At 72.6% G+C, this 55,830-nt stretch carries 52 protein-coding genes and 2 pseudogenes (2 of these 54 cut by a window edge); 16 read left to right on the top strand and 38 right to left on the bottom strand.

The window, feature by feature from the left end; genetic code table 11:
• The 4 genes from ACIGXE_RS16150 to ACIGXE_RS16135 all read right to left on the bottom strand — a co-directional run.
• Positions 1–110: the beginning of a class II glutamine amidotransferase gene (locus ACIGXE_RS16150; RefSeq protein WP_399747654.1), read on the bottom strand. The gene continues 724 nt to the left of window position 1, outside the view; the window shows 110 of its 834 coding nt (coding positions 1–110); the start codon lies at positions 108–110; its stop codon lies off the left edge, out of view.
• 133 nt (positions 111–243) lie between these two features.
• Positions 244–993, bottom strand: coding sequence for a succinate dehydrogenase/fumarate reductase iron-sulfur subunit (locus ACIGXE_RS16145; protein ID WP_399747652.1), 750 nt, complete (start codon positions 991–993; stop codon positions 244–246).
• Complete coding sequence (locus tag ACIGXE_RS16140) at positions 990–2,948, bottom strand: fumarate reductase/succinate dehydrogenase flavoprotein subunit (protein ID WP_399747650.1); 1,959 nt, start codon at positions 2,946–2,948, stop codon at positions 990–992. The genes ACIGXE_RS16145 and ACIGXE_RS16140 overlap by 4 nt, the downstream gene beginning before the upstream one ends.
• Before the next feature lie 2 nt (positions 2,949–2,950).
• A complete protein-coding gene (locus ACIGXE_RS16135; RefSeq protein ID WP_399747648.1) occupies positions 2,951–3,673 on the bottom strand; it encodes a succinate dehydrogenase in 723 nt (240 codons plus the stop codon).
• A 95-nt stretch (positions 3,674–3,768) separates the two neighbouring features.
• On the opposite strand from ACIGXE_RS16135, the gene ACIGXE_RS16130 reads away from it, so the two are divergent.
• On the top strand, positions 3,769–4,647 hold the full coding sequence (locus ACIGXE_RS16130) for a LysR family transcriptional regulator (protein WP_399747646.1): 879 nt from the start codon (positions 3,769–3,771) through the stop codon (positions 4,645–4,647).
• Between the two features lie 207 nt (positions 4,648–4,854).
• Here ACIGXE_RS16130 and ACIGXE_RS16125 read toward each other — a convergent pair whose 3' ends face one another.
• A complete protein-coding gene (locus tag ACIGXE_RS16125; protein ID WP_399747644.1) occupies positions 4,855–7,032 on the bottom strand; it encodes a putative bifunctional diguanylate cyclase/phosphodiesterase in 2,178 nt (725 codons plus the stop codon).
• Entirely contained in the window at positions 7,029–7,841 is an 813-nt protein-coding gene (locus tag ACIGXE_RS16120) for an SAM-dependent methyltransferase (RefSeq protein ID WP_399747643.1), read from the bottom strand. Before ACIGXE_RS16120 ends, ACIGXE_RS16125 begins: the two co-directional genes overlap by 4 nt.
• A gap of 493 nt (positions 7,842–8,334) precedes the next feature.
• On the opposite strand from ACIGXE_RS16120, the gene ACIGXE_RS16115 reads away from it, so the two are divergent.
• The 3 genes from ACIGXE_RS16115 to ACIGXE_RS16105 all read left to right on the top strand — a co-directional run bounded on the left by ACIGXE_RS16115 (position 8,335) and on the right by ACIGXE_RS16105 (position 10,488).
• A complete protein-coding gene (locus ACIGXE_RS16115) occupies positions 8,335–8,937 on the top strand; it encodes a hypothetical protein (RefSeq protein ID WP_399747641.1) in 603 nt (200 codons plus the stop codon).
• 59 nt (positions 8,938–8,996) lie between these two features.
• A complete protein-coding gene (locus tag ACIGXE_RS16110; protein WP_399747639.1) occupies positions 8,997–9,761 on the top strand; it encodes a hypothetical protein in 765 nt (254 codons plus the stop codon).
• 166 nt (positions 9,762–9,927) lie between these two features.
• Positions 9,928–10,488: a hypothetical protein gene (locus ACIGXE_RS16105; RefSeq protein ID WP_399747637.1), complete on the top strand. Its 561-nt coding sequence runs from the start codon at positions 9,928–9,930 to the stop codon at positions 10,486–10,488.
• A gap of 190 nt (positions 10,489–10,678) precedes the next feature.
• On the opposite strand, the gene ACIGXE_RS16100 is transcribed toward ACIGXE_RS16105, so the two are convergent.
• Positions 10,679–11,209 (bottom strand): hypothetical protein, encoded by a 531-nt coding sequence (locus ACIGXE_RS16100; RefSeq protein WP_399747635.1) that lies wholly within the window; start codon positions 11,207–11,209, stop codon positions 10,679–10,681.
• Between the two features lie 406 nt (positions 11,210–11,615).
• Between ACIGXE_RS16100 and ACIGXE_RS16095 the strand changes: the two genes are divergently transcribed.
• Positions 11,616–12,272, top strand: a complete 657-nt coding sequence (locus ACIGXE_RS16095; RefSeq protein WP_399747634.1) for a class F sortase — start codon at positions 11,616–11,618, stop codon at positions 12,270–12,272.
• A gap of 112 nt (positions 12,273–12,384) precedes the next feature.
• Here ACIGXE_RS16095 and ACIGXE_RS16090 read toward each other — a convergent pair whose 3' ends face one another.
• Both ACIGXE_RS16090 and ACIGXE_RS16085 read right to left on the bottom strand, forming a co-directional pair.
• Positions 12,385–13,269 (bottom strand): polysaccharide deacetylase family protein, encoded by an 885-nt coding sequence (locus ACIGXE_RS16090; protein ID WP_399747632.1) that lies wholly within the window; start codon positions 13,267–13,269, stop codon positions 12,385–12,387.
• A gap of 143 nt (positions 13,270–13,412) precedes the next feature.
• Positions 13,413–14,594 (bottom strand): CapA family protein, encoded by a 1,182-nt coding sequence (locus ACIGXE_RS16085; RefSeq protein WP_399747630.1) that lies wholly within the window; start codon positions 14,592–14,594, stop codon positions 13,413–13,415.
• Between the two features lie 230 nt (positions 14,595–14,824).
• On the opposite strand from ACIGXE_RS16085, the gene ACIGXE_RS16080 reads away from it, so the two are divergent.
• The 3 genes from ACIGXE_RS16080 to ACIGXE_RS16070 all read left to right on the top strand — a co-directional run bounded on the left by ACIGXE_RS16080 (position 14,825) and on the right by ACIGXE_RS16070 (position 16,465).
• Complete coding sequence (locus ACIGXE_RS16080) at positions 14,825–15,412, top strand: sigma-70 family RNA polymerase sigma factor (protein ID WP_399747628.1); 588 nt, start codon at positions 14,825–14,827, stop codon at positions 15,410–15,412.
• A gap of 5 nt (positions 15,413–15,417) precedes the next feature.
• Positions 15,418–15,831 (top strand): PaaI family thioesterase, encoded by a 414-nt coding sequence (locus tag ACIGXE_RS16075; protein ID WP_399747626.1) that lies wholly within the window; start codon positions 15,418–15,420, stop codon positions 15,829–15,831.
• 184 nt (positions 15,832–16,015) lie between these two features.
• Positions 16,016–16,465 (top strand): hypothetical protein, encoded by a 450-nt coding sequence (locus tag ACIGXE_RS16070; protein WP_399747624.1) that lies wholly within the window; start codon positions 16,016–16,018, stop codon positions 16,463–16,465.
• Positions 16,466–16,480: 15 nt separating this feature from the next.
• Here the strand turns inward: ACIGXE_RS16070 and ACIGXE_RS16065 are convergent, their stop codons facing one another.
• The 8 genes and pseudogenes from ACIGXE_RS16065 to ACIGXE_RS16030 form a co-directional block, all read right to left on the bottom strand.
• Positions 16,481–17,698, bottom strand: a complete 1,218-nt coding sequence (locus ACIGXE_RS16065) for a histidine kinase (RefSeq protein ID WP_399747622.1) — start codon at positions 17,696–17,698, stop codon at positions 16,481–16,483.
• On the bottom strand, positions 17,695–19,434 hold the full coding sequence (locus ACIGXE_RS16060; RefSeq protein ID WP_399747620.1) for a cation acetate symporter: 1,740 nt from the start codon (positions 19,432–19,434) through the stop codon (positions 17,695–17,697). The genes ACIGXE_RS16065 and ACIGXE_RS16060 overlap by 4 nt, the downstream gene beginning before the upstream one ends.
• Before the next feature lie 10 nt (positions 19,435–19,444).
• Positions 19,445–19,849, bottom strand: a complete 405-nt coding sequence (locus tag ACIGXE_RS16055) for a hypothetical protein (protein ID WP_399747618.1) — start codon at positions 19,847–19,849, stop codon at positions 19,445–19,447.
• Between the two features lie 92 nt (positions 19,850–19,941).
• Positions 19,942–20,448: pseudogene (locus ACIGXE_RS16050) on the bottom strand (LytR/AlgR family response regulator transcription factor); the annotation flags it as partial.
• 351 nt (positions 20,449–20,799) lie between these two features.
• Positions 20,800–21,033, bottom strand: a pseudogene (locus ACIGXE_RS16045) (LytR/AlgR family response regulator transcription factor); the annotation flags it as partial.
• A gap of 10 nt (positions 21,034–21,043) precedes the next feature.
• Positions 21,044–21,916, bottom strand: a complete 873-nt coding sequence (locus tag ACIGXE_RS16040; RefSeq protein WP_399747616.1) for an Fpg/Nei family DNA glycosylase — start codon at positions 21,914–21,916, stop codon at positions 21,044–21,046.
• Between the two features lie 158 nt (positions 21,917–22,074).
• Positions 22,075–24,171, bottom strand: a complete 2,097-nt coding sequence (locus ACIGXE_RS16035; protein WP_399747614.1) for a SpoIIE family protein phosphatase — start codon at positions 24,169–24,171, stop codon at positions 22,075–22,077.
• Positions 24,172–24,486: 315 nt separating this feature from the next.
• Positions 24,487–25,716 (bottom strand): DUF6777 domain-containing protein, encoded by a 1,230-nt coding sequence (locus ACIGXE_RS16030; protein ID WP_399747613.1) that lies wholly within the window; start codon positions 25,714–25,716, stop codon positions 24,487–24,489.
• A 184-nt stretch (positions 25,717–25,900) separates the two neighbouring features.
• Here ACIGXE_RS16030 and ACIGXE_RS16025 point away from each other — a divergent pair, with 184 nt between their 5' ends.
• The 4 genes from ACIGXE_RS16025 to ACIGXE_RS16010 all read left to right on the top strand — a co-directional run bounded on the left by ACIGXE_RS16025 (position 25,901) and on the right by ACIGXE_RS16010 (position 29,129).
• Positions 25,901–26,860 carry a YndJ family protein gene (locus tag ACIGXE_RS16025; protein WP_399747611.1) on the top strand — a complete coding sequence of 320 codons (960 nt, stop codon included), beginning with the start codon at positions 25,901–25,903 and terminating at the stop codon, positions 26,858–26,860.
• Positions 26,857–27,411 carry a DUF1990 family protein gene (locus ACIGXE_RS16020; RefSeq protein ID WP_399747610.1) on the top strand — a complete coding sequence of 185 codons (555 nt, stop codon included), beginning with the start codon at positions 26,857–26,859 and terminating at the stop codon, positions 27,409–27,411. Before ACIGXE_RS16025 ends, ACIGXE_RS16020 begins: the two co-directional genes overlap by 4 nt.
• Before the next feature lie 49 nt (positions 27,412–27,460).
• Positions 27,461–27,631, top strand: a complete 171-nt coding sequence (locus ACIGXE_RS16015) for a hypothetical protein (protein ID WP_399747608.1) — start codon at positions 27,461–27,463, stop codon at positions 27,629–27,631.
• Positions 27,632–27,704: 73 nt separating this feature from the next.
• Positions 27,705–29,129, top strand: coding sequence for a lipase maturation factor family protein (locus ACIGXE_RS16010; RefSeq protein ID WP_399747850.1), 1,425 nt, complete (start codon positions 27,705–27,707; stop codon positions 29,127–29,129).
• Positions 29,130–29,311: 182 nt separating this feature from the next.
• Here ACIGXE_RS16010 and ACIGXE_RS16005 read toward each other — a convergent pair whose 3' ends face one another.
• The 3 genes from ACIGXE_RS16005 to ACIGXE_RS15995 form a co-directional block, all read right to left on the bottom strand.
• On the bottom strand, positions 29,312–29,482 hold the full coding sequence (locus ACIGXE_RS16005) for a hypothetical protein (RefSeq protein WP_399747607.1): 171 nt from the start codon (positions 29,480–29,482) through the stop codon (positions 29,312–29,314).
• A gap of 294 nt (positions 29,483–29,776) precedes the next feature.
• Positions 29,777–31,261, bottom strand: coding sequence for an SDR family NAD(P)-dependent oxidoreductase (locus ACIGXE_RS16000; protein WP_399747605.1), 1,485 nt, complete (start codon positions 31,259–31,261; stop codon positions 29,777–29,779).
• A 72-nt stretch (positions 31,262–31,333) separates the two neighbouring features.
• Positions 31,334–32,053 (bottom strand): IucA/IucC family C-terminal-domain containing protein, encoded by a 720-nt coding sequence (locus tag ACIGXE_RS15995; protein WP_399747603.1) that lies wholly within the window; start codon positions 32,051–32,053, stop codon positions 31,334–31,336.
• A 119-nt stretch (positions 32,054–32,172) separates the two neighbouring features.
• Here ACIGXE_RS15995 and ACIGXE_RS15990 point away from each other — a divergent pair, with 119 nt between their 5' ends.
• Both ACIGXE_RS15990 and ACIGXE_RS15985 read left to right on the top strand, forming a co-directional pair.
• A complete protein-coding gene (locus tag ACIGXE_RS15990; RefSeq protein WP_399747601.1) occupies positions 32,173–32,886 on the top strand; it encodes a carbonic anhydrase in 714 nt (237 codons plus the stop codon).
• A gap of 116 nt (positions 32,887–33,002) precedes the next feature.
• Positions 33,003–33,986 (top strand): DMT family transporter, encoded by a 984-nt coding sequence (locus ACIGXE_RS15985; RefSeq protein WP_399747599.1) that lies wholly within the window; start codon positions 33,003–33,005, stop codon positions 33,984–33,986.
• Here the strand turns inward: ACIGXE_RS15985 and ACIGXE_RS15980 are convergent.
• The 14 genes from ACIGXE_RS15980 to ACIGXE_RS15915 form a co-directional block, all read right to left on the bottom strand.
• The gene (locus ACIGXE_RS15980) at positions 33,867–35,252 is read right to left on the bottom strand and encodes a transglycosylase family protein (RefSeq protein ID WP_399747597.1); all 1,386 of its coding nucleotides are present in this window, start codon (positions 35,250–35,252) and stop codon (positions 33,867–33,869) included. The two genes, ACIGXE_RS15985 and ACIGXE_RS15980, sit on opposite strands and share 120 nt — an antisense overlap.
• A 407-nt stretch (positions 35,253–35,659) precedes the next feature.
• On the bottom strand, positions 35,660–36,085 hold the full coding sequence (gene panD, locus ACIGXE_RS15975; RefSeq protein WP_399747595.1) for an aspartate 1-decarboxylase: 426 nt from the start codon (positions 36,083–36,085) through the stop codon (positions 35,660–35,662).
• Between the two features lie 326 nt (positions 36,086–36,411).
• Positions 36,412–37,581: an agmatine/peptidylarginine deiminase gene (locus ACIGXE_RS15970; RefSeq protein ID WP_399747593.1), complete on the bottom strand. Its 1,170-nt coding sequence runs from the start codon at positions 37,579–37,581 to the stop codon at positions 36,412–36,414.
• 59 nt (positions 37,582–37,640) lie between these two features.
• On the bottom strand, positions 37,641–39,092 hold the full coding sequence (locus tag ACIGXE_RS15965) for a purine-cytosine permease family protein (protein ID WP_399747591.1): 1,452 nt from the start codon (positions 39,090–39,092) through the stop codon (positions 37,641–37,643).
• 433 nt (positions 39,093–39,525) lie between these two features.
• Complete coding sequence (locus ACIGXE_RS15960; protein ID WP_399747589.1) at positions 39,526–40,323, bottom strand: ABC transporter ATP-binding protein; 798 nt, start codon at positions 40,321–40,323, stop codon at positions 39,526–39,528.
• Positions 40,313–41,302 carry an ABC transporter ATP-binding protein gene (locus ACIGXE_RS15955; protein WP_399747587.1) on the bottom strand — a complete coding sequence of 330 codons (990 nt, stop codon included), beginning with the start codon at positions 41,300–41,302 and terminating at the stop codon, positions 40,313–40,315. The genes ACIGXE_RS15960 and ACIGXE_RS15955 overlap by 11 nt, the downstream gene beginning before the upstream one ends.
• Entirely contained in the window at positions 41,299–42,153 is an 855-nt protein-coding gene (locus tag ACIGXE_RS15950) for an ABC transporter permease (RefSeq protein ID WP_399747585.1), read from the bottom strand. The genes ACIGXE_RS15955 and ACIGXE_RS15950 overlap by 4 nt, the downstream gene beginning before the upstream one ends.
• Positions 42,150–43,109, bottom strand: a complete 960-nt coding sequence (locus ACIGXE_RS15945) for an ABC transporter permease (protein ID WP_399747583.1) — start codon at positions 43,107–43,109, stop codon at positions 42,150–42,152. Before ACIGXE_RS15945 ends, ACIGXE_RS15950 begins: the two co-directional genes overlap by 4 nt.
• Entirely contained in the window at positions 43,106–44,785 is a 1,680-nt protein-coding gene (locus ACIGXE_RS15940; RefSeq protein WP_399747581.1) for an ABC transporter substrate-binding protein, read from the bottom strand. Before ACIGXE_RS15940 ends, ACIGXE_RS15945 begins: the two co-directional genes overlap by 4 nt.
• Positions 44,786–44,865: 80 nt before the next feature.
• Positions 44,866–45,882: an agmatine/peptidylarginine deiminase gene (locus ACIGXE_RS15935; RefSeq protein ID WP_399747580.1), complete on the bottom strand. Its 1,017-nt coding sequence runs from the start codon at positions 45,880–45,882 to the stop codon at positions 44,866–44,868.
• Between the two features lie 163 nt (positions 45,883–46,045).
• Positions 46,046–47,797, bottom strand: a complete 1,752-nt coding sequence (locus tag ACIGXE_RS15930; RefSeq protein ID WP_399747578.1) for an urease subunit alpha — start codon at positions 47,795–47,797, stop codon at positions 46,046–46,048.
• Positions 47,794–48,489, bottom strand: a complete 696-nt coding sequence (gene ureA / locus ACIGXE_RS15925) for an urease subunit gamma (RefSeq protein WP_399747576.1) — start codon at positions 48,487–48,489, stop codon at positions 47,794–47,796. Before ureA ends, ACIGXE_RS15930 begins: the two co-directional genes overlap by 4 nt.
• A 308-nt stretch (positions 48,490–48,797) precedes the next feature.
• On the bottom strand, positions 48,798–48,941 hold the full coding sequence (locus ACIGXE_RS15920) for a hypothetical protein (protein ID WP_399747574.1): 144 nt from the start codon (positions 48,939–48,941) through the stop codon (positions 48,798–48,800).
• 23 nt (positions 48,942–48,964) lie between these two features.
• Complete coding sequence (locus ACIGXE_RS15915; RefSeq protein ID WP_399747572.1) at positions 48,965–49,546, bottom strand: TetR/AcrR family transcriptional regulator; 582 nt, start codon at positions 49,544–49,546, stop codon at positions 48,965–48,967.
• A 151-nt stretch (positions 49,547–49,697) separates the two neighbouring features.
• Here ACIGXE_RS15915 and ACIGXE_RS15910 point away from each other — a divergent pair, with 151 nt between their 5' ends.
• Complete coding sequence (locus ACIGXE_RS15910) at positions 49,698–50,888, top strand: 7TM domain-containing protein (RefSeq protein ID WP_399747570.1); 1,191 nt, start codon at positions 49,698–49,700, stop codon at positions 50,886–50,888.
• The gene (locus ACIGXE_RS15905) at positions 50,888–51,748 is read left to right on the top strand and encodes a sugar-transfer associated ATP-grasp domain-containing protein (RefSeq protein ID WP_399747849.1); all 861 of its coding nucleotides are present in this window, start codon (positions 50,888–50,890) and stop codon (positions 51,746–51,748) included. Before ACIGXE_RS15910 ends, ACIGXE_RS15905 begins: the two co-directional genes overlap by 1 nt.
• Before the next feature lie 211 nt (positions 51,749–51,959).
• Here the strand turns inward: ACIGXE_RS15905 and ACIGXE_RS15900 are convergent, their stop codons facing one another.
• The 4 genes from ACIGXE_RS15900 to ACIGXE_RS15885 form a co-directional block, all read right to left on the bottom strand.
• Positions 51,960–52,619 carry a response regulator gene (locus ACIGXE_RS15900; protein ID WP_399747848.1) on the bottom strand — a complete coding sequence of 220 codons (660 nt, stop codon included), beginning with the start codon at positions 52,617–52,619 and terminating at the stop codon, positions 51,960–51,962.
• 8 nt (positions 52,620–52,627) lie between these two features.
• The gene (locus ACIGXE_RS15895) at positions 52,628–54,034 is read right to left on the bottom strand and encodes a sensor histidine kinase (protein ID WP_399747568.1); all 1,407 of its coding nucleotides are present in this window, start codon (positions 54,032–54,034) and stop codon (positions 52,628–52,630) included.
• A 67-nt stretch (positions 54,035–54,101) separates the two neighbouring features.
• Positions 54,102–55,256: an agmatine deiminase family protein gene (locus ACIGXE_RS15890; RefSeq protein ID WP_399747566.1), complete on the bottom strand. Its 1,155-nt coding sequence runs from the start codon at positions 55,254–55,256 to the stop codon at positions 54,102–54,104.
• Positions 55,257–55,388: 132 nt separating this feature from the next.
• A protein-coding gene (locus ACIGXE_RS15885) for a serine/threonine-protein kinase (RefSeq protein ID WP_399747564.1) crosses the window boundary here: on the bottom strand, positions 55,389–55,830 show its final stretch. 1,121 nt of this gene lie beyond the right edge of the window; 442 of the gene's 1,563 nt are visible here — the last part of the coding sequence; the start codon falls outside the window, past its right edge — the gene reads right to left on this strand; it ends in the stop codon at positions 55,389–55,391.

Here is a 55,830-nt window from a genome sequence, read left to right as displayed (position 1 = left end):
TCGACCCCCAGCTTGGAGTGCAGGCTCTGGTCGATCAGGGAGTGGGTCGGTTTGTAGAGGATGGTGTCGAGCAGCACGGGCGTTCCCCAGTACGCGAGCCATCGACACATACGTGATCACCTGAACCCCTTCCACATCCCGCTCGGGTACCCGCATTCCCATTCTCGACGCCCTTCCCGGCGCACGCCACGCGGGTGGAGCCCCGAGGGCCGGCCGAGCCAGGCGGGACTTCACGGACACGCCCTAGGAGCGGCCCGCCTTGCGCCGGGCCCGCAGCCACTCCTTGTTCATGGCCGCGATCGACGGCAGCGGAATGCCCTTGGGGCAGGCGGTGGCGCACTCCCCGGTGAGGGTGCAGCCGCCGAAGCCCTCGGCGTCCATCTGCGCGACCATGTCGAGCACGCGGGTCTCCCGCTCGGGCGCGCCCTGGGGCAGCACGCCGAGGTGGTTGACCTTGGCGGAGGTGAAGAGCATCGCCGAGCCGTTGGGGCAGGCGGCGACGCAGGCCCCGCAGCCGATGCACTCGGCGTGCTCGAAGGCGAAGTCGGCGTCGGCCTTGGGGACCGGGGTGGCGTGCGCCTCGGGGGCCGAGCCGGTGGGGACGCTGACGTATCCGCCGGCCTGGATGATCCGGTCGAAGGCGGAGCGGTCGACGACCAGGTCCTTGACGACCGGGAAGGCGGCGGCCCGCCAGGGCTCGATGTCGATGGTGTCGCCGTCGCGGAAGGACCGCATGTGCAGCTGGCAGCTGGTGGTGCGTTCGGGGCCGTGGGCGTCGCCGTTGATGACGAGGCTGCACGCGCCGCAGATGCCCTCGCGGCAGTCGTGGTCGAAGGCGACGGGGTCCTCACCGCGCAGGATGAGGTCCTCGTTGAGGGTGTCCAGCATCTCCAGGAAGGACATGTCGGAGGAGATGCCGTCCACGTCGTAGGTGGTCATGGCGCCTTCGGCGTCGGCGTTCTTCTGGCGCCAGACGCGCAGGGTGAGCCTCATGCGTAGCTCCGCTGGGTGGGGTGGACGTGTTCGAAGACGAGGTCTTCCTTGTGCAGGACCGGGGTGCCCTCGCCCCCGAACTCCCAGGCGGCGACGTACGAGAACTCCTCGTCGCGCCGGGCGGCCTCGCCGTCCGGGGTCTGGGACTCCTCGCGGAAGTGGCCGCCGCAGGACTCCGCCCGGTGGAGGGCGTCGAGGCACATGAGCTCGGCGAGCTCCAGGTAGTCGACGATCCGGTTGGCCTTCTCGAGGGACTGGTTGAACTCCTCCCCGCTGCCGGGGACCTTGATCCGGCGCCAGAACTCCTCGCGGATCCCGGGGATGCGGCGCAGGACCTTGCGCAGTCCCTCCTCGGTGCGGGCCATGCCGCAGAACTCCCACATGAGCTCGCCCAGTTCGCGGTGGAAGGAGTCGGGGGTGCGGTCGCCGTCGACGGCCAGCAGGAGGTGGATCCGGTCCTCGGTCTCGGCGAGGACCTCCCGTACGACGGGGTGCTCGTCGGTGACGGGCTCGCTGTGCGGGTGGCGGGCCAGGTAGTCGTTGATCGTGGCGGGGAGCACGAAGTAGCCGTCGGCGAGGCCCTGCATGAGGGCGGAGGCGCCGAGCCGGTTGGCTCCGTGGTCGGAGAAGTTGGCCTCGCCGATGGCGAAGAGGCCGGGGATCGTGGTCTGGAGGTCGTAGTCGACCCAGAGGCCGCCCATCGTGTAGTGCACGGCGGGGTAGATCCGCATCGGCACCTCGTACGGGTTCTCGGCGGTGATCCGCTCGTACATGTCGAAGAGGTTGCCGTACTTCTCCTCGACCTTGTCGCGGCCCATCCGCCGGATGGCGTCGGCGAAGTCGAGGTAGACGCCCTGGCCGCCGGGGCCGACGCCGCGGCCCTCGTCGCAGACGTTCTTGGCGGCGCGGGAGGCGATGTCGCGGGGGACGAGGTTGCCGAAGGAGGGGTAGATGCGCTCCAGGTAGTAGTCGCGCTCCTGCTCGGGGATCTCGTTCGCGGGGCGGGTGTCGCCCTGGGCCTTGGGGACCCAGATGCGCCCGTCGTTGCGCAGCGACTCGCTCATCAGGGTCAGCTTGGACTGGTGGTCGCCGGTGCGCGGGATGCAGGTGGGGTGGATCTGGGTGAAGCAGGGGTTGGCGAAGTAGGCACCGCGCCGGTGGGCCCGCCACACGGCGGTGGCGTTGGAGTTCATGGCGTTGGTGGACAGGTAGAAGACGTTGCCGTAGCCGCCGGTGGCGAGGACGACGGCGTCCGCGTAGTGGGTGGAGATCCGTCCGGTGATCAGGTCGCGGGCGACGATGCCGCGGGCCCGGCCGTCGACGACGATCAGGTCGAGCATCTCGGTGCGCGGGTGCATCTCGACGTTGCCGGCGGCGATCTGCCGGGACAACGCCTGGTAGGCGCCGAGGAGCAGTTGCTGGCCGGTCTGGCCGCGGGCGTAGAAGGTGCGGGAGACCTGGACGCCGCCGAAGGAGCGGGTGTCGAGGAGACCGCCGTACTCGCGGGCGAAGGGGACGCCCTGGGCGACGCACTGGTCGATGATCTCGACGGAGATCTGGGCGAGCCGGTGCACGTTGGACTCGCGGGCACGGAAGTCGCCGCCCTTGACCGTGTCGTAGAAGAGGCGGTGCACGGAGTCGCCGTCGTTGCGGTAGTTCTTGGCGGCGTTGATGCCGCCCTGGGCGGCGATGGAGTGGGCGCGGCGCGGGGAGTCCTGGTAGCAGAACTGGACGACCTGGTAGCCCTGTTCGGCGAGGGTGGCGCCGGCGGAGCCGCCGGCGAGGCCGGTGCCGACGACGATGACGCGGTGGCCTCGGCGGTTGGCGGGGTTGACCAGTTTCGCCTGGAAGCGGCGGGTGTCCCAGCGCTCGGCGACGGGGCCGGCGGGGGCCTTGTCGTCGGTGAGCGGGGCGCCCACGGTGTAGTCGGCGAGGTTCGTGTCGGACGTGCTCATGGTCAGCTCACCACTCCTGTCATGACGGCGACGGGTACGGAGACGAAGCCCGCGGTCAGGACGAGCGCGAGGGCGTCGGCGAGGATCCTGAGGACGCGTTCGCGGCGGGCGTTGCCGACGCCGAGGGTCTGGGCGGCGCTCCAGAACCCGTGCCGGACGTGGAGTCCGACGGCCAGCATGGCGACGATGTAGATGACGTCGCCGTACCAGGTGGAGAAGGTGTCGACGACGTTCTGGTAGGGCTTGCCGTCCTCGAAGCCGCCGGGGTGGACGGTGCCGGTGGTCAGGTCGAGGACGTGCCAGACGATGAAGAGGGCGAGGATGACACCGCCCCAGCGCATCGTGCGGGTGGCGTAGGACGAGCGCCTGCGGCGGTGCGCGTACGCCGTGGGGCGGGCCCTGAGGTCCCGCCGGCTGAGCTGGTACGCGGAGACGGCGTGCGCGACGACGGCGGTGAGCAGCACGATCCGGGCGAGCCACAGGCCCCAGTGGTGGTGCAGCACGGGGGCGCCCATGACGCGCAGCCAGTGGCCGTAGGCGTTGAACTCCTCGGGTCCGAAGAAGACCTTGAGGTTGCCCGCCACGTGGGCGACGAGGTACGCGAGCATGATCAGGCCGCTCACGGCCATGACCGTCTTCTTGCCGATCGTCGACGCCCAGAAGCCGCGGGTGGGAGCGGCGGGAGGGCGGGGGGTCCGCCGGTCGGTCTTCGTTGCCAAAGCCATGCCAGCGACGGTAGGGCCGAAGGACCCGAGAGGTCCAAGACATGGTTCGGCTCATCTCGATAGGCGAGGGCTATGGGCGGGGATAGGCTGGTGTCATGCAGTTCCAGCAGCTCCTCTACTTCGTGGCCGTCGCCGAGACCCGCCACTTCACCCGGGCCGCCGAGCGCGTCCACGTCTCGCAGCCCTCGCTCTCGCAGCAGATCAAGGCGCTGGAGCAGGAGCTGGGCGCGGAGCTGTTCAGCCGGGCGCGCGGGAACATCACGCTGACCGACGCGGGGGAGGCGCTGCTGCCGCTGGCGCGCCGGATCCTCGCGGACACCGACACGGCGCGGCACGAGGTGCAGGAGCTGGTGCAGCTCCGGCGCGGGCGGGTCCGGCTGGGGGCGACGCCCAGCCTGTGCACGGGGCTGCTGCCGGACGTGCTGCGCGCCTTCCACGACCAGCATCCCGGGATCCAGCTGCTCATCGAGGAGGGCGGCTCCCACGACCTCGTCCGGGAGCTGGCGCGCGGCGCGCTCGACCTGGCGCTGGTGGTGCTGCCGCTGCCGAGCCCGTCACCGGCCCTGACCACGGTGGAGCTGCTGACCGAGGACCTGGTGGTGGTCTCCTCGGCGTCCGCGCCCGCGCCGCGCCGGCCGGTGCGGATCGCGGATCTGCGCGACCAGCCCCTGGTGATGTTCCGGCACGGCTACGACCTGCGGGAGCTGACCGTCGCGGCCTGCCGGGCGGAGGGCTTCGAGCCCTCGTTCACGGTGGAGGGCGGCGAGATGGACGCGGTGCTGGGCTTCGTACGGGCGGGGCTGGGCCTGGCCGTCGTCCCCACGATGGTCGCCGGGCGGGCGGGCCGCGACCTGCGCGTCACGCCCCTCGCGGGGCCGGGCCTGCGCCGCACGATCGCGCTGGCGCACCGCAGCGACGTGGCACCCCCACGAGCGGCCCGCGAACTCCAGAAACTCCTCCTCCAGCGAACCTGAACCCTCCACTTCCCGGACCCGAACCCCTTTGCTTCCCCAGACCATCCGCCCCAGCGGAACGACTGCCCACAACGAGGACTGCGGGCGCCGGGCGCAGCCCACGGCGCGGACAGGGGGCGACGGGCGGAGCCCGGTGGGAGGGTGGGCGCCGCCCGGTCGGGAGGGGAAGGGGCAGGGGAAGGGGCAGGGGAAGGGGCAGAGGTCGGGTCAGGTGGCGTCCGCGAGGACCAGGGCGTGGATGCGGTCCGGGGCGCCCGGACGGGCGTAGTACCAGCCCTGGGCCGTGTCGCAGCCAAGCTCGCGCAGTTGCTGGGCCTGGGCCCCCGTCTCCACGCCCTCGACCGTGACCGCGAGCTCCAGGCTGTGGGCCAGCTGCACGATTCCCTCGACGATCTTGAGGTCGACCGGATCCGCCGGGTGCTGCTGCATGCCCTGGGTGAAGGAACGGTCCAGTTTGAGGACGCTCACCGGCAGGCGGCGCAGGTTGGCCAGGTTGGAGTAGCCGGTGCCGAAGTCGTCGAGGGCGATGTCCACCCCCATCTCGGCGAGCTGCCGCAGCGGCTTCAGCAGGTCGTCGTCGGCGCCGATGAGGGCCGACTCGGTCACCTCCAGGCACAGCGCGCCCGGTTCGAGCCCGGAGCGCTCCAGGACGTCGACCGTCTCGGCGACCAGGCCCGGGTGGTGCAGCTGGGTCGGCGACAGGTTGACGTTGATGCGCAGCGGGCCGGTGGCCTTGCGGCCGCCGGGGGCCTCGTCCTGCCAGAACCGGGCCTGCCGCACGGCCTCCTGGAGCACCCAGCGGCCCAGCGGCACGATGAGGCCGGTGTTCTCGGCGAGCGGGATGAAGCGGTCCGGGCCGAGCACCCCGTGCTGCGGGTGGCACCACCGCACGAGCGCCTCGGCGCCGTGCACGCTGCCGTCGCCGAGGTGGACCAGCGGCTGGTACTCGATGAAGAACTCGCCGCGCTCCAGGGCGGCGGGCAGCGCGGTGGTGAGCCCGTGCCGGGTGATGGCGCGGGCGTCGGCCTCGGCGTCGGCGTACTCGAAGCGGTTGCCGCCCGCCGACTTGGCCCGGTACATGGTGATGTCGGCGCTGCGCAGCACCTCGGCCGCGGTCCGCTCCCCCGCCGGTCCCTCGACCACGCCGACGCTGCCGCGCACGGTCAGCTCGCGCCCGTCGACGCTGATCGGGGCGGCCAGGGCGGCGAGCATCCGGTCGGCGAGCTCGGCGACCTTGCGTTCGGTGCCGGCCCCGGTGGTGAGGGCGACGAACTCGTCGCCGCCGAGCCGGGCGACCATCTCGCCGGGCGCGGTGACACAGCTCTGCAGCCGGTCGGCGACCTCGACGAGGAGCCGGTCGCCGGTGGAGTGGCCGAGGCTGTCGTTGACGACCTTGAAGCCGTCGAGGTCGAGGTAGCACAGGCCGAAGCGGGTGTCCCCGGCCGGGCCGAGGGCCTTCTCCAGGCGTTCGAAGAACAGCGTCCGGTTGGGCAGCCCGGTGAGGGCGTCGTGGGTGGCCTCGTACCGCAGCCGCAGGTTGAGCAGGCGCCGTTCGGTCGTGTCCTCCATCAGCGCCAGCTGGTACTGGGGGGCGCCGGCGGCGTCCCGCAGCAGCGAGACGGTGAGGTTGGTCCACAGGACGGTGCCGTCGCCGCGGTAGTACGGCTTCTCGACCCGGTAGTGCTCGCGCTCGCCGCGTACCAGCTCGTCGTAGAGCCGCCAGACGTGCGGGCCGTCCTCGGGATGCGACCACTCGACGATGTTGCGGCTGAGGACGGTCTGCTCCAGGCCGCCGAACATCCGGGTGAGGGTCTCGTTGACCTCCAGGACGTTGCCGTCGAGGTCGGCGATGCCGATGCCGATCGCGGCGCCGTCGAAGACCGCGCGGAAGCGGCTCTCGGTGGCGTGCAGGGCGAGTTCGGCGGCGCTGCGGGCGGAGAGCGCCGAGTGGGCGATGGACTCCTGCTCGACGAGGGTGCGCTCGCGCAGGGCCTGGGCGAAGCCGGCGGCCATGGCGTGCTGGAGCCGGGCGCAGCGGGCCCGGAGTTCCTCGGTGCCGGTGTCCTGTTCCTCGCCGCAGTACAGCACCAGGTAGGCGTCGACCACCCCCAGGCTGCGGGCGAGCGCGTCGGGGTCGGTGCAGTGGGCGGCCACCAGCGCCTGGCCGACGCGGTGGGCGGGCGCGGTGTCGAAGGGCCGGGCGTGCAGGGCCCGGGACAGCTCCCGGGCGGGCGGCAGCAGGTGCCGCTCGAACTCCTGACGGGTCATCGAGGTGGCGGTGACCGGGAACACGGCCCGGCTCCAGATGGTCACGAACCGCCTGAGTCTGTCCTCGGGCCCGTCCGCGTCGGCCACCGAACCGCTCGGCTGGGAGGGCAGCTTCACGCCTTGCGCCCCACCCCTGCGAACCCGGAGAAGGCGAAGGGATCCTCCTCCTCGTCGGGGCTGTCCGGCCGCCACAGGGGCATCGGTACGAGTCCGGGCTCGACGAGCCCGGTGCCGTCGAAGAAGCGGGTGATCTCCGCGCGGGTGCGCATCACCAGGGGGTTGCGGATGTCGCGGTACACGTCGACGGCGCCGCCCGCCTGTTCCTCGGAGACCGGGATGCCCTCGTAGGAGGCGTGGGTGAGGACGAGGAGGCTGCCGGGGGCGAGCGCGTCGAGGAGTTCGGCGACGGCGGCGAAGGGCTCGTCCTCGTCCTCCATGAAGTGCAGCACCGCGACGAGCAGCAGGACCACCGGGCGGTCGAGGTCGAGCAGTTCGCCGACCTCGTGGCTGTGCAGGATCTCGCGCGGCTTGCGCAGGTCCGCGGTGACCACCGCCGAACGGGTGTCGCCGGCGAGCACGGCCCTGCTGTGGGCGACGGCGACCGGGTCGTGGTCGACGTAGACGACGCGCGCCGCGTCGGTCGCGGCCTGGGCGACCTCGTGGACGTTGCCGAAGGTCGGTATCCCGGAGCCGATGTCGAGGAACTGGGTGACGCCGTGCGCGACGGCGTACCGGACGGCTCGGCGCATGAAGGCACGGTTCGCCTGCATGATCTTGGGGAGCCCCGGCAGGAACTCCATGGCCTTGCGGGCCGCTTCCCGGTCCACTTCGAAATTGTGCGAGCCGCCCAGATAGAAGTCGTACATACGGGACACGCTCGGCACCGAGATATCGATGCCGGGCGGAGCCCAGGCGGGACGCTCCATCAAAGTCTCCATCAAGTCGCCATGGATGCGGCCATGTGTTCGCAGCCTACGTTCGAGCTGAGGCTACTGATCGCCCGCCTGGAGAGCGAGTAGAAACGGAAATTCGCGATCCGTTCTTGGTCACACGCCATTGGCACGTGCGGCCGGAAAGGAAGAGTTCACGCCTTCAGGTCGTGCATATTCACGTGCATATGGAGGAGCCGCCTCCGCAAAGCCCCTCCCGTACAGCCCAGAAGCCCTGAGCGCGGCCCGGAGCCCGGCAAGGGAGGGCGACAACCGGCCAGTTCTCCGCGGGAGCGGTCCGACGGGGGCCGCCGGTCGTGCATTCCACCCGAATCGCCCGCAACGGTAAGGGCGTTGGCGCCGTTGGGTACGCGTGAGACGACAGAACACATCCAAACGTCAAACCGGTGGGGCGCGAGATCCCCACCATCCGGGGAATCCGGGGCCGTTCGGGCCCGCCGGAGCGATCCATATGATCATGCTGCGAGGCGTGTCTCTGTCACCTCTGTACGGATCGCGTCTGGCGCGGCCCCTCGCGGCCGGCGCCCTGGTGTGGCTCCTCACCGCCCCGGCGCCCGCACCCGCGGCCGCCGACGCGTGCGCCTACGCCTCGACCGGTTCCGACGGTTCGAGTGTGTCGATCGCGTCCGCCGGGCGGGGGCCGTGCTTCCCCACCCATCCGCCGCACCCCTCACACCCTCCGCACCCGTCCCATCCACCGCACCCGACGCACCCGCCCCACCCCACGCATCCGCCGAAGCCGACGCCCAGGCCGACTCCCGCGCCCGAGCCGCCGACGACCCGGCCCGCTCCGCCGCCGAAGCCGGCCCCGGCGCCGAGGCCCGTGCGCCCGCGCCCGGCCCCGCGGACGCCCGAGGCGGAGCCGCCGCCGCCACCGCCGCCGTCCCCCTCGCCGTCGGCGCCGCCGACCGTACGGCCGGCCCCGCCGGCCCCGGGCCCGGTCGCCCTGCCGCACTACCGGCGCACGGCCAGGGTCAAGCCGAAGAGCGCCCCGAACGTGCTCACCACGACCCTGCTCATCGCCGCGCCCGCGGTGCTCGCGACGGCGATCCTGCGCCCCCGCTCCCGCTGACGCCCGTCACCGCCGGGCTCTCATGTCCGCCGAGCCCCGCTCGGCCAACGGAGGAAACCTTGTCCGAATGGCTTGTCCTGTCCCTCGCGATGGCCGCCGCGTGCGCCGTCGTGCTGACCATCGTCGTCATCAACCACCGCAGACTCCCCGAGGACGACGACCCCAGTGAGACCCCCGACGTCATCGAGTACATGACGATGATGATCGGCGTGGTGTACGCCATCGTCCTCGGCCTCGCCATCGCCGGCGTCTGGGAGGCCCGCAGCGCCGCCCAGGAGACCGTGCGTCAGGAGGCGCAGGCCCTGCACGAGATCTCCGCGCGCGCCCAGGTCTACCCGCCGGCCGTACGCGACAGGATCCGGGCCGACGTCGACGCGTACGTGACCTACGTCGTCCACGACGAGTTCCCGTACATGTCGAACCACAGCGCGCTCAGCGACACCGGGACGGAGCTCCTGGAGAAGGTCCGCCGCAGCGTGACCGACTACCAGCCCGCCAACGACTTCGAGGGCCAGGCCTACCAGCCGCTCGTGGACCAGGTGGCGGTCGCCGACGACGCCCGTGGCGCGCGCGGACAGAACGCGGGCGCGACGATGCCGGGCGTGGTGTGGTTCGGGCTCATCATCGGCGCCCTGGTGACGGTGGGCCTCATCTTCACCCTGCAGATCCGGCGCACCGGCCGGGAGGTACTGCTGGCCGGCCTGTTCAGCGCGCTCATCGCCTTCCTGCTCTTCCTCATCTGGGACTTCGACGCGCCGTTCGGCCGGGGCATCGCGGCGACGGCCGCGCCGTTCACCGACCTGTTCCCGCAGCTCGTGGGCTGACCCGGGGACACCGATGGGCCGGGCGGGGGACCTCGGTGCCCCATTCGCGCGTCTGGGATCGCGGTTGTGATAAAGGGCCCCTAGCGTTGCCGGCATCGAGGCGCATCTCATGCCAAATGTGGAAAAACCTTCCGCAGCTGCTCCTCGGGGACCCGGAGGATTCACCATGCACGCGATACGTGCCGCGTCCACCGCTCTGCTGGGGGCGGCCACCCTCGCCCTGGCCGCCCCCCTGGCCGTCGCCGCCGACGGCGCCCCGGCGCCGGTCCCGCGGGCGCCCGTCGCGAAGCAAGTGGGCGATTTCGTCGTCTCCCCCGCCTTCGTCGCCCCGGGCGGCCGGATCACCCTCAGCGCCCCGGGCTGCGCCAGCACGGCGACGGCCTCGGCCGGCATCTTCGACACCGTCACGATCGCACCGGGCTCCGCGGCCACCGCCACGGTCGACACCGACGCCAAGCGCGGCGCCGTCTACACGGTCTCCTTCAACTGCACGGGCGGCATCCAGGGCAACGTCGACCTGACCATCACCGGCGGCGCGACCGCGACCGCCACCTCGCTCTCGACGCTCCGCCCGGCGACGCCGCGCGGGGTCGCCGGCGGTCTGGGCGGCTCGGTCGACGCGACGAACGGCTGGACGATGGCGGCCGGCGGCGCCATGGTGCTCGTCGCGGCGGGCGGTCTGGTCTACGTGATCCGCCGCAGGTCGGCCGCAGGCCGGCGGCACTGACGGCGCGGGCGGTGCCTCCCGGCCCGCACCACGCCCGCCGCCGCGTCGACGCCCGCCGGGTCCGGCAGGCCCGACGGGTTCGACGAGCCCGACGACGAAACCGTTCCGCGACGCCCGTCGACCCCGAACCCTCAAAGGGTCCGGGGGCGACGGGTGTTGCGGGTCCACCGGGGCCGGGAGGTTCGACCGGTCAGATCCCCGCGCGGGCCGTCCGGCGACGACGGATGATGAACATGCCCCCGCCGAGCGCGGCGGCGGCGACGAGGGAGCCGCCGACGGCCATCTCCACGGAGCTCGGCGCGAGCGAGCCGCCGAGACCGCCCTGCGCGCCCTGGCCGGGCAGCACGCGGAAGGACTGGGTGAGCGTCCGGCCGTTGTTGCACTGGACGGTCAGCTGGTACTGGCCGGGCGTGGCGTTGTTGAAGATGCGGGCGGTGGCCGTGGACACGCCGTTGACGGCGGCGGAGAGGGTGGTGGTCGCGAAGGCGCTGGAGGTGACCGTGCCCCCCGCGCACCCCCTGACGGTGATCGTGAGGATCGACCCCTGGTGGACCGCGAACGGGGAGACGGTGACGCCGTTGGAGTTGTCGCCACCCCCGGGGGCCCGGAAGGAGTCGGCGGTCACGCTGCTGGGCCCAGAGGTGGCGGTGGCGAGGGGGGCCGCGAGCCCGAGCGCCGCGAACGCGGTCGCCGTCACCGCCAGAGTGCGTACAGCACGCATGGTTGAACCTCCACTGAAGGCGCCCCAAAGCGGTGCTCCGGGAGAATCGACGAGTACGCCTTCCATGACGAACCATCACAAGCGCTGACGAAGCGCGCATTTCGGCACTGAGCCACACCGGTGAGCCCCGCCCTCGGCCGAACGGGGGTGAGCACCTGACGGAACCGCAGGTCACACGACGTCGGGGCGATGATCTGACGATTACTCGGACGGGTCATCACCCGGTCGCCCGGGCGCACCCTCCGCCGGCACCGCTCGGGCGCCGCCGCACGGGTCCCCTCGCCGGCCCGGACGCGGGCCGCTCGGACGGCCGCCACCCGTTCGCCCCGCTCCGCGCGCCGGTTTCCGCGCGCGCCCTTACCGTTCCCGTGACGCACCAAGGGAGAACCATGAGCCCGGGAGAACGATGAGCCCCAAGGACTTCAGCTTCCTCGAAGCCGCCAGGAGACGCCAGCCCTGGGGCGCCCTGGCCCTCGTCATGCTCTCCGGGGTGGCCATAATGCGCAACGGGGTCGGCTTCGAGTCCGGCCCGCCCCAGCCCACCGCGGCGGCCCGCCCGGTCGCCCGCCCGGTCGCCCCGGCCCCCACGAGCTTCGGCCTGGAGCCGCTGCCCTTCGCCCCGGCCTCGCGGATCAAGATCCCGGCCCTCCGGGTGGCGGCCCCCGTCATCGACGTCGGTCTGGACGACAACGGCTGGATCGCCGCTCCGCCGCCCCAGGAGGCCAACCTCGCCGGCTGGTACCAGAACGGCATCGCCCCGGGCATGCGCGGCACCTCGGTCGTCGTTGGCCACGTCGACAACCTGGCGGGGCCCGCGGTGTTCTACGGCCTGGGCTCCCTGCAGCGCGGTCAGCACATCGAGGTGGAGCGCTACGACGGCCGGGTGGCCGTCTTCGAGATCTACGGGGTCGACGTCTACGCGAAGAACGACTTCCCGGTGCAGGTCTACGCGGACACCGGCGAGCCCGAGCTGCGGGTGATCACCTGCGGCGGCGGCTACTCGCGGGCGCACGGGTACGACGGCAACGTGGTCGTCTACGCCCGGATGGTGGGCTCGCGCTAGCCCGACGGAGCGGGAACGGAGAGAAAACGAAGAACCGGACACCGCACGGCCCGGAGCCCCGGCGCTCACCAGCGCCGGGGCTCCGGGCCTTCGGGGCTCGGCCGGGCCCCGCTCAGCGCCGCGGGACGGTGATGCTGTAGCCCGAGTCGAGGAGTTCGGGCAGGTAGCGCTTGAGCGCGGCGACGCTGTGCGAGCGGTTGCCGCCCGCGTCGTGGTTGAGGACGACGACCCCGGGTCCGGCGCCGTTCAGGACGCGGCGGACGATGCTGTCGGTGGGCGGCACCTGCCAGTCGAGGGTGTCGACGGTCCAGGCGAGCGGCTCCATGCCGAGCTCGGCGCCGATCTCGAAGGAGAGCTTGTTCCAGGCCCCGTAGGGCGCCCGGTACCACAGCGGCGGGGCGCCGAGGGCGTGTTCGATGACGTCGCTCGTGGTGCCGAGCTCCTGGCGGATGCGGGAGGGGCGCAGTTTGGGGATGAGCGGATGGGACCAGGAGTGGTTGCCGACGACGTGCCCGTCCTCGGCCATCTCCTTGAGCAGGTCCTGGTTGTCGACCGCCATCTCGCCGCACACGAAGAACATCGCGCGGCAGTCGTAGCGCCGCAGGATGGCGAGGATCTCCGGGGTGTAGCGCGGGTCGGGCCCGTCGTCGAAGGTGAGCACCATCGAGCGTCCGACACCGGTCAGATGGAGGAAGGGCCGGGTCCTGACCGGGGGCATCGCCTTGCGGAAGGCGGGCGGCGCGTAGCCGGTCATCGGCTGGAGCCGGTACGCGGCCGGGCGCAGCCGGGCGGCCCGGGCCTGCGGCCCCGTCGTGCCGGGGGCGGGCGGCGCCTGCGGCGGGGCGGGGGGCGCCGCGCCGGGGGCGGCCTCCGGGGCGGGGGCGTCGGGGCCGGTGAGGCGGTCCGTGGCGAAGACGCCGACGGCGGCGGTGGCACCGAGGGCGGCGGCGAGGCGGAGCAGCGACCGGCGCCCTGTGGTCGTCTCATCCTTTTTCATGACCAATGGTTCGTACGGACGACGTCACCCTCGACGCAGCGACACCACCCACCCCCGCGAAAACACCTGATAAGCCGAACCCGCCCTGGACGACCGTCGGCGCGACGGAACCGGCAACTCGATCGACGCCGGCGGACGGGTGGTCAGTCGGCCATGGTCAGACCCTCCTGGGCGGCGCCCCGGCTGAGGACGACGTCGCGGATGGCGTCGCGCGGTTCGGTGTACCGGAGCTCGCCCTTCCCGATCGCCTCGTTGAGGTTCACCACCCGCCCGCGCGCGGTGTCGAAGTACTGCGGGACGAACTCGGCCTTGGTCACCTGCCAGCGGCCGCCGCCTGCGGCAGGCGGGGTGAAGGTGAAGCGGGCGAGGGTGCCCTCGTTGCCGCGACGGTCGTGGGCGCCCTCGTAATTGATCATGTCGCCGGCGATCTGGTCGCCCATGCCGTAGACGATCCACGTGCCGTTGACCTTCTCGTAGGCCTGCGGCACATGGGCGTGCGTGCCGATGACCAGGTCGATGTCGGGACGGTCGCCGGTACGGGAGGCGGTGAGCGTGCGGCCGAGGGTGAGCTGGCGCTTGTCCGGGGCGGACTGCCACTCGGTGCCCCAGTGGACGGAGACGACCACGACGTCGGCGCCGGCCTTCCGCGCGGCCCGGGCGTCGGAGAGGATCTTCTGCTCGTCGATCAGGTTGACGGCCCAGGGCTGCCCCTCGGGCAGCGGATAGCCGTTGGTGTCGTACGTGTAGGCCAGCTGGGCGACGGTCGCGCCGCCGGCCCTGAGCAGGGTGGGCCGGGCGGCTTCCTCGGCGGTACGCGCCGAGCCGGCGTGCCGCACGCCCGCCTTGTCGAGCGCGTCGAGCGTGCGGCGCAGACCGCCGGCGCCGTCGTCGAGGGTGTGGTTGGAGGCGGTGGAGCAGGAGTCGTAGCCGGTCTCCTTGAGCGCGACGGCGATCTCGGGCGGCGACTTGAAGGCGGGGTAGCCGGTGTAGGGCCCGCCCTGCTCGCCGTAGACGGTCTCCATGTGACAGATCGCCAGATCGGCGCTCGAGACGACGGACCTGACGCCGGAGAACATGGGGCGGAAGTCGTAGCCGGCGCCGCCCGCGTCGACGGCGGCCTGCCGGATGATCGAGTCGTGCGGCAGGACGTCGCCGGAGGCGACGAGGGTGAAGGGGGCCGGCGCGGACGCCGCCCCGGGGGCCACGGGGTGCTCCGGGGGCCGACCCTGCCCCGCGGTGGAGCGGTCGGCGGCGGCGCAGCCGGTGGCCGTGGTGAGCAGGACGACGGCGAGGGCCGCCGCGCCGGGTCTGGTGCGTGGGGTCATCTGCCAGGCTCCGCCGATTCGTAGGACAAACATCTGGTCCTGCGAATTCACAGGGGAGACAAGCCCCAGTCAAGGGTCAATGCCGCGACTCAGGGGAAACCCCGCTGAATCGGACGCACCGCTTCCGCCCGCCCGTTCGCCCTACCATTCACCGCTCGGTGCGACCGTTCGTCGCATACCGCTGTCCGTTCCCTGTCCCTCGGCGAGCGGATGCGTTCGGATACGGCGGTATGACGAGGGCACTGACGGCAACGACGGCATCAAGGGCGACCACCGACGAGCGGGCACTGAAGGAGCTCCAGCGCGAGCACGGGCAGGCACTGCTCGCCTTTCTCCTCGGGCTCACCCACGGCGACCGGCAGCGGGCCGAGGACCTGGCGCAGGAGACGCTGGTCCGCGCCTGGCTCCATCCCGAGGCCTTCGACTCGTCCTACGAGTCGATGCGGCCGTGGCTGTTCACGGTGGCCCGGCGGCTCGCCATCGACGCCCGCCGCTCCCGGCTGTCGCGGCCCACCGAGATCGGCGACGGCCTGCTCGCCGTCACCGCCGACCCGGCCGACGCCACCGAGTCCGCCGACGCGGTGCTCGACGTCCGGGCGGCGGTCCGGGGGCTCAGCCCGGAGCACCGCGCGGTCCTCGTCCGGCTCTATTTCCACGGCCTGACGGTCAACGAGGCCGCCGCCGACCTCGGCATCCCGGCCGGCACCGTCAAGTCCCGCTCGCACTACGCCCTGCGCCAGCTCGGCCACAGGCTGCCCGGCTACCGGCCCCGCCACCGCACGGGCGTTGCCCGGCCCCCGGCCGTCGCCCCACAATGACGCTCGTGACGCTGACTCTCACCGCTGCCGAAAAGGTCCTCGCCGACAACTTCGCCCCCTGGGTGCTCGACCTGGGGCTCACCGTCGCCTCCGTCGACGGGCACGAGGCCGTTCTCCGGCTCCCCTGGTCCGACCGGCTCGCCCGGGAGGGCGGCGGCCTCTCCGGCCAGGCGCTGATGGCCGCCGCCGACACGGCGACCGTGATCGCGGTCGCCGCCGCCCGTGGCGGCTTCGTCCCGATGACCACCGTCCAGCAGTCGATCAGCTTCCAGCGCGCCGTGCTCGGCACCGACGTCCTCGTGCGGGCACGGCTGACCAAGACCGGCAAGCGGATGGCCTTCGCGGACATCACGATGACCGCCGAGGGCACGGAGGAGACCGCCGCCCACGCGACGGCGGTCTACGCCCTCCTCGGCTGAGGCTCCACACCTCCGCCGCCTCGGACTTCACCCCCGTCACACGGCTCTCACCTGCACCGATGTGGCGGGGACCGTGTCCGAAACCACTCGGGCGAGTTGAGCGAATGCGCCCCGCGCGCGCTCTTCTCGGAGGAGGCTCGTCACCGGGGGCCTCGTCTGGGACGTCCGGGAGAAGGTGGAAACGGTGCTGCCCGAGAGCACGAACGGCGCCGGCGGGGGCGGGCTCGCCGTCCCCATGGACTGGCTGTGCGCCGAGTACGTCGCCGACGACGTGTTGCGGACCAGCGGGCTCGTCGCCCCCGGTTCGCTGGAGTTCCGGGCCGGGGTGCGGACCCTGGCCCTCACCATCCTGCTGTCCGGCGCCGGTACGGACGCCTGGCTGCGCCGCACCGCCCACGACCACCCCTGGTCCGCCTGGGTGGACGAGCGGCTCGACGCCCCGGCCGCGGGGACCCCGGGGCCGGACCTCGCCCTCGCCCGGGACACCTGGCGGCGGCTGCGGGCCACCGAGCTGCGCGCCGCGGACCTGGCCGGGCTCGCCGGCCTCACCGGTGTGGACGAGAACCGCCAGGTGTGGCTGCCCGCCTGGCAGGTGGGCGTGGCCCTGAGCCATCTCGCGCTGCACCTGTGCTGAGCGCGGGAGGCCCCGTCAGGCCGTCGGGTGCACGCCCGCACGGTACTTGGGGATCCGTACCGTCACCTTCATCCCCGCGCCGACGCCCGTCTCGATGACGAGGCCGTGCTCCGCCCCGTACACCTGGCGGAGCCGCTCGTCGACGTTGCACAGGCCGAGGCCCGAGTCCGAGGGGCGCTCGCCGCGCAGGACCGCGCGGAGCAGCTCGGGGTCCATGCCGACGCCGTCGTCCTCGATGGTGACGACGGCCTCGGCGCCCGCGTCACGGGCCGCGATCACGATCCGGCAGCCGTGGGCGGAGTCCTCCAGGCCGTGCTTGACCGCGTTCTCCACCAGCGGCTGCAGGCAGAGGAAGGGCAGGGTCACCGGCAGCACCTCGGGCGCGATCCGCAGGGTGACCGTGAGCCGGTCGCCGAAGCGTGCCCCGGCGAGCGCCAAGTACTGCTCGATGGCTCGCAGTTCGTCGGCGAGCTGGGCGAACTCGCCGTGCCGCCGGAAGGAGTAGCGGGTGAAGTCGGCGAACTCCAGGAGCAGTTCGCGGGCCCGCTCCGGGTCGGTGCGGACGAACGAGGCGATGGCGGCCAGGGAGTTGAAGATGAAGTGCGGGGAGATCTGGGCGCGCAGGGCCCTGATCTCGGCCTCGACGATCCGGGTTCGGGACCGGTCCAGCTCGGCCAGCTCCAGCTGGACGGACACCCAGCGGGCCACCTCCGTCGCGGCCCGCACCAGGACCGCCGACTCCCGCGAGCCGTAGGCGACGAGCGCGCCGAGCACCCCGTCCTCGCCGGTCAGCGGGGCGACCACGGCCCAGCGCAGCGGGCATTCGGCCTCGGCGCAGTCGCCGGCGCGGCCGGTGTGCGCGGAGCGGCTGCGGCCCGAGGCGAGGGTCTCCGCGACCAGTTCCATCACGGCCTCGCGGTGATGCCCGTCCCCGGGGCCGTCCCAGGCGAGGACGGCGGTCCGGTCGGTGAGGCACAGCGCCTCGGTGCCGAGCAGGGAGCGCAGCCGGCCGGCCGCCTTGCCGGCCGTCTCCTCGGTGAGCCCCGCGCGCAGCGGGGGCGCGGCGAGCGAGGCGGTGTGCAGGGTGTGGAAGGTGGCCCGTTCGACGGGGGTCCCGAGGTCGAGGTCGGCCGCTCGCCGCCCCCGCCGCGCGGTGATCCGGCCGAGCGCGAACCCGGCCGCGAGCAGCACGGCGCCGACGACGGCCGCCGCGGCCGACGCGCCGCCGCTCACCGCTCGATCCCCCGCACCGGGACCTCCGGGCGCCCGCTGAACTCCTCCGGCAGGTGCAGCCGGGCCAGGATGCCGGGCGTCCCGGCCGGGATGCTGCGCGGGGTCGCGAGGGACACCAGGATCATGCCGAGGAAGCCGAGCGGCACCGACCAGACGGCGGGCCAGGCCATCAGGGTGTGCGGCCAGCCCTCGGGCGGCAGCCCGGCCCGGGTGGCCATCACGGCCGTGAGCGCGCAGCCGCCGCCGAGCAGCAGCCCGGCGACCGCGCCCGGCGGGGTGAGCCGCCGCCACCAGATGCCGAGCACCAGCAGCGGGCAGAAGGAGGAGGCGGAGACCGCGAAGGCCAGCCCGACCGCGTCGGCGACCGGTACCTTCGAGGCGAGGATCCCCGCGGTCAGCGGTACGGCGGTGGCGAGCAGGGTCGCGAGCCGGAAGTGCCGGACGCCCCGGGAGGGCAGCACGTCCTGGGTGAGGACCCCGGCGACCGACATGGTGAGCCCGGAGGCGGTCGACAGGAAGGCGGCGAAGGCGCCGCCCGCGAGGAGCGCGCCGAGCAGGTCGCCGAGGACCCCGCCGAGCAGCCGTTCCGGCAGGACGAGCACGGCGGCGTCGGCCGCCCCGGTCAGGGCCAGTTCGGGCGCGTAGATCCGGCCCAGCGCCCCGTACAGCGGCGGCAGCAGGTAGAAGACGCCGACCAGGCCGAGGACGACCAGCGTGGTGCGGCGGGCGGCGCGGCCGTGCGGACTGGTGTAGAAGCGGACGGCGACGTGCGGCAGGCCCATGGTGCCGAGGAAGGTGGCGAGGATCAGCCCGTACGTGGCGTACAGCTGATGCCCGTCCCGCCCGCCCGCGAGGGGCTGGGACCAGCCGAGGGGGTCGGCGCCCTCGGCGGCGCGGGCGGGGACGGGCGCCCCGGCGGGGAAGGCCAGTCGCGTGCCCCGCTCGACCCGGTGGGTGCCGGGGCGCAGGGTGACCGTGGCCCGCTCGTACGCCCGGTCGTCCACGCTGCCGGTGACCGTGAGCGTCAGCGGGGCGTCGACCTCGATCCGTACCGTGTCGTCGACCCGGACGGCCGTGTGCACGCGGAAGACGGCGGGGGCGTCGAACCGGGCGCGCGGGGTGCCGTCCCCGTACCAGGCGGCGACGAGGAAGAACACCGGGACCAGCAGGGCGGTGAGCTTGAGCCAGTACTGGAAGGCCTGCACGAAGGTGATGCTGCGCATCCCGCCCGCGGCGACGATGCCGGTGACGACCAGCGCGACGACGAGTCCGCCGAGCCAGTCCGGGGCGCCGGTGAGGATCTCCAGGGTGAGCCCGGCACCCTGGAGTTGGGGCAGCAGGTAGAGCCAGCCGATGCCGACGACGAAGAGGCTGGCGAGCCGGCGGACCTGCGGGGACTCCAGCCGGGCCTCGGCGAAGTCGGAGAGGGTGTACGCGCCGGAGCGGCGCAGCGGGGCCGCGACCAGGAGCAGCAGCACGAGGTAGCCGGTGGTGTAGCCGACCGGGTACCAGAGCATGTCGGGGCCCTGGACGAGAACGAGCCCGGCGATGCCGAGGAAGGAGGCGGCGGACAGGTACTCGCCGCTGATGGCGGCCGCGTTGAGGCGCGGGCCGACCGTGCGGGAGGCCACGTAGAAGTCGGACGTGGTGCGGGAGATCCGCAGGCCGAGGCCGCCGATGAGGACGGTGGCGAGGACGACGACGGTGACGGCGGCGACGGCGTAACTGTGGTTCATGCGCCCGGCGTCACCGCTCGACGAGGCCGGTGAAGTCGCGCTCGTTCCGCTCGGCGCGCCGGACGTACCAGTGGGCGACGGCCCAGACGACCGGGTGGACGCCGACGCCGAGCACCGCCCACACGACGGCCTCGGGGGCGGGCAGCGCGAGCAGCAGCGGCAGCGAGCCGACGAGCAGGACGAGCGCGCCGAGTCCGGTGAGGGCGGCGCGCAGCTGGCTGCGCATCAGGGAGCGCACGTAGGTGTGGCCGAGGGTGGTCTGCTCGCTGATCTCGGAGCGGGCGGGCGCGTGATGGGGACGGGGCCGGGGCAGCGCCGCGCCGCCCACGGCCGAGGCGTGGGTGACGGTCTCGCGCCGGGGCCGGCGATGCGGGTCCCCCCGGCCGGAGGCCGGGGCAGGGTGGTGCTCGGACATCGGCGTCCGCTCCCTCACGGTCGGGTGGGCCCGTGGAGTGTAAGCGGAAGGGACCGGGGGCGGGTAGGGGTGCCCCGGGGCGCCGCCCGGCCTCAGCCGCCGGCGCGGCGCATGAGGAGCTCGCGCAGGTCGCGGGCGTGCCGGCGGGAGACGGCGAGCTCGGCGTCGCCGACGCGCACCGAGGTCGCGCCGCCGTCGAGGCGGAGCTCGTCGATGCGGCCGAGGGCCACGAGATGGCTGCGGTGGATGCGGACGAAACCGCGGGCGGCCCACCGCTCCTCCAGGGTGGACAGCGGGATGCGGACGAGGTGGCTGCCGTGCGCGGTGTGCAGGCGGGCGTAGTCGCCGTGCGCCTCCACGTACGCGATGTCGTCGACGGACACGAAGCGGGTGACGCCGCCGAGTTCGACGGGGATCTGCTCGGGCGCGGGCGTCTGCGCGGTGGCGTGCACGAGTTCGTGCACGCGACGGACGGCCTCGGCGAGGCGTTCGCGGCGGACGGGCTTGAGGACGTAGTCGACGGCCTCCAGGTCGAAGGCCTGGACGGCGAAGCCCTCGTGGGCGGTGACGAAGACGACGAGCGGCGGGCGGACGGGGCCGCCGCCGGCCTCGGGTCGAGTTGAGCCTCCGCCGGCCTCCGGACGAGCCGATCCTCCGCCGGCTTCCTGACGGGCCGCGCCTCCGCCGGCCTCTCGTCGAGCCGAACCTCCGCCCGACTCCGGATGGGCCGGGCCTCCCCCGGCGTCTCGTCGAGCCGAACCTCCGCCCGACTGCGGATGGGCGTGACCTCCGCCGCCCTCCGGTCGAGCCGAGCCTCCCCCGGCCTCCGACCGAGCCGAGTCCCCGCCGCCCTCCGGACGGGCGGCGCCTCCACCGTCCTCCGCCCGAGCGCGGTCTGCCTCCGCTTCCGGGCGGGCGGAGGCCGACTCCGCCTCCGGCCGGGGGGACCCCCACATCCGCGCCAGGTCGAGTCCGCTCAGGCCGGGCATGTGGATGTCGAGGAAGACGACGTCGATGCCGTCCTCCCCCTCGGGCCCGCTCTCCAGGGCGCGCCCGATCCGGCGCAGCGCCTCGGTGGCGTCGCCCGCGCCCTCGGCGGTACGCACCCGGGGGTCGGCCCGCAGCAGGTAGAGGAGCTCCCCGAGGGCCGGCGCCTCGTCGTCGACGGCCAGTACGCGCAGCATGCGCGGGAGTCTATTTCAGGAGTTTCGACATGCGGCGGTCGGCGAGCGGTTTGCCGCCGGTCTGGCAGGTGGGGCAGTACTGGAGGGAGGAGTCGGCGAAGGAGACCTCCCGGACGGTGTCCCCGCAGACCGGGCAGGCCTCGCCGGTGCGGCCGTGGACCCGGAGCCCGCTCTTCTTCTCGGCCTTGAGCTTGCCGGCGGCGAGTCCGTGGGAGCGTTCGACGGCCTCGGAGAGCGTGGTGCGCATCGCCGTGTACAGGGCGGCGGTCTCCTCGGGGCCGAGGTTCTGGGTGGGCTTGAACGGGGACATCTTGGCGGCGTGCAGGATCTCGTCGCTGTAGGCGTTGCCGATGCCCGCGATGAGGCTCTGGTCGCGCAGGGCGCCCTTGATCTGGCGCCGTTCGCCCGCGAGCAGGGCACCGAAGGCGGCGAGGTCGAAGTCCGGGGCGAGCGGGTCGGGCCCGAGGCGGGCCACGCCGGGCACTTCGGCGGGGTCGCGGACGAGGTGTACGGCGAGGCGTTTGGTGGTGCCGGCCTCGGTGAGGTCGAATCCGTCGCCTTCGGTGAGCGCGGTCCTGAGCGCCAGCGGCCCCTTGCCGGGCTTCGGGAAGCCGGAGGGCAGCGGGTCCTTCCACTGCAGCCAGCCGGCCCGGGCGAGGTGAGTGACCAGGTGCAGTTCCCCGGCCGGGCCCTCGGTGGCGATGTCGAGGAACTTGCCGCGCCGGGCGACGCCCGTCACGCGGGCGCCTTCGAGGGCGCTCAGCGGCGGGTCGTACGTCTTGAGCACACTGATCGCGACCGGCAGCACACGGGCGATCTCCTTGCCCACGAGGTGGCTGTCGAGGAACTCGCGGAGGGCTTCGACCTCGGGCAGTTCGGGCATGCCCCCACCCTGCCGCACGGGCGCGGCGAACGCCCGTCGGAACGCGCGGCGGCGGGCACGAGGAGCACGCGACGGAACGCGCGGCGGCGGGCCGGGCGGGCGCCTGTCGGGCCGAGCGGGCGGGCGCCTGTCGGGCCGAGCAGCGGGGCCCTCCCCGGTCAGTGCTCCGGTTCCTCCGTGACGAACTCGCACCAGACGCACTTGCCGCTGCCGCGCGGCTCCACGCCCCACAGATCGGAGATGCGGTCCACGAGCAGCAGGCCGCGGCCCGAGACGCCCGAGTCGCCGGCCTCGCGGCGGCGCGGGAGGGCGCTGGAGCGGTCCTCGACCTCGACGCGGAGACGGCGGTCGGGGCCGGCGAGCATCCGCAGGGTCACGATGGCGCCGCCGTCGGTGTGCATCAGGGCGTTGGTCACCAGCTCGTCGGCGACGAGCTCTATCTCGTCGGAGCGGCCGGCCGCGCCCCAGGCCCGTACGGCGGCCCGGATCATGTGGCGGGCGGAGCTGAGCGCCTCGGGGTCGTTCTGGCCGACGTGCTGCTGGAGACGGCCGCCGGCCTGCGGCGCGTGAAGGCCTTCACGGCGCAGCAGCAGGACCGCCACGTCGTCCTCGCCCCCACGCTCGTCGACGACGTCGCAGAGGTGGTCCGCGAGCTGGGCGAGGTCGCGCGGGCCGCGCTTGACCAGCGAGGAGAGCCACTGGAGCCCTTCGTCGAGGTCGGCGCCCGGCTTCTCGACCAGCCCGTCGGTGTACAGGAGCAAGGTCTGGCCCGGGTCGAGCTCGGCGGTCGTGACGGGGTAGTCGAGCCGCCCGAACTCGGCGGAGAGCCCGAGCGGCAGACCGCCCTCGACGGGGAGCCGGTGGGCGCTGCCGTCGGATTCCTGGACGAGCGGGTCGACATGGCCGGCGCGGACGATCTGGACGAGTCCGGTGCCGGGGTCGGCCTCGGCGTACGTGCAGGTGGCGAAGCGGTCGGTGTCGAGCTCGTGCAGGAAGACGGAGGCCCGGGCCATCACGGTGGCGGGGGTGTGGCCCTCGGCCGCGTACGCGCGCAGCACGATCCGCAGCTGGCCCATGACGGCGGAGGCGTGGGTGTCGTGGCCCTGGACGTCGCCGATGACGGCGCCGACCCGGCCGCCGGGCAGCGGGATGATGTCGTACCAGTCGCCGCCGATGTCCCGCCCGAACCGGGCGGAGCGGTAGCGGACGGCTATCTGGGTGCCGGGGACGTCGGGGATGCGGCGGGGCAGCATCGCCTGCTGGAGGCCCTCGGCGAGGTCGTGCTCCTGCTCGTAGAGCATGGCGCGCTGGAGGCTCTGGGCGATGGAGCTGCCGAGCGCGACGAGCAGATTGCGCTCGTCGGCGCTGAATCCGGTGCGGTCGCTGTAGAGCAGGCCGAGGGCGCCGATGGGGCGTGCCTGGGCGATCAGCGGGAGGTAGGCGGCGGAGGTGATGCCGAGGCCGCTGATGTGCGGCCACAGGACCGGGTAGGAGGCGGCGAAGTCCTCGGGCGACTCGATGAACCGGGGCCGCAGCGTGCGGACGACCTCGCTCATGGGGTACGGCTCGTCCACCCGGGTGAACCGGGTGCCGGGCACGAACGCGCCGGCGGGCCCCTCGGCCACCAGGTGGATGCGTCCGGCCTCCAGGAGGCCCATGACGAGGCTGGCCGCCCCGAACTGCTCCAGTCCCTGGGAGTCGTTGAGCAGGTCGATGATGTCCTGGACGGTGCGGGCGTGGGCGAGGGCGGCGGTCATGCCCTCCACGACGCTGGTGCGCTGCCGCCGGCCCTCGTCGAGGCCGAGCCGTGCGGCGGACTCGGTGAGCTCCTCGGAGGCGTCCCGGACGATGCCGACGATACGGAAGGGACGCCCGGTCTCGTCACGCCGGACGAGACCCTGGGTGTGCGTCCAGCGCTGGACGCCGGCGCGGGTGCGGATGCGGAAGTAGGCGCCGTAGCGCTCGCTGCCGTCCTTGAGGGCCTGGGCGACCAGGGCGTCGAGGCGGCGGCCCTCGTCGGACAGGACGCGCGAGCCGAGGGACGCGGGGTCGCCGTCGTACTCACCGGGGTCCACGTCGAACACGCGCAGGGCACCCTCGTCCATGGTCATCCGGCCGGTGAGCAGGTCCCAGTCGAAGCTGCCCATCCGGAACTCCAGGCCGAACTCCTGAAGGAAGCAACAGGTCGGCCCCGCCGAACCCGCCTCGCAGCGGCACCGATCGTCCGCCTCCCCGCCCCGTCTGCCCGCGTTCATGGGGGCCACGCTAGGCGCAGGCCCGCCCGCGCGCACGGCGAAGATCGGAACAGGTTCGCAACAACGTGCGAGCGGGGGCGCGGGAGGGGCGGGCGAGGCGGGCAGTCCGGGTGGACCGGGCATTCCGGTCGCGCCTGCCGCGCCGGTCGCACCGGCCGTCTCACCACCACACCGACCGCAACAGGCGCACCAGTCACTGTCCACAGTGATCACACCGGTCGCCGAGGGGGGCCGAGGGGGGGCCGAGGGGGGCCGAGGGGGGCCGAGGGGGGCTACAGAGCCGACGGGCCGACCGCCCGTCGGCTTCTCAGGACCTCAGCCCTCGAAGGTCTCGGGCTGCTGCGGCGCGGTCTCGACCGGGAACAGGTCCTCGAAGGAAGGCGGCGGCTCGGGGGTGGGGTGCTCGCCGGGTCCGTCCGGTCCGACCGGCGCGTCGGGCAGGGGAACGGGCGTCCCGCCGTCGGGAGTGCCGGGGCCTGACGGGTCGGGGAGGGGACCGTCGGGGAGGGGCGTGTCGGGGAGGGGCGTGTCGGGGGCGGGTACGGCGGTGAAGTCGTCCGGCGGGGGCGCGACCGGGTCCGGCCTCGTGGGCGGCGCGACGGGGTTCCTGGGCGTCGTCGGCTGCTGCGGAGCGGGGTGGTCCGGCACCGGCGGGGGCGGGGCGGTGAGGACGTCGCAGGCGGCGGGATCGCAGGGCGGCAGGACGTCGGGCCTGCGGTCCTGGTCGCCGACCGTGCCGGTCTTCCGCTCCAGCCAGGTGTTGTCCGCGTTGTTCACGATGACGAGGCTGCTGACGACCGCGGTGGTCGGGGTGATGGCGACGACCCGGTCCGGGCGGTAGCCGGCCCAGGGCCGGCCGGCGTGCGCGGCGCCGGGGGCGGCGGCCGGGGCACGCAGCGGGTTTCCGCAGGCGCAGCGGACGCGCGGGGTGCCGTACTGGTCGACGAGGACGGCGGTGCCGGCCTGGAGGACGGACTGGAAGGCGGTCGCGTGTCCTTCGCTGAAGCCGTGACTCGTGACGCGTACGTCGGTGCGCAGCAGCACGGGGGTGAGGCCGCGCAGCCAGCCGCCGATGTTGCTCTCCGGGATGCCGGCGGACTCGGCGAAGGCGTCGGCCCTGGCCTGGTCGGCCGTGAGGAAGGCGACCTGCTGCTCGATGTTGCAGCTGGCGACGGAGCGGGTGCCGCCGTAGAGCCCGGGGGTGGCGCCGGTGAGCGCCCGGCCGGGAGGCGCGGGGTCGTCGACGCCGGCGGCGGGTGGCGCGCTCGGGGTGCTCGGGGGGCCTTCCTGTGCGGTGGAGGCGGTGAAGGGGGCGGGGCCCTGGGCGCCGGCGGGCTGGAGCAGCACCTCGCGGACGGGGGCCGCGGCGGCGGTCTGCTCCGACCCGGGTTCGCCGGGTCGGGCGCCGGCGCAGCCCGCGAGCAGCACGGCGGAGGCCAGCGCGGCGAGGGAGAGCGCGGTGGCCCGTGCGGACGGGGGGCGCCCGAAGCGTCGTCGCGTGGGCCGGGGTGGTCCGGCCGGCTGTCGTCTGGTCGCTTCGCGCACTGCGTCTCCCACGTGTTCGCCCCGGGTCGTTCCTTCATGTCTGCCGCAGGGTCCGGGGGGTCGCAATCGGGGCGCGTCCATCCGGCGCCGGGGCATTCACCACCCCACCCTTGAACACGTTCAAGGGTGGGGTCTACGCTCACCCCCGAGAGCTTGAACATGTTCAAGAGGGGGGTTCCGTACCGTGTCCGTACTCGTCGGGCTGATCGTGATGCTGGGGATGCTGGTCGTCGTCCCGGCCGGGCTCCGGCTCGTCGACGGCCCTCAGCCGGCCACCCTGCGCCTGCTGCGCCGTGCCTGGCCGCTGCTCGCCGCCCCGGGGGCCGTCTCGCTCTGGCTGCCCCGCTCACCCCTGGCCGCGGCCCTGGCCGGGGTGTACGCCCTCGCCACGCTGGCGCTCGCCCTGCACGCGCCGGCCCGCCTGGCCCTGACCCGGAAGCCGGCCCCCGCGGAGATCGCGGTGCTCACGGCACTCGCGACGCCGTCCGTGGCGGGACTCGCCCTGGTCGCGGAGCGTGCCGGGTACGAGCTGTTCGGCTTTGAACTCGACATCCTCGCGCTGACCGTGCCGCACTTCCACTTCGCCGGCTTCACCGCCGCCCTGGTCGCGGGACTCGTGTGCCGTACGGCCGAGGGCCGCGCGACCCGGTTCGCGGCGGTCAGCGTCCCGCTCGGCACCCTGCTCGTCCTGCTCGGCTACTTCGTGGACGACTGGGCCGAACTCGCCGGAGCGCTCGTGCTCACCGCCGGCATGTGGGCCGTCGCCCTCACCACCTGGCGCGAGCTGCGCGCCACGGCACCCGACCCGGTCACCCGCGCCCTGCTCGGCGTCTCGGCCGCTGTCCTCGTCGCCACCATGCTGCTCGCGCTCAGCTGGGCGCTCGGCGAGGCCACCGGTCTTCCGCACCCGAGCCTGACCTGGATGGCCGCGACCCACGGCCTCGGCAACGCCCTCGGCTTCGCGCTCTGCTCGCTGCTCGCCTGGCGCCGGCTACGGCCGGCCCCGGCGGGCTCCCACCCGGCGGAGGGCCGGCCGACCCCGACGCCGGTCCCCCGCCCCGCCACCGCCACCGCCACCGCACCCACGCCCACCACCCTCGCCACCTCCCCCGCCACCGCTCACCGAACGGAGCTCCCGGCATGACCCGTCTCATCCGCAGCCTCTCGGACGCCCCCGCCCCGCTCCCCGGCGGGCCGAACTACCCCGAGGTCGGCGCCACCCGCACCGGGCCGCTCCCGGCCGGCTACCACCACCTCCACCACACCGTCCGGGTCGGCCGGGGCGAGGCCGCCTACGAGGCCGCCGGCGCCGCCGTGACCACCTGGGCGATGCACCGGGCCACGGGCGCCCGGGTGGACAGCGTCGCCGAGCGCGCCGAGCCGGGCGTCACCCTGGAGGTGTCGCTGGGCCTCGGCCCGGTCCGCTTCACGGCGCCCTGCCAGGTGATCTGGACCGCGTACACCGACCGCAGCACCGGCTTCGCGTACGGCACCCTCGCGGGGCACCCCGAGCGCGGCGAGGAGTCCTTCGTCGTCGACCTGCACGAGGACGGCACGGTCTGGTTCACGGTCACCGCCTTCAGCCGCGCCGCCGCCTGGTACACGCGGCTCGGCGGGCCGGTCGTGCGGGCGCTCCAGCTCGCGTACGCCCGCCGGCTCGGCCGCGCGCTGGCGGCTCTCGCCGCGGGCCGATGAGAGTTACGCTCCTTCTGTACTCACTCGTGCTCCCGTGAAGGAGGCGGCCATGAGCAGCCCGTACGACGAGTACACGAACCCCTCCCAGGCCGAGGGCGAGCGCCTCGACGAGGACATGGACACGCAGCAGAAGTCGCACGTCCACCCGCAGGTCATGCGGACCACCCCCTCCCAGGCGGAGGGCGAGCGGTCGGCGGACGAGGAAGAGGAGAAGCGCTGACCACCCCGGCCGACGACGGTCACCGCTGACAGCGGCCGCCGAGACCCGCTGCTGAGCTCCGGTGCTCGACGCGATGGAGTGGTTCACCGCCCCTGACTACTGGCTGAGCCGGATCCTGTTCCAACGGGGGCTCGCCGGGCTCTACCTCGTCGCGTTCCTTTCCGCCGCCCTCCAGTTCCGCGCGCTCATCGGCGAGCGGGGCATGCTGCCGGTGCCGGAGTACGTCCGCCTCGTGCCCGCCCGGCGGGCGCCCAGCCTCTTCCAGTGGCGCTATTCCGACCGGCTCTTCGCGACGGTCGCGTGGGGCGGCGCCGGCCTCGCCCTCGCGATGGCGGCCGGCGCGGGCGACGCGGTGCCGCTGCCGGTGTCGATGCTGCTGTGGCTGCTGCTGTGGGGGCTGTACCTGTCGATCGTGAACGTGGGGCAGACCTGGTACTCCTTCGGCTGGGAGTCGCTGCTCCTGGAGACCGGCTTCCTCGCCGTCCTGCTCGGCAACGACGACACCGGGCCGCCCGTCCTCGTCCTCTTCCTGCTGCGCTGGCTGCTCTTCCGGGTCGAGTTCGGCGCCGGGCTCATCAAGATCCGCGGCGATCAGTGCTGGCGGGACCTGACCTGCCTCTACCACCATCACGAGACCCAGCCGATGCCCGGCCCGCTCAGCTGGTTCTTCCACCATCTGCCGAAGCCGCTGCACAAGGTCGAGTGCGCCGCCAACCACGTCGTCCAGCTCGGTGTCCCGGTCCTGCTCTTCACCCCGCAGCCGATCGCGACGGTCGCGGCGGGGCTGATGATCGTCACCCAGCTGTGGCTGGTGCTCTCCGGCAACTTCGCCTGGCTGAACTGGCTGACCATCGTCCTCGCGCTCCCCGCCCTGGACGGTTCGCTCCTGGCCGGCCACCACCCGCAGCCCGAGGCGCCGCTCTGGTACGTGATCGTGGTCTGCGCCGCCACCGCCCTGATCCTGTTCCAGAGCCGGCACCCGGTGCGCAACCTGCTCACGCGGCGGCAGGCGATGAACCGCTCCTTCGACCCGCTCCACCTGGTCAACACCTACGGCGCGTTCGGCACGGTGGGCCGCGTCCGGGACGAGATCGCCGTCGAGGGCACGGACGATCCGGAGCCCGACGGGGACACCGTGTGGCGCGAGTACGGCTTCAAGGGCAAGCCCGGCGACCCGCGCCGGCTGCCGCGCCAGTTCGCGCCGTACCACCTACGGCTCGACTGGCTGATGTGGTTCGCGGCGCTCTCCCCCGGCTACGCCCGGGACTGGTTCGGCCCCTTCGTCGAGCGCCTGCTCGCCGGGGACCGCGACACCCTGCGGCTGCTGCGCCACAACCCGTTCCCCGACGCCCCGCCGACCCACGTACGGGCCCGGCTCTACCGCTACCGCTACACGACCTGGCGCGAGCTGCGCGAGACGGGGGCCTGGTGGCACCGGACGCTGCGGCGGGAGTACATGCCGCCGGTGCGGCTGCGCGAGCCGGTCGAGCGGGACTGAGCGGGCGGCGGGGCGAGCCGGTCGAGCGGGGTTGAGCGGGGCCAGGGGGCGAGCCGGTCGAGCGGGACTGAGCGGGGGCCGGCGCGCCGGGGCCAAGGAGCCTGGCAACGGCCGTCCCCACGGCACGCCCGTGCCCCGGCCGTGGGGTCGGCCGGGGCACGGGGCGAAGCGACGGTCTCGACTCAGTCGATACCGGGCAGGATGTGCGGCTCCGCGAGGTCGTCCTCGTAGCCGGCGAGGCGGATCGGGGCCGAACGCGCCCACACTTCGAGGCTGCCCAGCTCTCCCGACCGGCGCGTCCGCTCGGTCGGTTCGGCGGGGTCCTGCTCCTGCTTGGTCAGTTCTGGTGTCACCGCGCACTCCTCTGTGTCGCGTACCGATGGGGACGGGTGCCGTTCGGTCGCGGTGGCGCCGTTCTCCGGGCGGGGCCGCGGCCTTGGTGGCAGGCCAGTCCCCGGGCGGCCTTGGAGGTTCGGTAAACCCCGGTGGCCGACCACGAGCATCAGACTAACCAGATGAGCGCGTCAGCGCTCTATGGGGCGCCAAAGTGTGACGCGATCGAGTGACAATGGCCCGTTTGCCGAGGTCAACGCCCGATCATCGATCAAAATCACCGGCCCGAGAGGCCTCGTCGCGCCCCTCGCGAATCACCAGTTTCCGGGCGCGTAGTCCTTCATGAAGACGCCGTACAGGTCCTCGCCCTGCTCGCCGCGCACGATCGGGTCGTAGACCCGGGCCGCGCCGTCGACGAGGTCGAGCGGGGCGTGGAAGCCCTCCTCGGCGAGCCGCAGCTTGTCGAAGTGCGGACGCTCGTCGGTGATCCAGCCGGTGTCGACGGAGGTCATGAGGATGCCGTCGGTCTGGAACATCTCCTGGGCGCTGGTCCGCGTCACCATGTTGATCGCGGCCTTGGCGGCGTTGGTGTTCGGGTGCCCGGCGCCCTTGTAACCGCGGCCGAAGACACCCTCCATCGCGGAGACGTTCACGACGTACGCGCGCTTGCTGGCCGCCTTGGCGGCGGCCTCGGCCATCGACGGGCGCAGCTTGCTGATCAGGATGAACGGCGCGGTGTAGTTGCACAGCTGGGTCTCGAGGAGCTCCACCGGCGAGATCTGCTCGATGGTCTGCACCCAGGTGTTGCTCTCGACGACGTCCGGCACCAGGCCGCCCGCGTCGATGGCGGTGCCGGCGTGGTGACGCTCGATGCTGGCGTTGCCCGCGACGAGGGCGAGGTCGGCCACCTGCTGGGCGTCGAGCCCGCTCACGCCGGCCGGCAGCGCGGCGGGACCGCCGAGCTCACCGACGGCGCCGGAGTTGAAGGCGCCGATGACGTGGTGCGCGGGGAGCTCGCCGGCGGGCAGCGGGGCGCTCTCACCCTCGACGAGGGCGGCGTACGCGGTGGGCAGCCGGCGCACGGTCTGCGTCGCGTTGTTCACCAGGATGTCCAGCGGCCCGGCCTCGGCGACCTGGTCGGCGAGGGCCACGGCCTGCGCCGGGTCGCGGAGGTCGATGCCGACGACCTCCAGGCGGTGCATCCAGTCCGCCGAGTCCTCCATCGCCTTGAAACGGCGGATGGCGTCCTTGGGGAAGCGGGTGGTGATGGTGGTGTGCGCGCCGTCGCGGAGCAGCCGCAGCGCGATGTACATGCCGATCTTGGCCCGGCCGCCGGTGAGCAGGGCGCGCTTGCCGGTGAGGTCGGCGCGGGCGTCGCGCTTGGCGCGGTTCTCCGCGGCGCAGTTCTGGCAGAGCTGGTGGTAGAAGTAGTCGACCTCGACGTACCGCTGCTTGCAGACGTAGCAGGAACGGGGGCGCTGGAGTATGCCCGCGATCCGGCCGGCCTCGGTGACCGAGGAGGGCAGGATGCCCTCGGTCTCGTCGTCGATGCGCTGAGCGGAGCCGGTCGCGGTGGCCTCGGTGACCGCCTTGTCGTTGGCGGTCTTGGCCGCGCGGCGCTCCTGGCGGCGGCGCTGCTTCACGGTCCGGTAGATGCCGGCGGTGGCGCGGCGGACGGTGATCGCGTCCGGGTGGTCGACCTCCAGCTTGTCGAGCTCGTCGAGCACGCTCAGGCAGACGGCCAGGCGCTCGGGGTCGATGCCCGGCCCGTACTCCTGGGTCTCTTCAGTCACCGTCATGCCGTCGTCGTTCCTCGATCGCTCGTGCCGTCGCATCCGGATGGCGTGTTCGGCGTTTCCGAAGACGCAACTTTACGGAGCGGAGGGCCGCCGCTCCAAACCCGTACGGGGAGGGTGGTCGAACACACAGTCGCCGCACAGGCCGCCGGAGGGGCAGCGGTAGTAGAGGCAGCAGCTGGTACGGCGCAGGGCGGGGCCGCGGACGGTGCCGGCCAGGTCGGGGTGGTCGAGCAGGCCCTGCACGAGGGCGGTGGCGCGCCGGGCGGCCTCGGGGCGGTCGTGGGCGCGTGCCCAGCGGAGGAGTTCGCGGAGCGCGCCGGCGAGCGCGGAGCCGGCGTTGCCCCAGAGCAGCCGGGGCGAGATCCGGCCGTCCCGGGCGAAGGCGGCGTGCAGCGGGACGAGGTGCCCCTCGTGGACGGCGGCGCGCAGCTCGGTCACGGTGCCCGGGCGGGTAGCGGTGCCGGACCACCACAGGTCGTCGGGGGAGGTGAGCGCGCCGTCCCAGTGGAGGGTGTCGGGCGTCAGGTCGGGGAAGCGGCCGTGCAGGGCGGCGGGCCCGAGGGCGGTGGACCAGAGCCGGGCGGCGAGCCCGAGGTGGGCGACCGACGCGCCGACCCGGCGTTCGGGGGCGCCGAGGCGGGCGGCGACCCGGTCGACGCGCGCGGTGAGCGGGGCGTCGCCGTGCCCGTCGTACAGCTCCGCGAGGGGCCGGTGGGCGCCGGCGTCCGGCGGGAGGGGGCTGGTGCGCAGCGCGAAGAAGCCGCCGACCTGTGCGCTTTCGTCGAGATCCACATCCGCATCTTTCCACCCACCGGAATCGCGGCGATCGCGTTCGGCCACTCTTGATCAAGAACTGGTCAAGTAGGGACCAAGAGACGTCAAAGGGCGAGGGTGAGCACGACGCTCGGCCCATGACTGTGACCCATCACCCGACGAAGGCCGGCCGCCGAGGCGTCCTCGCGCTCGGGCTCGCCGCCCTGACCACCGCCGCCGTGCCGACCGCCGCCGTCCCGGCCGTCGCGGCCGTTCCGGGCCCCCGGCGCCCCGCCGGCCCGCTCTCCCCCGCCGCCGCGCTCGCCGAACTCCGCGCGGGCAACGCCCGCTTCGCCGCGCTCCAGCAGCGATACCCGCACCAGGACGCGGCCCGGCGGGCCGCCGTCGCCGTCTCCCAGCACCCGATGGCCACCGTCATCGGCTGCATAGACTCGCGCGTCCCGCCGGAGCTCGTCTTCGACCAGGGCCTCGGCGACCTGCTCTCCGTGCGCTCCGCGGGACAGGCCCTCGACGAGGCCGTGCTCGGCTCGATCCAGTTCGGTGTCGAGGAACTGCACGTCGGGCTGGTCGTGGTGCTCGGCCACGAGCGGTGCGGAGCGGCGGCCGCCGCCGTCGAGTACGTCCGCACCGGCAACCCCGTCGAGGGGCACCTGGAGCGGGTGGTCGAGGAACTCGCCCCCGCGGCGCGGGCGACCCGGCACCTGCCCGGCGACTGGGTGGAGAACACCGTGCGGGCCAATGTGGACCGGGTCACCCGGCGACTGGCTCGGGATGCGGCCTTTTCGGATGCCCTGATCGTCGGTGCCCGCTTCGACCTGGACACCGGAAAGGTCGCTTTCCACCCGGCCTGACCTGCGAGGGCGTACATCCCAGGAGGTATGCGGCGGCCGCGTACTCCATCCGCGGTACCTCCGATCGCGTTCCCTGGTACGACGACGTGACGGCTCGGAAGAGAGATCGTGGAGGTATGAGCCCCCTCCTGCTGTCCGTGCTCCTCTCTTTGGTCTCCGCGGTCGCCTACGCGGCCGCGGCGATCGTGCAGGAGCGGGTCGCCGCCTCGGCCGCCGGCCCGCGCTACGCGCCGCTGCGCCGACCGGCGTGGTGGGGCGCCGTCGGGCTCAACGGGGCCGGCGCGGCCCTGCACGTCGCGGCGCTCGCCTACGGGCCGCTCAGCCTGGTGCAGCCGCTCGGCGCCCTCACCATCGTGTTCGCCCTGCCCATGGCGGCGCTGTTCGTCGGCCGCCGGGCCGGCCGCGCCGCCTGGTGGGGCGCCGTGATGGCGACCGCGGGACTGGCCGGAATGCTCAGCCTCACCGGCGGCACGAGCGCCCAGTCCCTGGCCGGCGACGAGCGCCGGCTGCTCGCGATCGGGGCCTTCGGCGTCGTCGCGCTGCTCTTCGGGGCGGCCCATGTGGTGGGGCGCTCGGTACTGCGGGCCGTGATCCTGGCCGCCGCGGCCGGCGTCGCCTTCGGCATCGCCTCGGTGTTCACCAAGACGGTGGCGGTCGACTTCACACCGCACGCCCCGCTGGCCCAGTGGCCGAGTCTGCTGGTCCTCTCGGCGCTGGCCGTCACCGGGCTGCTGCTCTCCCAGGCCTCCTACCGGGGCGCGGGGCTCGCGGCCCCGCTGGCCACGGTGACCGTGGTCAACCCGGTGGTCGCCGCGGCCGTCGGACTGACCCTCTTCGGCGAGTCCTTCCGCTACGGCACGGCCGGCACCGTCGCCGCGCTGATCTGCGGCGCGGTGGCGGCGGGCGGCCTGGTCCGGCTCACCCTCGACCGCATGGCGACGGCCGAGGACTCGCCGTCGGTGTCATCGGGGTCATCGGTGTCAGATGGACACACCGCGGGCCCGGAGGTACGCCAGCGGGTCGATGTCGGACCCGTACCCGGGACCCGTGCGCACCTCGAAGTGGAGGTGCGGTCCCGAACTGTTGCCGGTCGATCCTGACCGCGCGATCCGCTGTCCGGCGCCCACCCGCTGCCCCTCCCGCACGGTGAGCGCGGAGAGGTGCGCGTACTGGCTGTAGCGCCCGTCCTCGTGCCGGATGACGACCTGGTACCCGTACGCCCCGCCCCACCCGGCGGACACGACCCGCCCGGCGGCCACGGCCCGCACGGAGGTGCCGGTGGGCACGGGGAAGTCGACGCCGGTGTGGTAGCCACTGGACCAGGAGGACCCGGCGACGCGGTAGCGGGTGCCGATGTCGGTGTCGGCGACGGGCGAGGTGTAGCGGACGGCGGGCCGGGCGGCGGGCTTGGGGGCGGCGGGCTTCGTGGCCGGCCTGGCGGCCGGGGGCCGCGGGGCGGCGGGCCTGGCGGCGGCCACGGGCTTGGTGACGGGCTTGGCGGGCGGCTTCACCGCCGGCCTCGGCTGGACGGGCGGCGCCGGTCGCGCGGACGGCTTCTGCTGCGCGGGCGGCTTGGGCTGCGCCGGCTGCGTGGGCGGCTTCGGCCTCGTGGGCGGCTTCGGCTTGGCGTGCGGGGGCGCGTCGGGCCGTCCGGCCGCGGGCTTCGGGGGCGCCGCGGGGGCGGGGGCGGCCATCCGGAGGGTGAGCCGCTGACCGGGAAGGATCAGGTCGGGGTCGTCGCCGACGACCGCGCGGTTGCGCTCGTAGAGCTTCTGCCAGCCGCCTCTGACGTGCTCGTCGCGGGCGATCTTCGAGAGGGAGTCGCCGGGCGTGACCGTGTACATCTCGCGGACGGTCGGCACGGTGGTCGGGCTCGCGGGCTTCTTCGCCTGGACCGGCCTGGCGGAGTGGGTCCGCTGGGCCGGTAACGCGGCGTCCGCGAGCGGCCGCGCGCCCGCGCTCTGCGGAGCGATGTCGGGGGCCGGGCCGCCCCGTTCGAGCCCGGCGCGCGGTCCGCAGGCGGGCCAGGCGCCGGGACCCTGGCCCTTGAGGACGCGTTCGGCGACGGCGATCTGCTGGTCCTTGGAGGCGAGGTCGGCGCGCGGCGCGAAGTGCGTCCCGCCGTACGCCTCCCAGGTGGACTGGCTGAACTGCAGTCCGCCGAAGTAGCCGTTGCCGGTGTTGATCTGCCAGTGGGACGAGGACTCGCAGGAGGCGAGCTTCTCCCAGACGTCGAGCGAGGCGGCCTGCGCCGAGCCCGCGCCGATCAGCGGCAGGGCCATGCCGGCGCCGCCGGCGGTGACGGTGAGCGAGGCACGGTTGATCCGGCTCGGCTGGGACCGACGGTGTTTCCCGCGTACGGCCATGAGCCCCCCTTGAACGCATCGGCAGTCGCCCACGGTAAGGGCGGGCAACCGTGCGTGACAAGGCCTTCGGGGCGATCCCGCGCCTCTTCCGTCACATCCCCGCGGGCCCCGGCTGCGGCTGGGGCTCGGGCTCCGGCACGGGAACGGGGCTGGGGTCGGGAGGCGGAACCGGGCCGGGCGGCGGAACGGGCGGGGGCACCGGCGGCGGGGCCGGCGGCGGCAACGGGTCCGGGATCGGGGGCTGGGTCATGGCGACTCCCATGTGCGCGCGGACAGGTCGGGGGACCAGCGTCCCCCCGTCCGTCTGCCCCCGCGCGCGGGACCCATTCTTCCGGGTGGGTGTCCGGCCCGCTGTCAGGGCGGACACCCCTCGCTCACCGGAGCCCCGGCGTGGCTTGCGCGGTGGCTCAGACCTGCGCGGGTACGGCGTGCGGCGCGCGGACCGTGTCGCTCCCCGGCACCGGCGCGGAGGCGTCGCCGCCGAGCTCCACGATGCGGTTGTCCGCGTCGACGTGCACGACGCTCGGCACGAACGCACGGGCCTCCGCGTCCGTCACCTGGGCATAGCTGATGAGGATCACGAGATCGCCGGGGTGCACGAGGTGGGCGGCGGCCCCGTTGATCCCGATCACGCCCGAGCCGCGCTCGCCCTCGATGACGTAGGTCTCCAAGCGGGCCCCGTTGTCGATGTCGACGATATGGACCAGCTCGCCGGGCAGCAGATCGGCGGCGTCCATCAGGTCGGCGTCGATCGTGACGGAGCCGACGTAGTGGAGGTCGGCCTGGGTCACGGTGGCGCGGTGGATCTTGGACTTGAACATGGTGCGCAGCATGTTGGACTCCTGGAAGACGGCTCCCTGCCTGCTTTGTGCAGGTCAAGGGCGTCCTCGACCTTACACCGGCACCCCCGTCCGATGTTTGTGAGGAACATCGCTCCGGTCGGGCTGGACGGCCTCCCACCTGGGGTTTCGCGCCGCACCGGCGCCTGCCGGGGTGGACCGTCGACTCGCTTCCCCGGAGAACACCTCGGAGTTGCCGCCGGGCAACCGGTCGCCGCAAGCCAGGCCGTACCCCTTGCGTTCCGCATTCCGCCGCGGCCGGTCCACCGCCGGGCATTCAGAACGGCCCGGGTCCCGCGGACGGGACCCGGGCCGGTGGTTCAGCGGTTGGGCTCCTGCATCGTGACGCAGTGGGCGCCTCCGCCGCCGTTGCCGTAGAGGTTGTCGAGGTTGAGCTGGACGACGGGGCGGCCGTAGGCGGCGGCGATGGCCGACTTGGCCGCCGCGTCCTTGGCGGTGTCTCCGAACTGGGTGGTGATGATCGCCTGGTTGGTGACCGTCCAGTTCATGTAGGAGCTGAGGAAGTCGGCCTGCTTGCCCGCCTGGACGCGGGGCAGGGTGTCGGGTCCTTCGATGGTGAGGACCTGGAGCCGGCGGCCCCTGGCGTCGGTCGCGGCGACCAGGGTGTCGCGGATGGCCTGGGCGTTGGCGGTCCAGACGTCGGGGCGTACGGCGCCGGCCAGCTGCACCATGACCACGCCGGGCCTGATGTAGCGGGCGGTGCCGTCGATGTGGCCATCGGTGACGTCCTGACCGGTGACGCCGGGCAGCCAGATCATCTTCGACGCGCCGAACCGGGACAGGAGTTCCGCCTCGATCTGGCTCCGCGTCTTGCCGGGGTTGCGGTTGGCGTTCAGCCAGCAGCTCTCGGTGGCCATCAGGGTGCCGTCGCCGTCGTACTCCACGCCGCCGCCCTCGCCGACCACGGACGCCTTCGCGAACGGGGCGCCGCTGTAGGCGGCGACCTTCGGCGCGACCGTGCGGTCCTTGTCGTAGGCGGAGGCGGGGAGGCCGTAGAAGGTCGTGGCGTTCTCGCCCCAGGCGTTGAAGTTGAGGCCGAAGGCGTCGAGGCCGCCCGCCCCGTCGACGCGGAACAGCGGGCCGGTGTCCCGCATCCAGCAGTCCGAGACCGGAATCGAGCTGATCACGGTGACCGTGGAGCCGCACATGGTCCTGGCCTGCGAGGCGGCGGACGAGCCGTCCGCACACATGACGACCGGCTCGTACTTGGCGACTTCCCTGGCGAGCTTGGCGATGTCGGCCTGGATCTTGGACAGCAGGTTGCCCCAGATCGTGTAGCTGGACGGCCAGGCCATCCAGGTCCGCCTGTGCGACTCGTCCTCACCGGGGACCCTCCAGGACGCGGCCATGGCGGGCTGGATCCCGCCGAGGACGGGTCCGGCCGCCAGGGCGGCCGCGACCGCTCCGGTTCGGGCCAGGAGGCTTCTGCGGCTGATGCCCGGTCGTTCGCCGTCGTGCTCTGTCTTCACGTGGTGCTCCTTCTCTCAAAGGTTCTGTACGTGCGGGCGCGGGTTGCTCTGCGGGTTGCTCAGTGGAGTGGGTCCAGCAGTCCCTCCTCTCGGACCATCCGGCGTTCGGTGGCCAGGTCGAGGCTTCGGGCGAAGGCCCAGTAGAGACCTCCGGCCACCGGCAGGCCGACGAGGACCGAGCAGTCGACGCCGCCGAGGCGCTCCGCGACGGGCCCGACGAAGAGGCCGGTGATGACCATGAACGGGGCCATGCAGACCAGTCCGATCAGGTAGGCGAGGTTCCCTCGCCAGCCCCACCGGCCGTAGATCCCGTGCGGGTTGAAGATCTCCTTGACGACGTACTGCCCGCGCCGGACGAAGAAGAAGTCGACCAGGTTGATGGCCGTCCACGGGATGAACAGGTACGTCAGGACCACCACCACGTTGGCGAAGAACCAGTTGAACTGGTCGATGCCGACGAGGGTGGAGACCGTCCCGACGGCGGCGAGCATGATCCCGATCGTCGCGACGCGGATGGTCCGGGTCGGCGTGACCGGCCGGAACGAGTCGACGATGGAGATCATCGTGAGGCTGCCGCCGTACTGGTTGATCGCCATGATGGAGAGCAGCCCGACCAGCAGCACGACGACCGCGACCGTGCCAAACCCGTCGAACAGCCGGTCGGCCGACAGCTTCAGGGCGGTGACCGGGTCCGTGCCCTCGGGGGCGCCGGCCGAGACCACGGCGCCGAGGGCGAAGACCCAGATCCCGGAGACCGCGCTGGGCAGGTAGGTCCACCAGAAAGTGCTGCGCACGGGGACGTCGGGTCTGAGGTAGCGCGAGTAGTCCGAGACGTACGGTGCCCAGCCCAGCTGGAAGCCGGCGACGAAGACGAACACGAGCATGAACGGAGCGAGTTCGAACGGCCCCGCGTTCCAGACGCCGTCCGGCAGCCCTCCGCCGAACAGGGCGGCCGCGGTGACGGCCGCGGTGATCACGACGAAGGGCCAGGTGAGCCACTTGTTGAGCTTGTGGATCCAGTCATATCCGAAGAGGGCGATCACGGTCGCCACCGCGGCGGCGAGGATATAGCCGAGGGTGTTGGGCACTCCGGTGAGGAGGTTCATGGCCTGGCCGGACAGCAGGGCGTCGGACGTGTTGAAGGCCACGTAGTTGACCAGGGCGAACACCCACACGGTGAGCGCGGCCCCCAGGTAGCCGAACTGCGGCCGTGACTGTACGAGTTGGGGCAGCCCCAGCTGAGGTCCCTGGGCCGAGTGGAACGCCATGAAGAAGGTGCCGAAGAGCGAGCCGAGAACGGTGGCGATCACCGTCCACACGAGGGAGGCCCCCATGGACAGCGTCACGACGCCGGTCGCCAGACCGGTGAGGTTGAGGCTGCCGACGAACCAGATGGCCCCGACGCTCGACGGTTTGCCATGCCGTTCCGAGAGGGGCACCCAGTCGATCGAGTGCTGCTCGATTCCCGCGACGGGGGCGGGATCGTACGTCGGAGAGTCAACTGGCCCCATGTGGGCTCCTGTTCACGGGTGCTTCCACGAATCCGCCGACGCCCGGGAAGCCGTGGTGCCGTGCGGTGCGCTCACCGTAGAGATTGACTTAAATTTCAGTCAATGACTTGGACAGGTGATTGACGAAAATTTCAGCCAGGACGGCGAGCTGCTCCGGACAGTCGTCGCAGAGCCAGGGCATCGCAGTCGCCCCGGGGGCGGTGGCCCTTCCGTCGTCATGCGGCGGTGGTGCACGGCGCGCGCCTTCCGGATCGATGACAGCAGGGCGCTTCAACGATGCTGACGGGACAGGGGATGTTCGGTCTGCCGCCCCGGGTCGACCTGCTGTGTCGACGGGCCCTCCCCCTCGCCCACCCCGGCACGCGAAGCAGCACCGGGGTGGGCGCACGGGTGCGTGCGCCCATCGCAGGCGACATGGGCCCGTACGGGGTTGTCAGAGCGCCCGGCGGGCGGCGGCGATCGCTTCGGGGTCCCAGCCCGGTCGGGGTACGGATTCCAGCAGCAGCCGGGTGTAGGGGTGTCGGGGTGCGGCGAGCACCTCGGCCGTGGGGCCTGCCTCGACGACACGGCCCTTGCGCATGACGATGACGTCGTCGGTGACGCAGCGGACCACGCCGAGGTCGTGGGTGATGAACAGGTAGCCGATCCGGGTCTCCTCGCGGATGTCGGCGAGCAGGTTGAGGATCTGCGCCTGTACGGAGACGTCGAGGGCGGCGACCGCCTCGTCCAGGACGAGGACGGCCGGTTCGACGGCGAGGGCGCGGGCGATGGCGACGCGTTGGCGTTGGCCACCGGAGAGCTGCTTCGGCCGGGCGTCGGCGGCTCGGGTGCCCAGGCCGACCTGGTCGAGGAGCTCCCGGACGCGCCGGTCGTGGTCGGTGCCGGGGAAGTGCAGGCGCAGGGTCTCGCGCAGGACCTGTTCGACGCTGGTCCTCGGGTCGAGGGAGAGGTACGGGTCCTGGAAGACCATCTGGACCTCGCGCGCCCGCGCCAGGCGCCGGGCCCGGCCGCGACTCCGCGTGCCGCGGGTCCGGCCGCGTACCCGGATCTCTCCGGCGTCGGCCTGTTCGAGACCGACGACGATCCGGGCCGTGGTGGTCTTGCCGGAGCCGGACTCGCCCACGATGCCCAGGGACCCGCCCTCGGGGAGTGCGAAGGACACGTCGTCGACGGCGCGAACGCTCCCGAAGGTGCGATGGAGGCCGACGGCCTCCAGGACGTTATCGGGCATCGGCGGGGCTCTCCGTGAGACGGTCGCTGTGGTGGCACGCGGCCTGGTGCGTCGGCAGGTCCGGTGCGGTGGTCGGCTCGGGCGCCCGTTGCTCGCAGACCTCCGTGGCGAAGGAGCAGCGGGCGGCGAACGGGCAGCCGGGCAGTTCGTGGCGCAGGTCGGGGGGCTGCCCGTCGATGGCGGCGAGCCGCCCCTGCGGGGCTTCGAGGCGGGGGGTGGAGGCGAGCAGTGCCGCGGTGTACGGGTGCCGGGGCCGGGCGAAGAGGGCTTCGGCGGGGCCGCTCTCGGCGATCCGGCCGGCGTACATCACGTAGACGCGGTCGCTGATGGCGGCGGCGAGGTCGAGGTCGTGGGTGACGAAGAGCAGCCCGGTGCGGAAGCGTGCGCGCAGTTCGGCCAGGAGCGCGATCACCTCGGCCTGCGTGGTGACGTCGAGCGCCGTGGTGGGCTCGTCCGCGAGGAGGAGTTCGGGGTCTCCCATGAGCGCGGCGGCGATCACGACCCGTTGGAGCATGCCGCCGGAGACCTGGCCGGGGTATTTGTGCAGGGCGGAGTCGTCCAGGCCGACCGCCCGGAGGAGTTCGGCGGCGCGGGCTTCGGCGTCCGCCCGGGACATTCGGCCGGTCAGGGTGACGCTCTCGGTGAGGAAGTCGCCGATGCGGCGCAGGGGGTTGAGGGCGGCGCGGGGGTCCTGGAAGATCATGGCGACGGTGTCGGTGCGCAGGGCGCGCAGCTGCTCGCCCCGCATGGCGAGCACGTCGTGTCCGAGCACGCGGACCCGGCCCTCGACGACGGCTCCGGGAGGCAGCAGGCCGAGCGCGCTGCGCGAGGTGAGGGTCTTCCCGGATCCGGACTCGCCGACGAGGGCGACGGTCTCGCCGGCGGCGACGTGGAGGTCGACGCCGTCGAGGACGGGGCGGGCCGTGCCGGGCAGGGTGATCCGCAGCCCTTGGACGTCGAGTGTGTACGGGGAAGTCATCGGTCTCTCCTGGCGACGCGGTCGGCCCAGCGCTCTCCGACGACGTTGAAGGCGACGACGGTGAGCACGATGAACACGCTGGGCAGGACCGCGGAGAGCGGGTAGCCCTGCTGGATGGCGGTCTGGCCGTCGAAGACCATGCGGCCCCAGTCGGGGGTGAGCGCGGGTACGCCGAGGCCGAGGAAGGACAGGCCGGCGAGGTCCATCAGTGCGTAGCCGAAGTTGATGGTGGACTGGGCGAGGACGACGGGGGCGATGTTGGGCAGGATGTGGCGCAGGCTGATCTGGAGGGCCGAGTGCCCCTGGACCTGGTAGGCGCTGACGTAGGGACGTTTGCGTTCGGCCAGGACGAGGGAGCGGGTGAGCCGGCTGACGTACGGCAGGTAGGCGATGGAGAGCGCGATGACCGGGGCGAGGAGCCCCTCGCCGTAGATCGAGATGACGAGGATCGCGAGCAGCATGCCGGGGAACGCGAAGACGAGCTCGGTGCTGCGCGAGAGGACGGAGTCGAGCCAGCCGCCCCGCCAGCCCGCGGCCGTGCCGACCGCGATTCCGGCGAGGGTGGAGAAGACGACGACGCCGAGCGGACCGAGCAGCGAGGTGCGGGCGCCGAGGAGCAGCCGGGAGAAGGTGTCGCGCCCGGCGGCGTCGACCCCGAGCAGATGCTCCGGGGAGGGCCCGGCCAGCGCGTTGCCGAGGTCGACGGCGTTGGGGTCGTACGGCACGAGCCACGGCGCGAGGAGCGCGGCGGCCGTGACGAGGGCGACGAGGCCGAGGCAGGCCAGGTACAGCGGGGACCGGGCGGTGCGGATCTTCGCGAGGCCGGGCCTGCGGGTCAGGACGGCGGTCATACGGAGGAACTCCTCGCTCCGAGGGTGATCCGCGGGTCGACCAGCGGCAACAGGAGGTCGACGATGAGGTTCACGATCATGAACAGGGCGACGATGATCAGGGAGATGGCCTGGACCGTCGGGAAGTCCTTGGTCGAGGTGGACAGTTCGAGGAGCTGGCCGATGCCGCCGATGCTGAAGGCGGTCTCCACGAGGATCGTGCAGACCAGCAGCGTCGAGACGATCAGGCCGCCGGTGGTCAGGACGGTTCCCAGCGAGTTCCGGAAGACGTGCCGGCGGATGACCTGGCGCTCGGGGACGCCGCGGCTGCGGGCCACCGTGACGTGCTCGCTGTCGAGGGCTTCCAGCATGGCCGAGCGGGTGACCCGCGCGAGCATGCCGATCAGGTACAGGGCGAGCGCGATCGCGGGCAGGGTGAGGTGCCATACCCGGTCGAGGAAGCCGTCGCCGGAGCCGCTGCTGGGGAACCAGCCGAGGTGGACGGCGAAGAGTCCCTGGAGCAGGACGGCCGCGACGAAGGAGGGGGTGCCGACGGCGATCGTGGTGCCGACGAGGATGGCCGAGTCGGTGCCGCCGCCGCGTACGGCGGCGACCCGTCCCAGGACGAGGCCGATCACGACGACCACGGCCAGTGCCATCACCACGAGGAGCAGCGTGGTGGGCAGGCGGTCGGCGAGGAGCCGGGAGACGTCCGTGCGGTAGGTGATGGACCGGCCGAAGTCTCCGTGGACGATGTCGCCGAGCCAGCGGAGGTAGCGGACGAGGAAGGGGTCGTCGAGGTGGTACTGGGCGTTGATCGCGGCGAGGGCCTCCGGTGAGGCCGAGCGGCCCGAGAGTAGGAAGCTCGCGGGGTTGCCCGGCGCCAGGTACATGGCGCCGAAGACCACGAACGACGCGCACAGCAGGGTGGCGGCCATCTCCGCCACCCGGCGTACGGCGAATCTCGCGAAGTTCACCGCGTGGCCCCCGCGTCCGCCGCACCGACGCCGGCGGCCCACGGGTGGTACATGTACGAGATGGTGGTGGGTGCGCCGGTGATCCTCTTGTTGAGGAAGACCGCGGTGGGCCACTCGGCGACCGGGATCCAGGGCAGCTGCTCGGCCACCCGCTTCTGCATCTCCGTCTCGATCCTCATCCGCCGCTCCGGCTCGTAGACGCCGGTGGCCTGGTCGACGAGCGCGTCGTAGCCCTTGTCGCTGAAGTCCGCGAAGTTCATGTAGGCGCCGGTCTTGAAGTTCTGCAGCAGGTCCAGCGGGTCGGTGATCGAGTTGTAGTAGGTGAGCGGGAACATGTCGATTCCCTCGCGCGCCTTCGGGTCGGTGAACAACGCCGTGAAGGCGTTGGGGGCGATCGTCCTGAGGTTGATCCTCAGCCCGATCTGCGTGCCGGCGGCCTGGATCGCGGTGGCGAGGAGCGAGACGTCCTGGCCGATGGAGCTGGTGGCGACGGTCAGGGTCTTGCCCGTGGCGCCGGCCTCCTTGATCAGCGCCTTGGCCTTCTCGATGTCCTGGGAGGCCGGCGGCAGTCCGTCGAAGGCGGCCTCGCGGGTCTGCTCCGAGGCTCCGGCCCAGGCGGCTCGGGTGGTGAGCGAGGCGGTGACGGTGCCGGCGCCGCCGAGTCCGGCCTTGACGAAGCCGGACCGGTCCAGGGCCAGGGAGAGCGCCTTGCGGACCCGGAGGTCGCCGAGCGGGCCCGTCATGTTGGTGATGTTGACGTTGACCGTGCTGAGGCCCTCGCCGAACCAGAGGGTGCCGACGCCGCTGTTCCTGAGGCGGTCGTAGCTCTCGGTGGGGATCAGGTAGCCACCGTCGATCTCACCGCTGAGCATGGCGTTGGTGCGGGCCGAGGGGTCGGTCAGGATCCGGAAGACGGCTTTCTTCGCCTTGGCCTTCGTGCCCCAGTAGCCGTCGAAGCGCTCCAGCTCGATCGACTGGCCCTTGCTCCACGTGCCAAGCTTGAACGGGCCGGTGCAGGCGAGGTCTCCGGTGGTGCCGTAGTCCTTGCCCGCCGCCTCGACGCCTCCCCTGGATGCGACGACGCCCGCGGCGGTCGCCATGTACTGGGGGAACTGCGAGTCGGTCTTCTTGAGTTTGACGGTGACCTGGAGGGGGCCGGTCTTCGTCACGGAGGTGACGTTCTGGAAGACCTGGGCCCAGGCGGCGGCGTTCTTCGGGTCCCGCTGTCGGCCGAGGCTGTAGACCACGTCGTCGGCGGTCATCACCTTGCCGTCGTGGAAGCGGACGCCCGCGCGCAGGTCGTAGACCCAGGTGTTGGGGTCGGGGTTCGAGGCCTTCCGGGCCAGGCCGGGCTGCAAGGTGAGCCCCGGCGTCCAGCGCATCAGGCTCTCGCACACGTTGGACAGGATCGTGTTCTGCGGGTAGTCGAACGCGACCGTGTAGTCGAGGGTGGGCGGCTCGGCGTAGACGGCCCAGGTGAAGGAGTCGATCTCGCCGCGGGCCGGAGGCGTCGAGGCGGAGAGCTTCACTTCTGCGCCGGTACTGCCCGTGCCGCTCTTGGGCGGACCGGAACAGGCCGCGAGCAGGGCGAACGAGGCCAGGGCCGCGGTCGCGGCGGCGATCCGGCCGCGACGGCGGGAGGGCCGTCTGAGGCCCTGGACGGGGGAGGTCGTCATCGGCGCGCTGTCTTTCCGTGAGGGGTGCGGAGGGGGGTGACGGGCCGCGGGGCCGGCCCGTCAGGAGCGGCGGGACCGCTCTACGCGGCGGAGGGACGTGCGGCGGGGACCTGCTGGGTGATGCAGTGCACGCCGCCCCCGCCGAACGCGATCGCGATCGCCTGCACCGGCACGACCTTGCGGCCCGGGTACGCCGAGGCGATCACGGCGAGCGCGGCCTCGTCCTGGGGCACGCCTGCCACCGGAACGACGACGCCGCCGTTGGCCACGTAGTAGTTCAGGTACGACACCTCGACCGCTCCGTCCGGCATCTCGACGAACGCGGTCTGGGGAACGTCGATGATCTCCAGTCGGCGGCCGCGGGCGTCCCGGGTCGATTCGAGAACCGCGCGGTTGGCCCGCATCCGGGCGTAGTCCGGGTGCCCGGGGTCGTCGGGCAGGGAGACCACCACGGTGCCCGGGGCGGCGAAGGCGCAGACACCGTCGACGTGCCCGTCGGTCTCCGTGTCCAGCAGGCCGCCGTACGGCAGCCATACAACCTTGCTGACTCCGAGCTGGGATTTCAGCTCGGCCTCGATCTCGTCCCGGTTCATGCCGGGGTTCCTGTTGGGGTGCAGGAGACACTGTTCGGTCGTGATCAGCGTTCCCTCGCCGTCGACCGTGATCGCCCCGCCCTCCAGAATCATGTCGGAGGGGATGCGCTCGACGCCCAGGTGCTCCAGGAGGAGGCCGCTGACCCGGTCGTCGGAGTCGTACGGGCTGTGCTTGCGGCCCCAGGCGTTGAAGCGGAAGTCCACTCCGGCGCGGTTGCCGTCACCGTCGAGCACGAACAGCGGGGCGGAGTCCCGGAACCACGAGTCGTCCTGGGCCAGCTCCACCACGGTGATCTCCCGACCGCACCTGCTCCTGGCCTCCTCACCGTGGCCGGGCGGCGCGACCATGGTCACGGGCTCGAACTCGGCGATCGCACGCGCGACGTTCGCGTACTCCTCCTTGACGTCGTCCAGCACGCTGCCCCACAGGTCCTCACGGACGGGCCAGGCCATCAGGCACCCCTCGTGCTCGGACCACTCGGCAGGCATACGGAATGCAGTCATCACGGGTCTCTCTTCGTTTCGCCAGAAGTACCCGTCGGCGGCGGCCGGCTGGGCCGGGCGGAGGCGCGGGAACGGGTACGCGGTGTGAACAGCATCCTCCATTCGACTGAAATTTCAGTCAAGAGTGGAGGCATGCCTTTCTCGGTTCATTCAGGGGGAGGGATCAGAGGAAGTACAGGCGGCTCAACGACACCTGCTCCGCCGGCTCGGAGCGCATCGGATCGCCGTCCAGGGTCACGAGACCGCTGCGCGGGTCCACGTCCACCTGTCCGAGGCGGGCGTTGCGCACCATGTCGGCCGGCCCGATGCCCCGGGTCCCCCGTACGGCCACACGCCTGCGCCGCGTGCCCAGCCTGTCGTACGGCGAGCCGAACGATCCCGACTCGGCGGCGGCGCGGCTGACGAAGGCGACGGACAACTCGGCCGGAGCGGCGCCGTGAGCTCCGAACAGCGGTCCGAGGACGAGCGGTTCGCAGGTGTCGGTGGCCGCGTTCGGATCGCCGGTCACCCCGTAGGCGGGGAAGCCGTTCTTGATGACCATCTGCGGCTTGGCACCGAAGAAGGGCGGGCGCCACAGGACGATGTCGGCCATCTTCCCGACCTCGATCGAGCCGATCTCGTGGGCGAGGCCGTGGGCGATCGCCGGGTTGATGGTGAGCTTGGCCATGTAGCGCAGCACGCGCGCGTTGTCGTCGTGCGCGCCGTCGCCCTCCAGCGGGCCCAGCTCGGCCTTCATCTTCCCGGCCATCGCGAACGTACGCCGGATCGTCTCCCCCGCCCGTCCCATCCCCTGCGCGTCGGAGGAGGTGATCCCGATCGCGCCGAGGTCGTGCAGGACGTCCTCCGCGCCCATCGTCCCGGCCCTGATCCGGTCGCGCGCCATCGCCGCGTCGCCGGGCAAATCCGTCTTGAGCGCGTGGACGGAGACGATCATCCCGTAGTGCTCGGCGATGGCGTCCCGCCCGAAGGGGAGCGTGGGGTTGGTGGAGGAGCCGATGACGTTCGGCACGCCCGCCATCTTCAGCACGTTGGGGACGTGCCCGCCGCCGCAGCCCTCGATGTGGAAGGCGTGGATCGTCCGGCCCTCCAGCACCTTGAGGGTGTCCTCCACCGACAGGCACTCGTTCAGGCCGTCGGAGTGCAGCGCGACCTGGACGTCGTGCTCCTCGGCGACCCGCAGCGCGGTGTCCAGGGCCCGGGTGTGGGCGCCCATGTCCTCGTGCACCTTAAAGCCGCAGGCACCGCCCTCGGCCAACGCCTCGACCAGGGGGGCTTCGTCGGACGCGGAACCCCGGGCGAGGAAGCCGATGTTGACCGGCCACGCGTCGAAGGCGTTGAACCCGAGCTTCAGGGCCCAGGGGGAGTTGACGCCGACGCCCCAACTCGGCCCGATCTCCTGGCCGATGACGGTGGTGACGCCGGAGGCGAGGGACGCCTCCATGATCCGGGGAGAGAGCAGATGGACGTGGGTGTCGATCGCACCGGCGGTGGCGATGAGCCCCTCCCCCGGGATCATCGTGGTGCCGGTGCCGACGACGACGTCGACCCCGTCGAGGGTGTCGGGGTTGCCGGCCCGCCCGATGGCGTGGATCCGGCCCTCGCGGATGCCGATCGACACCTTGCGGATGCCCTGCACGGCGTCGATGACCAGGACATTGGTGATGACGACGTCACAGGTCTCGCGGACGGCCGCTGCCTTCAGATGCATGCCGTCGCGGGCGGTCTTGCCGAAGCCGGCCAGGAACTCGTCGCCGTACGCCTGCGAGTCCGCCTCCACCCGTACGACGAGCCCCGAGTCACCGAGCCGGACCCGGTCCCCCGCGCGGGGCCCGTGCACGGTGGCGTACTCGTGCGGGTCGATGTGCCGACTGCTGCCGGGCGCGCAGTGGTCACTGTGTCTGGTGGGCCTGCTCATCGCTCTGCCCCTTCCGCTCCGAGGTAGCCGCAGGCGGCGGCGCGTTTGAGGGCCTCGGCCTTCGTGCCGGGCGCGTCGAGCGGGCCGTCGACCAGGCCCGCGAAACCGATGGCGATCCTGTCGCCCCCCATCGGTACGAGTCCGACCTCCACGACGGCGCCGGGGTCGAACCGGGTGGAAGAGCCGGCCTGGGCCGCCAGCCGCATCCCGTAGGCGGCGGCCCGGTCGAAGTCCAGCCGCGGGTTCGCTTCGAAGAAGTGGAAGTGCGAGGTCACGCTGACCGGGACCGCGGCCGTGTTGCGCACTCGCAGAGTGACCGCCGGTTCCGGCTCCGGCAGGGTGTCCGTGTGGGGCAGGACGGCCCCGGGCGCACCGTCGTCGTGCTCCACCTCGCCGAACGGAGCGCTGATGACGGCCAGCCGGGTGCCGTCGTCGAACACCGCCTCGACCTGGATCTCCGTCACGACGTCGGTGACGCCGGGGAGCACGTCGTCCGGGCCGAGGACCCCGCGTCCGCGGTCGAGCGCCTCGGCCAGACGGAGGCCGTCACGCGCGGCCTCGCACACCGTGTCGGCGATGAGCGCGGTCGCCTCCGGCACGTTGAGCCGCAGGCCGCGCTCCAGGCGGGTCCGGGCGAGCTGGGCGGCGGTGAAGAGGAGGAGCCGGTCGCGCTCGGTGGGGGTCAGGGGCATGTCGTCGCCTGCCTGAAAGGCCTGGCCGCACGTCTGAAGGGCCTGGTCACACGCAAGGTCGTCCCTTCCTTTCCGCGAAACGTCAGGGGTGGGTGGAGGAACTTCACTGTCGCACTGACTGAAATATCAGTCAAGACTGTGAGTCCGGCCCTCCCCGGAGAACCCGGCCACCTGCCCTGGCCGCACACAGGACGTCCGTGTGCGTTCAGCCGGAACGAGGCGGGCCCTGCCTGAGCCTTCAGGCAGGGCCCGGTCTGATACCCCGACGGGAGCCGCCCCTGACGCCATCAGCACGTGGTGGCACCCGGTCAGGTCCTGGTGGATGCCTCGATGAGGCAGTGGCGCATGATCTGCTCGATCGCACCGAAGGCGAGCCGGTCCACGGTCGGCGGCGGCGCGCACCGGACGACCGGGGTGCCACGGCCGTCGGCACGGCGCGCCCGACTCGGCACGCCGTGTCTTGGGAGGAGCCCGGTCAGGGGCGGTCCAGCCGGTCGATCTCGGCGTCGATGGCCTCGCCCATCAGGGTCCGGGCGTGGGCGATCTGGAGCGTACCGCTGAGCCAGCGCATGCTCAGACCCTCCAGGAGGGCGGTGAGTCGCTCGGCGGCGGCCTCGAGGGCGGCTGCCGAGGCCATCGGCCGGACCTGGCCCAACAGGGCCGCCACCTCCTGCACCCAGACCCGGGTGGCTCGTGTCAGGTCTTCGCGCAGCAGCTCGTCGAAGACGGCGCTGGCCCGCAACTCCCCCCAGGCGGTGCTGTTCTCCCTGACCTCGGTCGAGTCCTGGAGTTCGAGGAGGAGCGTCTGCTCCAGCTCCTCGCGCGGGCTGAGCGGTTCGGCGTCCGGGTCGCGGTGGGTCGTGTAGCGCTCGGCGCGGTCGCTGATGAACTCCAGCGTCTTGCGCAGGATCCCGGCGCGGTCCTTGAAGTGGTAGTAGATCAGCGCGGTGGACACGCCCGCCTCGGCGGCGAGCTCCTCCACGCGCAGGCCTCGGACCCCGCGCCGGGCGATCACCCGGGCGGCGGCTTCGAGGAGCTGAGTGCTGCGAGACGCCATGGCCCAAACCTTACCGGCCCGTCCGATGGACAGGATCACGGCCCTGCCGAGGGGACGAACGGGGTCGGAAACGGTGCACGGACAACTTTCGTTGCCCTCCGCGGGCCGATCGTCACTACTGGGAGCCGGCGCCCTGACCAAGGCTTTCCCCATGCATGACCTGCAGAAGTACGAAGAGAGTCCGGAGAACGGGGAGCGGGCGGCGGGCGCCCGCCGCGGTGGGCGCGGGAAGGTGCCCGTGGTCGTGAAGGTGCTGGCCGCCGTGGCCTGTCTGAGCTTCCTGCTGCTGGGGGTGCTCGGCTCCCCCGACAGACCTCTGAGCCGGTCGCCCGAGGTCATCGGCGAACGGGAGATGGTGCGCATCAGCGGACCGACGGGGCGGAGTTCCGAGGTCCTCGCTCTGATCGACACCGGTGCGTCGGCGTCGTCGGTGGACACGGCGTTGGCGAAGGAGCTCGGTTTCGACCTCGACGCGGCGCCGAGGATCACCGTGGGGTCGGCGCTCGGTCGTGAGAAGCGCCCTGTGGTCGACGCCACGGTGCGGCTGGCCGGCCGCTCCTTCGTCGCCAAGCTCAGCGTCAACAACCGCTCCAAGCGTGAGACTCCCGTCCTGCTCGGACGACAGGAGGTCCGGGGACTTCACGTGGCCGTGGGCAAGCGGCTGCTCACCCAGCCCGACTCCGTCGCCGCGCCGTCGGCCCTGCGCATCCTGTTCGCCAAGGCACCGGCGATCGACCCCGTGTCGATGATGGCGCTGCTGCCCCTGGCGGCCCTGCTGATCGTGGTGCTCCGGGTGGTCGTCGGACTGAACACCCTGGGCACGTTCAGCCCGGTGCTGCTGGCCCTGGCGTACGCGCAAGCTGGCCTTCCCCTCGGCGTACCGCTGACGCTCGTGATGTTCGCGCTCGGGTTCGTCATGCAGCCCCTGCTGCGCCGCCTGCACCTTCCACGGGTCGCCCGGCTCGGCGTACTGATCGCGGTCGTCACCTCGGGCCTGATCACCGCCCAGCTCGCCCTGGGCGGTTTCGGGCTCTCGGACTCGTGGGGGATGTCGCTGCCGGTCGTCGTCACGGCCATCGTCACCGAGCGACTGTGGGAGGCGTGGGACCTCGACGGCGTGAGGGCCGCCGCGACGGGAGCCGCCCTGACCATGGGCACGGCCGTCCTGGTGGCGCTGCTCCTCCTGACGCCGTACGTGCGCGAGGTCGCGGAGGCGGTGCCCCTCCAGCTCGCGATCGTGTGCGCCGTGTGGACGTCGATCGCGGGAACGTACCGCGGGCTTCGCCTGAGCGAGCTCTTCCGCTTCGCGCCCGCGGCCAAGAGGCAGGAGGTGAAGGCGTGATGTGGCTTCGCGGCTGGGACCCGGTCATGGGCATGAACCTGCGCAACGCCCGGATAGCCCGGCACAACTCGTCGGCCGCCATCCGGCTCGTCAACGACAAACACGCCACCAAGGAGGCCCTGGCCGAGGTCGGCGCCCCCACCTCCCCCACCCTGGCCCTGCTGCGCTCGCGCCGGGAGATCGCCTCGCTGGACTGGGACGGCCTGCCCGACCGCTGGGCCCTCAAGCCGAACCAGAGCCTGGGGGGCAACGGCATCCTGCTGTCCTTCGGCCGGCGTCACCGGAGCTGGACGTCCTCCTCCGGTAAACGGATCACCAGGGAAAGGGTCGCCGACCAGCTGCGGCGCATCCTGGACGGGGACTTCTCTCCGCGCCCCACCGACTGGGCCATGTTCGAACCGCTGATCCGGGCCCACCCCGACCTGGCCCGGCTGTCCCATCAGGGGCTGCCGGACATCCGGGTGATCTGCGATCACGACAGGCCCCGCCTCGCGATGCTACGGCTGCCCACCCGCTTCAGCGGCGGGCGGGCCAACCTGCACCAGAAGGCCATCGGCGCCGCCGTCGACCTGGCCACCGGCCGGATCACCCACGCCCTGGTCGGGAGGGAGCCGACCGAGACCCACCCGGACACCGGCGCGCGGCTGATCGGCGCGACCGTTCCGCACTGGCCGGAGGTGCTCGACGCGGCAAGCCGCTGCGCGGCGGCGACCGGCCTCCACTACCTGGGCGCGGATGTCGTCGTCGACGCCGATCGGGGGCCGCTGGTCCTGGAGGTCAACGCGCGACCCGGACTGCAGATCCAGAACGTCACCGGTCACGGCCTGGTGACCGCGACCACCCGCCCATGGAGCCCGTGATGCGCCGTACCGCGCTCGTGTCCAAGTTCTTCGTCGCCGGCTTGGCCGGTGCCTTCCTCGCGGTCAGCGCCTCGGGCGCGCAACCGGCGCGGCAGGCTTCCGACGCGGACCCCGGCAGAGAGGCGCCGGCGGACGAACGGACGACCGCACCCGGTCCGGGGCCGGACGGGCGATCCACCGCTCCCGTTCCGGTTCCTTCACCGACGGCCGGTCACCTCTCGCCCTGAAGGAGCCGTGCGTCGTGGGCCAGGATGGCCGCCTGGACGCGGTTGGCGCAGCGCAGTTTCGTCAGCATGCGGCTCACGTAGGCCTTGACGGTGCCCTCCCCCAGGTGCAGCCGCTTGCCGATCTCCGCGTTGGAGGCGCCGGTGCCCACCATCGCGAGAACCTGGCGCTCGCGGCTGGTGAGATCGGCGATCCGGTCCAGGCGCGGATCGGCCGGCTCCTCGCCGCTGTCGAGGTACCGGTCGATGAGGTGGCGGGTGATCTGCGGGGACACGACCGGCGCGCCGGAGGCGACCCTGCGGACGGCCTGGATGAGTTCCTGCGGGGTGCTGTCCTTGAGGAGGAATCCCGTCACCCCCGCCTTCAGCGCGCGCTCCACGTAGGCGTGTTCGCCGAAGGTGGTGAGCATGACCACACGGACCGACGGCGTCCGCTCCGCCATCCGTTCCGCCGCGCGGAGTCCGTCGGCGCCCTGCATCTGGATGTCGAGCATCGCGACGTCCACGTCGTGCCGGGCGGCGAGCTCCGACGCCTCGTGGCCGTCCGACGCCTCTGCCACCACCTCGATGTCGTTGGCGTGCTTGAGCACCAGTCTGATTCCGGCACGGACGAGTTCTTGGTCGTCGGCGAGGAGAACGCGGATCACGGGGAACCTCATGTCGTGGGGTGTCGGAAGGTCATGGAGACGGCGACCCCGTCCGTGTCGGAGGTCCCGTCCGCCTCGGGGTAGGGGACGAAGGCGAGGGTGACGAACTGCAGGACGACGACGCCCACCACGCCGAGGGCCATGGCAGCGGCGCTCACGAGCCGGTGCGGCCACGTTCGCGCCGTCGCCACGACGTGCCGTCCGGCCGGGGCGGGCGCGCTCGCCGCAGCGGGGCCGGCGCCCAGGGGGATGCGCGCGTCGACCGCGTAACCACCGTCGTTCGCGGGTGCGGCCCGCAGGGTGCCGCCGAGCAGACGGATCCGCTCGTGGAGGCCGACAAGGCCGAGGTCGCCCCCCGGCAGCCTGGCCGGCCGTGCGGCCCGGCTCTCGGGTCCGTTGTGCACCTCGACCCACACCTGCCGGGCTTCTCTGCGAACGACGACCCGCACGTCCGCCGCGGCCGCGTGCTTGTGCACATTGGTCAGGGCCTCGCGGATCACCCTGTCCACGGCACGCCGCGCGGTGGGGCTCTCCCCCGTCAGGTCCTCGCCGGTCCACTCAAGGCGTACGGCGATCCCGGCGGTACGGGACTGGGCGACCAGCGCGGCGACCTCGGCGCGGGTACCCGTATACGCGGTCAGCGGTTCCGACGTGCCCGACGGCAGATCCCCCGCCCGCAGGACCCCCAAGACGTCCCGTAGCTCGGCCATCGCCTGACGCACCGTGCTGTGCACCAGGCACGCACTGTGGCGCACCTCGGGATCGCCCGTCTCGCTGGCCATCTCAAGGCCGCCGGAGTGCAGGGCGATGAGACTCAGCCGGTGACCGAGCAGATCGTGCATCTCGCCCGCGATCCGTGAGCGTTCGCGGGCTCTGGCCTGTTCCTCCGCCGAACGGTGGGCCCGCTCCAGGAAGGCGTTGCGTTCTTCCAGGGCCTGGACAAGCCGCTCGCGCTGCCCCGCCAGCGCCCCGGCGAGGCCGGGCAGAACCCCGCACACGATGGCCGTGACGAGAACGACCATCACGTCGTACTCGAGGATCGGCGCCGGCTCCGCGGCCGAGTTGGCCGCCGTGACCGCCACCGGCACCGTCACGGACACGGTCAGGAGGAGGACGCGGTGGCGGAGGCGGGCCCAGCTCAGGCCGGCCGTGTAGGCCACGGCGGTCAGAGCTCCACCGGTCAGCGGCTCGAATGCCACGATCACGGCAGCGGTGACCAGCGCCGTCGCGGTCCACCGGCGGCGGACGAGCACCGTCGCTGCCGCCCCCGCTGCCGCGGTGAGCTGGCCCGCTGTTCCGAGGAGTGCGCTCTGCTCGGAGCTCCAGCTGTCCCAGTCCAACAGGGCCGCGACCGTCGCCGCGGTCACGGCGATCAGCGCGAGGTCGGCGATCAACGGAAACACCCGGTCCCGCATGGCACTCTCCAAGAGGGCCGGTCGCCGCCGGTGGGCGGCGACCGGCGGTTCGTCCGGTCTCGCCCGGTCAGACGGCCGGAGGGACGACGGGCTGCGACTGGGTGGCGCAGTGGATGCCGCCACCGCCGGTCGCGATGTTGTCGATGTCGAGCTGGACGATGTTCCGGCCGGGGTAGGCGGCCGCGAGGATGTTGTACGCCACGCCGTCGGCGTAGCTGTCGCCGAACTGGGGCATGAGGACGGCGCCGTTGGCGGTGTAGTAATTGGTGTAGCTGGAAAGGAAGGCGCTGCCCCTGTCCTTGCCGCGGATGCGGCTGCGGTCCGGGCCGGGGAGCTCGGTGACGGTCAGGCGGCGGCCCTGCGCGTCGGTCGCGCCGAGCAGGATCTGCTTGGTCTCGTTGTAGACGGCGACCCACTTGGGGTCGGTGCCGGGGCCCGGCTGGTCGAGGATGACCTGTCCGGGTGCGACGAAGCGGGCCAGGCAGTCGATGTGACAGTCGGTGATGTCCTGGCCTGCGAGTCCTGGTACCCAGATCACCTTGTCGATGCCGAGCGCCGACTTCATCGCCTGCTCGACCTGGTCCTGGGTCATGCCCGGGTTGCGGTTGGCGTTGACGAGCGAGCTGACCGTGGCGAGCAGGGTGCCCTGGCCGTCGGTCTCCAGCGAGCCGCCCTCGCCGACGAATCCGGCCTGCACGCGCGGGACGCCGTACCGGCCGAGGAGGGTCGCGGCCGCGGCGGCGTCGTTGGCGTAGGGCTGGTAGTAGCTCGTGCCGGTCTTGCCCCAGCCGTTGAAGTTGGTGTCCACGCCCGCGACGGCGCCGGGGGCGACGACGAAGGTGGGGCCGAAGTCCCGGATCCACAGGTCGTCATTGGGTATCTCGACGACCTCGATGCCGTAGTAGGCACCGGCTCCGCACTGGTACCGGGCGTCGGCCGCCTGGTCGGAACGGGCGAGCACCACGACGGGCTCGTAGCGGGAGATCGCGTCGGCCACGCGCGCGATGTCACGGCGGACGCCGGGGAGGTACGTGGACCAGACCGAGGACAGTGCGGGCCAGGCCATGAAGGTCCGTACGTGGCGGTCGTGCTCCGCGGGCATCCGCAGCGTGGCGCCGGAAGGGCTGGTGGCGGCGTGTGCGGCCGCGGGCAGCGCCGATCCGAGGGCCGCGAGCGGCAGAGCCGCCGCGCCGAGCTGGAGCAGTCGGCGTCGGGACGTCATGGACGTGTCCATGGAACTCCTACCTGAGGGGAGGGGCGGGTGTTGCACGCATGGTTCCGCAGACTGAAAATTCAGTCAATGATCACTTCGAGACCATGTCCCCTACCGATCACTGTGATCACCGATCACCGATCACCGATCACTGCGATAACGCTCGATCGCCGCCGTGACCGGCCCGTCACCGGCTTGGGCCCCTATCAGCCGCACGACGACGATGTCCTTCCCGTCGGAGCTACGGACGCAGAAGGGCCGCTCGTCGACCAGGTCCGCGAAGGCGATCCGGGTGACCGGCTCCGTGTCGATGCCCCGCACGCAGCCGGCGGGGTCGAGCTCCTCCGTCGCGGAGACGAAGGCGTCGCTGTCCTCGGGGAGGACGAACTCCGACCGGTCGCGCGCCAGGTACCAGGTGGCCGTGTCCGCGGGAACGACCTTCCCGGACTTCAGGTCGAATTCATAGGAGGCGTCGGGGGAGGTCAGCTCCACCTCCTTGCCGACGGACGCATAGGAGTCGGCCGAGGGGTACGACGGGCCGGACCCGGCGGCGTCGCCCTCGGCACGCACATCGAGAAGGTGG

The organism is Streptomyces sp. NPDC053431, assembly GCF_044544925.1.
Lineage (GTDB): Bacteria > Actinomycetota > Actinomycetes > Streptomycetales > Streptomycetaceae > Streptomyces.
The sequence above is the reverse complement of the archived record's forward strand: the minus strand, read 5'-3'. Positions and strand labels throughout refer to the sequence as shown.

Coding starts and splice junctions, on each gene's coding strand:
- ACIGXE_RS16140 (WP_399747650.1), bottom strand. CDS start 2,948: ATGAGCACGTCCGACACGAACCTCGCCGACTACACCGTGGGCGCCCCG.
- ACIGXE_RS16130 (WP_399747646.1), top strand. CDS start 3,769: ATGCAGTTCCAGCAGCTCCTCTACTTCGTGGCCGTCGCCGAGACCCGC.
- ACIGXE_RS15950 (WP_399747585.1), bottom strand. CDS start 42,153: ATGACCGCCGTCCTGACCCGCAGGCCCGGCCTCGCGAAGATCCGCACC.
- ACIGXE_RS16000 (WP_399747605.1), bottom strand. CDS start 31,261: ATGACGGTGACTGAAGAGACCCAGGAGTACGGGCCGGGCATCGACCCC.
- ACIGXE_RS16055 (WP_399747618.1), bottom strand. CDS start 19,849: ATGTCCGAGCACCACCCTGCCCCGGCCTCCGGCCGGGGGGACCCGCAT.
- ureA (WP_399747576.1), bottom strand. CDS start 48,489: ATGCCCCTGACCCCCACCGAGCGCGACCGGCTCCTCCTCTTCACCGCC.
- ACIGXE_RS16040 (WP_399747616.1), bottom strand. CDS start 21,916: ATGCCCGAACTGCCCGAGGTCGAAGCCCTCCGCGAGTTCCTCGACAGC.
- ACIGXE_RS15905 (WP_399747849.1), top strand. CDS start 50,888: ATGTGGCTTCGCGGCTGGGACCCGGTCATGGGCATGAACCTGCGCAAC.
- ACIGXE_RS15940 (WP_399747581.1), bottom strand. CDS start 44,785: ATGACGACCTCCCCCGTCCAGGGCCTCAGACGGCCCTCCCGCCGTCGC.
- ACIGXE_RS15930 (WP_399747578.1), bottom strand. CDS start 47,797: ATGAGCAGGCCCACCAGACACAGTGACCACTGCGCGCCCGGCAGCAGT.
- ACIGXE_RS15965 (WP_399747591.1), bottom strand. CDS start 39,092: ATGGGGCCAGTTGACTCTCCGACGTACGATCCCGCCCCCGTCGCGGGA.
- ACIGXE_RS16135 (WP_399747648.1), bottom strand. CDS start 3,673: ATGGCTTTGGCAACGAAGACCGACCGGCGGACCCCCCGCCCTCCCGCC.
- ACIGXE_RS15980 (WP_399747597.1), bottom strand. CDS start 35,252: ATGGCCGTACGCGGGAAACACCGTCGGTCCCAGCCGAGCCGGATCAAC.
- ACIGXE_RS16120 (WP_399747643.1), bottom strand. CDS start 7,841: ATGGAGCGTCCCGCCTGGGCTCCGCCCGGCATCGATATCTCGGTGCCG.
- ACIGXE_RS16020 (WP_399747610.1), top strand. CDS start 26,857: ATGACCCGTCTCATCCGCAGCCTCTCGGACGCCCCCGCCCCGCTCCCC.
- ACIGXE_RS16060 (WP_399747620.1), bottom strand. CDS start 19,434: ATGAACCACAGTTACGCCGTCGCCGCCGTCACCGTCGTCGTCCTCGCC.
- ACIGXE_RS16085 (WP_399747630.1), bottom strand. CDS start 14,594: ATGACCCCACGCACCAGACCCGGCGCGGCGGCCCTCGCCGTCGTCCTG.
- ACIGXE_RS15890 (WP_399747566.1), bottom strand. CDS start 55,256: ATGACGTCCCGACGCCGACTGCTCCAGCTCGGCGCGGCGGCTCTGCCG.
- ACIGXE_RS16100 (WP_399747635.1), bottom strand. CDS start 11,209: ATGCGTGCTGTACGCACTCTGGCGGTGACGGCGACCGCGTTCGCGGCG.
- ACIGXE_RS16105 (WP_399747637.1), top strand. CDS start 9,928: ATGCACGCGATACGTGCCGCGTCCACCGCTCTGCTGGGGGCGGCCACC.
- ACIGXE_RS16080 (WP_399747628.1), top strand. CDS start 14,825: ATGACGAGGGCACTGACGGCAACGACGGCATCAAGGGCGACCACCGAC.
- ACIGXE_RS16015 (WP_399747608.1), top strand. CDS start 27,461: ATGAGCAGCCCGTACGACGAGTACACGAACCCCTCCCAGGCCGAGGGC.
- ACIGXE_RS16095 (WP_399747634.1), top strand. CDS start 11,616: ATGAGCCCCAAGGACTTCAGCTTCCTCGAAGCCGCCAGGAGACGCCAG.
- ACIGXE_RS15960 (WP_399747589.1), bottom strand. CDS start 40,323: ATGCCCGATAACGTCCTGGAGGCCGTCGGCCTCCATCGCACCTTCGGG.
- ACIGXE_RS15915 (WP_399747572.1), bottom strand. CDS start 49,546: ATGGCGTCTCGCAGCACTCAGCTCCTCGAAGCCGCCGCCCGGGTGATC.
- ACIGXE_RS15935 (WP_399747580.1), bottom strand. CDS start 45,882: ATGACTGCATTCCGTATGCCTGCCGAGTGGTCCGAGCACGAGGGGTGC.
- ACIGXE_RS15895 (WP_399747568.1), bottom strand. CDS start 54,034: ATGCGGGACCGGGTGTTTCCGTTGATCGCCGACCTCGCGCTGATCGCC.
- ACIGXE_RS16145 (WP_399747652.1), bottom strand. CDS start 993: ATGAGGCTCACCCTGCGCGTCTGGCGCCAGAAGAACGCCGACGCCGAA.
- ACIGXE_RS15910 (WP_399747570.1), top strand. CDS start 49,698: ATGCATGACCTGCAGAAGTACGAAGAGAGTCCGGAGAACGGGGAGCGG.
- ACIGXE_RS16035 (WP_399747614.1), bottom strand. CDS start 24,171: ATGAACGCGGGCAGACGGGGCGGGGAGGCGGACGATCGGTGCCGCTGC.
- ACIGXE_RS15985 (WP_399747599.1), top strand. CDS start 33,003: ATGAGCCCCCTCCTGCTGTCCGTGCTCCTCTCTTTGGTCTCCGCGGTC.
- panD (WP_399747595.1), bottom strand. CDS start 36,085: ATGCTGCGCACCATGTTCAAGTCCAAGATCCACCGCGCCACCGTGACC.
- ACIGXE_RS15955 (WP_399747587.1), bottom strand. CDS start 41,302: ATGACTTCCCCGTACACACTCGACGTCCAAGGGCTGCGGATCACCCTG.
- ACIGXE_RS16010 (WP_399747850.1), top strand. CDS start 27,705: ATGGAGTGGTTCACCGCCCCTGACTACTGGCTGAGCCGGATCCTGTTC.
- ACIGXE_RS16090 (WP_399747632.1), bottom strand. CDS start 13,269: ATGAAAAAGGATGAGACGACCACAGGGCGCCGGTCGCTGCTCCGCCTC.
- ACIGXE_RS15990 (WP_399747601.1), top strand. CDS start 32,173: ATGACTGTGACCCATCACCCGACGAAGGCCGGCCGCCGAGGCGTCCTC.